Raw genomic sequence first — 56,101 nt, forward strand, 5'->3', positions numbered from 1 at the left:
GCAGCGAGAAGGCGTTCAGCGCGGCCACCGCGTCGCGGAACGCGGGGATGCCGTAGTCGTCGCCCGCCGGGGATGGGGCGAATTCGCGCTGCAGCGATTCGAGGTAGCGCAGCAGCATGTCGGTCTGGAACACCACCGAATGGGGGTTGTCGGCGTCGAACACGACGAGATCCAGCGTCGGCAGGATGTCTGGCGTGCGCAGATAACGCTGGCGATAGGCTTCGGCGCAGTCGGCCAGTTCCAGCAAGGCATCGACGCCAGCCGGCTGGCCGCCGCAGGCCTCGAGGAAATGCGCGACGATGCGGCTGCGGCATTGCAGGCGCTCGATGCGGCGACCGAGGATCAGGAAGCGCCAGCCGCTGTCGCGCATCATCTCGTCCATCGCAAAGCCCGACAGCGAGATGCACGCGAGCAGCACGCGGTCGAGCGTCGAGGGCAGCGTCACAATGTCGGACGGCGCGCTGCCGTCCGGGCGCTGGCGGCGCAGGATGTCGTGCAGGCGGTTGAGGGAGTGCCAGTGATCGAGCGACAGGCGGTCGCGCACCTGGGTCGCGGCCCACACGGCGCGGCGCAGGTTGTTGGCGAGACTGGCGGGGCCGTTTTCGTCGAGCGCGCCGTCGACGAGGCGGCGCGCGACGGATCTGTCTTCCGCGGGCGGGAGCAGGCCGAAGAGTTCGCAGTAGCCGACGGCAGTGGCGAGAACGCCTGGCTCGCCGAGGAGATCGTCCCCTGCCCCGCCGAGCACCGCGGCCCCCGTGGCGACCTCGCCCTCCTCGTTCAACCGGTCGCACGCGAAGCGCAGCAGGCGAGCACTGTTTTCGACGCGCTCGGCGTAGCGGCCGAGCCAGAACAGGTTCTCGGCGGTGCGGCTGGCGATCTCGGGGCCGGCGCGCACGATGTCACCGGCGCCGAGTTCGCCCTTGAGCAGGCTGAACTGACTCACCGGCACGTCGGACAGGACCCAGGTGTCCTTCGACGAGCCGCCGCGCTGCATGGACAGGATGTCGACGTCGCCGCTGCCCGAGACGCGCGTGAGGCCGCCGGGCATCACGCGCCAGCCTTCGGGCGTAACGACCGCATAGACGCGCACGCCGATCGCGCGCGCGACGAGGCGGCGGTCGAGGGTCGAGCTGCCGGAGTCGGGCATTACCGGCGCCTGCGACAGCTCCACCAGTTCCTGGCCGACGTAGGCATGCGGGCGATGGCGCAAGCGTTCGGCCCAGTGCGCGCGCCCGCGGGCGTCCAGATCGCGCCCGAACACCGGCTTCAGGCGTTGCGAGGGATAGGCGGGCTTGATGACGAGTTCGGCGAGATGCTCGATAACGTAGTCGAGCGCGGGGGCTTCGCCGCACCACCAACTGGCAACCGCGGGCATTGCGAGCGGCTCGCCGAGGAGGTGTTCGGCGAGCTTGGGCAGGAAGGCGAGCAGGCCCGCGGATTCCAGCACGCCGCTGCCCAACGCGTTGGCCATGAGCACGCGGCCGGCGCGCGCCGCCTCGACGAGGCCGGGCACGCCGAGCGAGGATTCGCCGCGCAGTTCGAGCGGGTCGGCGTAGTCGTCGTCGAGCCGGCGCAGGATCGCGTGGACACGCTTGAGTCCGGCGAGCGTCTTCAAATACACGCCGTCGCCGCGCACCGTGAGGTCCTGGCCTTCGACAAGGGGGAAGCCGAGGTAGCGCGCGAGGTAGGACTGCTCGAAATAGGTCTCGTTGTAAGGCCCGGGCGTGAGCAGGACGATGAAGGGCGTTTCGCCGCGATCGACGGGGGCCCAGCGTGCGAGGCTGTCCTGCAGGTGGCGGAAGAAGTCGGCTTGGTGATGCACGCGCTGATCGCGGAACAGCTCCGGAAACAGGCGCGAGACGATTAGGCGGTTTTCGAGCGCGTAACCGGCGCCCGAAGGCCCCTGCGCGCGGTCGGCGATCACCCACCAGCGGCCGTCCGGCGAGCGTGCGAGGTCGGCGGCATAGACGTGCAGGAAGTGACCCGAGGGCGGCCGCGTGCCCTGGCAGGGCCACAGGAAGCCGTTGTGGCCGTAGACCAGCGCGGCGGGCAGCGCGCCGCTGCGGATCAGGTTCTGCGGGCCATAGAGGTCGGCCAGCACCTGGTCCAGCAGGTCCGCGCGCTGCGCGACGGCGGCGTCGATCTGCGCCCACTCGTCGGCGGGCAGGATGAAGGGCAGCGGATCGAGGGTCCACGGCCGGTCGGTACCCTGCGCATCGGCATAGACGTTGTAGGTGGTGCCGTTCTCGCGGATGCGCTCAGTGACGAAGGCCTGGCGCGCGCGCATCTGGTCGGGCGTCGAGGCATCGAGCGCGTCCAACAGCGGCTGCCAGTGCGGCCGCAAACGCTCCGCGTCCGCCAGCATTTCATCGTAGCGGCCGGACTGGCGGGCGTAGAGCGAGAGCAGCTGGTGCGGCATCGTCGGTGTCAGGGCGTGGCCTTGGGGACTCCCCGCAAGTCTAGCGTGAAGGGGAACTCCGCGTTGCGTTGCACCGTTTCGATATCCACGGGACGGCCGCCCGGCGTGTGGCCCATGCGGAAGAAACGGGCGAGGCGCCGCGATTCGGCCTCGAAGGCATTGACCGGGAAGCTGTCGTAATTGCGCCCCCCGGGGTGGGCGACGTGGTATTGCGCGCCACCGAGGGATCGCTTCATCCAGGTGTCGATGAGGTCGAACACCAGCGGCGCATCGACACCGATCGTCGGATGCAGGCACGACGCCGGTTGCCACGCGCGATAGCGCACGCCGGCGACCGCCTCGCCGACGGTACCGATGGGCTGCAGCGGCAAGGGCACGCCGTTGACCGCGAGCACGTAACGGTCGGGCGCCATGCCGGAGACCTTAACCTGCAGGCGTTCCAGCGACGAGTCCACGTAGCGCACCGTGCTGCCTGCGCCGCCCTCCTCGCCCATTACGTGCCAGGGTTCGAGCGCGTGGCGCAGCTGGACTTCGATGCCGCGCACGGAAAAGTCGCCGACCTTGGGGAAGCGGAATTCGAAATGCGGCGCGAACCAATCGACCTCGATCGGCAGACCGAATTCGTTGAGCTCGGCGATCACATCGCCGAAGTCCTGCTCGACGAAATGCGGCAGCATGAAGCGGTCGTGCAGTTCGGTGCCCCAGCGCACCAGCCGCTCCGGTGCGTAGGGCTGCTGCCAGAAGCGCGCGACCAGGCCGCGCAGCAGGAGTTGCTGGGTGAGCGACATGCGCGCGTGCGGCGGCATCTCGAAGGCGCGCAGTTCGAGCAAACCGAGGCGGCCGGTGGGTCCGTCGGGCGAATACAACTTGTCGATGCAGAATTCGGCACGGTGCGTGTTGCCGCTGACGTCGATGAGGAGGTTGCGCAGCAGGCGGTCGACGAGCCACGGCGGGCACTGCTCAGGGCCATGGCTACCAATCTGACGCTCCATTTCGCGGAAGGCGAGCTCGATTTCATACACCGAATCGTTGCGGGCCTCGTCGATGCGCGGCGCCTGCGAGGTCGGGCCGACGAAGAGGCCGGAGAACAGGTAGGACAGCGACGGGTGGTTGTGCCAGTAGGCGATCAGGCTGCGCAGCAGGTCGGGCCGGCGCAGGAAGGGCGAATCGACCGGGGTCGCCCCGCCGAGCACGAAGTGGTTGCCGCCGCCGGTGCCGCTGTGACGGCCGTCGAGCATGAATTTCTCGGTCAGCAGGCGCGACTCGCGCGCGGCCTCGTACAGGTGAGTGGTGCGGTCGACGAGTTCGTCCCAGCTGTGGGCGGGATGAATGTTGACCTCGATGACGCCGGGATCGGGGGTGATGCGGAAGTGCGCGAGGCGCGGGTCGGACGGCGGCTCGTAGCCTTCGAGTATCACCGGCTGGCCGAGCGCCTCGGCGGTGGCCTCGACGGCGGCGACGATCGCGAGGTAGTCGTCGAGCGCAGCGGTCGGCGGCATGAAGATGTAGAGCGTGCCTTCGCGGGCCTGTGCGCACATCGCGGTGCGCGTGATCGCGGCGGCCGACTCGCCCGGCTGCGGCGCACGTGCCGACAGCGCGGCATCGCTCGCGAACCGGTCCGCAGCGGTCGCCCCCCCTTCGGGTTGCCCGCGCAGCGGCCGCCGCAGTTCGGTGTGCTGCGGCAGCGGCGCAAAAACCTGGTTGGGGTCGGGCTGGTGCATGTAGGGATAGTCGCCCTTGCTGACCCACGGCTGCGAGTCGAGCGGCAGGCGGTAGCCGAGCGGCGAATCGCCCGGGATCAGGTAGCAACGATCCCCGCGCAGGAACCACGGTCCGGACGTCCACCGCCCGGCGGTATCGCGGGCGACCGGCAGCACCGCGCCGACGGCGTTCGGCAGGCCGTGCGAGAACACGCGCAGCAGCCGTTCGCGCTCGAGCGGATCGTCGAGCCTCGCGTCGAAGGGATCGACATTGACCGGCAGGCGGCGCTCGCGCCACAGGTAGTAGAAGACATCCTCGAAGGCGTCGAAGACGTGCCTGGTGTCGAGCCCGAGCCGCTCGGCGACGCCGCACAGGAAGCGGTTGGCGACACGTTCGTCGGCACTGCCGGGACTGCCCTCGTCGGCATACAGCGCGGCGTCGCGCCACATCGGCTCGCCGTCGCGCCGCCAGAACGCGTTGAGCGACCAGCGCGGCAGCTGCTCGCCGGGATACCACTTGCCCTGGCCAAAGTGCATCAGGCCTTGCGCACCGTATTTCTCGCGCAGGCGGTGGTAGAGGTCGGCAGCGAGCAGGCGTTTGGTAGGCCCCATCGCGGTGGTGTTCCACTCGTCGCCGTCGGGGTCGTCCATCGACACGAAGGTCGGCTCGCCACCCATCGTCAGGCGTACATCGTGGGCGTCGAGTTGTTTGTCGATCGCGTGACCCAGCGCCTCGATCTCGGCCCACTGCGCTTCCGTATAGGGCTTGGTGACGCGCGGCGCCTCCCAGATGCGCTCGACCTTCATCGCATGCGAGAAGTCGCACGCGCAGTCCTCGACCATTCCGCTGATCGGTGCGGCCGAAGACGGTTCCGGGCTGCACGCGAGCGGGATGTGGCCTTCGCCGGCGAGGAGGCCCGAGGTCGGGTCGAGACCGATCCAGCCGGCACCCGGCAGGTAAACCTCGCACCATGCGTGCAGGTCGGTGAAGTCCGCCTCCGGACCGCTCGGGCCGTCGAGCGATTTGACGTCCGCAGTGAGCTGGATGAGGTAGCCGGAGACGAAGCGCGCCGCCAAACCGAGGTGCCGCAGGAGCTGCACCAGCAGCCAGGCCGAGTCACGGCACGAACCGCTGCCGTTTTCGAGGGTTTCCTCCGGGGTCTGCACGCCCGGCTCGAGCCGGATGAGGTAGCTGATGTCCTGCTGCAGTCTGGCGTTGAGATCGACGAGGAAGTCTATCGTGCGCCGCTTCTCGCGCGAGATCCCACCGAGATAGGCAGCGAAGCGCTCGCCCAGGCCCTGACCGACGCTCATCCTGTGCAGGTACGGGGCCAGTTCGATGCACTGCTCGGCGTTATAGGCGAGCGGGTAATTCTCCGCGTCGGGCTCGAGGAAGAAGTCGAAGGGATTGTGGACCGCCATCTCGGCGACCAGGTCGACCTCGACGCGGAATTCCTGCGTCTTGTCGGGAAAGGCGAGGCGCGCGAGGTAGTTGCTCTGCGGATCCTGCTGCCAGTTGATGAAGTGCTTGGCAGGCAGCACCTTCAACGAATACGACAAGATGCGCGTGCGGCTGTGCGGACAGGGTCGCAGGCGCACGACCTGCGGCCCGAGGCTGACCGGACGGTCGTACTTGTAGTGGGTGACGTGATTGAGCGCGACGTGGATCGACAAGATTCTTCTCCGCAATCATTGGGGGCGCCGGGGCCGCAGGCCCGTGGCGACGCTGGGGATGTTTTTCACTGCTTGTTCGGTGCGGTGCGGCGCGGCGCAACGACTTCAGATCCAGTCGGGACTCGGCAACTCGGCGAAGGCCTCGCGCAGCCGCTCGCCCCACTGGCTGCGAACCTGCGCGTAGTAGGCGTGGTCTTGATTGATCGAGATGTGCGACTTGATCGCCAGCGCATCGCGCTCGATGACGCACAGGTCGAGCGGCAGGCCGACCGAGAGGTTCGAGCGGATCGTCGAATCCATCGACACCAGCGCGCACTTGGCGGCATCGGACAGCGACGACCCGTAGCGCACGATGCGGTCGATGATCGGCTTGCCGTACTTCGACTCGCCGATCTGGATGTAGGGCGTGTCCTCGGTCGTCTCGATGAAATTGCCCGCCGAATAGATATTGAACAGGCGCGGCGCCTCGCCGAGGATCTGGCCGCCGACGATGAGCGAGGCGTTGAATTCCACGCCGAACTCGTTCATCGCCTCCGCGTCGCGGCGGTGCACCTCGCGCACGACTTCGCCGACATGGCGTGCAACCTCGAACATGTTGGGTGCATTGAAGAGGTTCGTCGCGTCGGGGATGGTCAGCCGTTCGTTCAGGATATTGACCACCGATTGGCTGACCGACAGATTGCCGGCGGTGAGCATCACGACGACGCGCTCGCCCGGCCGCTGCCAGATGCGCATCTTGCGGAAGGTGTTGATGTGATCGACGCCCGCGTTGGTCCGCGAGTCCGACAGGAATACGAGCCCCGTTTCGAGGCGCATGGCGACGCAGTAGGTCATGGCGATTGCTCGGAATGTCCCGCGGCCATCGGGCGACGGCCGCGGCGCTTCGCACGGGTCATGTGTTTTCCGCCTCACGCACCGACAAGAAAGTCCTCGCTGATTCGTGCACCCAGGTCGCCGATCGAATTGATGAAGTCCTCGAGCCAGGCGTGCAGACCGCGCGCGAAGATGTCGTCCATGCGCCCGTAACGCAGCGTCGCGAACAGTTGCCCGGCACGTCGCACGGTCTCGTCGGACCGGCTGTTGCGGACCTTGTCGAGAATCCCGACCACCCCCTCCATGCACGAATGCAGCGCGCGCGGCAGGTCTTCGCGCAGGATCAGCAATTCGGCGACGCGCTCGGGCGTGATCACGTCGCGATAGACCTTGCGATACACCTCGAAGGCCGACACCGAGCGCAGCAGCGCACCCCAATGATAGAAATCGGTGGCATCGACGAGGTCGTCGGCCTGGCTCTGTTGCGCCCCCGGCAGGCTGTGGTACTTCACGTCGAGAATGCGCGCGGTGTTATCGGCACGCTCCAGCAAGGCACCCAGGCGGATGAACTCGAAGGCCTCGTCACGCAGCATCGTGCCGAACATTGCCCCGCGCAGCAGCGAGGCGCGCTGCTTCACCCAATCGAAAAAGGCCGCGACTCCGCCCGCGTAGATCTCGTCGAAGCTCTGGTCGCGCAGCTGCAACCAGGTCTCGTTGATCGTCTCCCACATCTCCGCGGTCAGCGTGCCGCGCACCGCGTGGGCATTTTCGCGCGCCGCGCGCAGGCAGCTGTAGATCGATGACGGATGCGTCTCGTCGCGCACCATGAAATGCAGCACCTGCGATGCGGTGACCTCGTCGTGGCGCTTCGAGTACGCCAATTCGAGACTGTTCAGCGCGATGATCGCATTCCAGCTGCTGCGCTCGGTCTCCGGCTCGTGCGGGACCAGCGACATCTGGTAGGTCACATCCAGCAGGCGCGCAAGGTTCTCGGCGCGCTCGGAATAACGCGCCATCCAGTAGAGATGATCGGCGGTGCGGCTCAGCATGATTCGGGCTCCGATGCGGCGGCGGTTATCTGCATGCGAGGGCGGACGGGCTCAGCGGTGCGGCTCGGCATGGCCGTTCTCCAGCACCCAGGTGTCCTTCGTCCCCCCGCCTTGCGAGGAATTGACCACTAGCGAGCCCTCGCGCAGCGCGACCCGCGTCAGCCCCCCCGGCACCAGCGAAACCTCCTTGCCCGAGAGCACGAAGGGCCGCAGATCGATGTGCCGCGGCGCGATGCCGCAGTCCACGTAGGTCGGGCAGGTCGACAGCGCCAGCGTCGGCTGCGCGATGTACTTGTCCGGATGGGCGACCAACACCGCGCGGAACTGCTCGATCTCGGCCTTCGTCGCAGCCGGCCCGACCAGCATCCCGTAACCACCCGCGCCATGCACCTCCTTCACGACGAGTTCGGACAGATGGTCCAGCACGTAGCGCAGGTCGTCCTTCTCGCGGCAGCGCCACGTCGGCACGTTGTTGAGGATCGGCTCCTCGCCCAGATAGAAGCGCACCATCTCACCCACGTAAGGGTAGATCGACTTGTCGTCGGCCACCCCCGTGCCGATCGCATTGCACAGCGTCACGCGTCCCGCGCGGTAGGCCTTCAGCAAGCCCGGCACACCCAGCATCGAATCGGCTCGGAAGGCCTGCGGATCGAGGAAATCGTCGTCGATGCGGCGGTAGATCACGTCGACGCGCTTCGGGCCACGCGTCGTGCGCATGTAGACCGCGTCGTGATCGATGAAGAGGTCGCGCCCCTCGACCAGCTCGACGCCCATCTGCTGGGCCAGGAAGGAATGCTCGAAATAGGCCGAGTTGAATGCGCCCGGCGTCATCACGACCACGGTCGGGTCATCCACGCCGGCCGGTGCCACCGCGCGCAGCGTTTCCAGCAGCAGATCGGGGTAATGCTCCACCGGCGCGATCTTCTGGTGCGCGAACAGCTCTGGGAAAAGCCGCATCATCATCTTGCGGTTCTCCAGCATGTAGGACACGCCCGAGGGCACGCGCAGGTTGTCCTCCAGCACGTAGAACTCCCCCGCCCCCGCGCGCACGACGTCAACCCCCGCAATGTGGGCATAGATGCCGTTAGGCACCTTGAAACCCTTCATCTCCGGACGGAACTGCGCGTTATCGAGCACCTCCTCGGCCGGAATCCTCCCGGCACGCAGGATGTCCTGTCCGTTGTAGATGTCGTTGAGGAACATGTTCAGCGCCTTCACGCGCTGCTTCAATCCGGCGCGCAGCGTCTTCCACTCCGCATTGGGGATGATGCGCGGGATGGTGTCGAAGGGAATCAACCGCTCGGTACCCGCCTCCTCGCCATACACGGCGAAGGTGATACCCAGTCGGCGAAACGCGAGATCCGCCTCGGCGCGCTTGCGCACCATCACGTCCGGCGACAACCCGCGCGCCCAGGTTTCGAACGGACCATAGTGCGGGCGCGTCTTCGCGTCCGCGTCGTGCATTTCGTCGAAAAACAGCGTCGTCATGATGATTCGATCCGGTTGCGATTCATCGGACATCAGCGAAGACCATGCCAGGGTGAAATTCCCCACAAGAAACGCACCATTCCGTGCGGATCTAGCGACTTTCGCACGAAACCGCACCGCATCGGTGCGACAGCCGCCCAATCAATGTGCATCGCCATGCAATGCACCACGATGCAGCCCGCCCCCGCCCGGGTGCGCCGCAGCCCGAACCGGCTCCTCACGGGTGGGTAGACCTCATCGTAGGAAAAAATTGCCCGCACTGCTCACGACCCGTTCGCGCAGACCGGGCCCGAAGCGCTTCTCGACGCGACCTTCGAGCACATAGATCGCGGTCCCGTAACCGCGATGGCGACGCACCGTATCTCCACGCCCGCAGTGCTACACTCCGGCGACCCATCGAAGGAAACCTGCATGCTCAACGTTGTCGTCGCCGGCGCCTCGCGTGGCATCGGTCTGGGTCTGGTCCGCGCCTACCTGGCGCGCGGAGACCGGGTGTTCGCTCTCGTGCGCGATCCGGCCGCCTCCCCCGGACTATCCGATCTAGCCCGCCAATATGGCGAGCGCTTGCAGCTCACCGCGTGCGACCTCAACGCTCCGGCGACGCCGGAACGTATCGCCGCGGCGTTCAAGGATATGCAGCTCGACCGCGTGCTGCTCAACGCCGGCATTTCCGGTCCACGCGAACGGGACCTCGCCAGCATCGGCGAGACCGACATTGCCCTGCTGTTCCTCAGCAATGCCGTTGCACCACTGCGCCTCGCCCGCGCGCTGCGACCGCTTCTGCGGACCGGCGGCGTGCTGACCTTCACGAGCTCAATTATGGGCAGTCTGCAGCTGAGCGTCGGCGCGAACATGCCCCTGTACTCCGCCAGCAAGGCGGCACTGAACAGCATGCTGCTCCACTGGGCGGCAGACCTCGGCGAATCGCGCGATTTCAGCCTGCTGGCCCTGCATCCGGGCTGGGTGCGCACGGACATGGGCGGAGACGAGGCCCCGCTGAGCGTGGAGCAAAGCGTCACGGGCCTGGTCGAGGTCGTCGAAGCGGCCGCCGGCCGGAACGAATGTCGCTTCGTCGACCACGAGGGAAACACGCTGCCCTGGTAGGCGTTCTGCCGTCAGCGCCGGGCTACCGCAGCCGCGCCCCTGCGCTGCCACCCGCTCCGGCACCGCCTCACTCGCCGGCGAGTTCCGGATATTCCTGCCGTAGCGGGTCGCCGTCGCGCTTCCACGCGAGGCACTCGCCGACGAAGGCCACCGCGCGCGAATCCGGCCAGCGCCGCGGATCCGGGTCAATGGCGATCTGCCGCGCCACGCGCTCGGGCCACGAAGCCTGCGTATAGGTATTGCCGACCTGCGTGATCAGGTCGCTGAGATGCACGCATCCCTGTTCGCTGCCGATGCGCTCGCGAATCTGCCGCCCGAAGCCCGGCCCGATCTGCAGCCCGATCAGGCGGCGGTAGGCATCCACCGCCCCGCGACACAATGTCCACGGCGTCACCAGCATCGCGGCCCGTACGTCGAGGATCGTGAAATTGTCGTCGATCAGAAAATTGATGCCCATGTGATGCATGAACTCACCGGCACGCACCGGCTCGCGCGAACGGAACGGGACGTCCTCACCCTTCTCGTCCACCACTGTCGCCTCGATTTCCCACAGGCCATCCTTGCGCCGATAGGCGCGGCACGTGATCTGGCGCGTATGCGTGAGCTCGCGCTCGCAGTCTCCGAACATTCCCTTCCCTTTCCTTTCCGAATCGATGACCACCGTCACCACCGTGATGACTAACGGTCCAATGGTAACGTGTGTCAGGTCGGGGGAACCACCGACGACGCCACGGGATACCGGGAGCAAACCGCGTGCTGGGTCGCGCGCCACACCGGCATACGGCAGCCGGAAAGCAAAAGGCCAGCCCCGAGGGGCTGGCCTTTTGTTTGAATCAGTGGTGCCGTTGAAGTGAATCGAACACTCGACCTACTGATTACGAATCAGTTGCTCTACCAACTGAGCTACAACGGCGAAGAGCCGGGAATATACCGCAGGGTTTGGGATCGTACAAGTACCCCGCCACATTCGAACAACGTAGGGAAAATACGGGGTCGACGGCATGGATATAACAAAAGATATACTGCGCCCGTAACTTTCTGTTACTTACCCTCTGGATCGAATGCCATGGCGAAGACTCCGCAAATCGGCACCTGTCTGCTGTTTCCCGCAATCCTAGCGGTTTTGCTGAGCTCCGCGGCCGCGGCGAGCCTGCACTTCATCCCGGCGCTCGCACCGTACGCCGCAGCCGTCGTCCTGGTGCTCGGCTTCATGTACGGCGGAATTCTCGTTGCCGCCCGGGCACTCGCGCTGCGCCGGCTCGGGGGCGACCTGCCGGACGTCGTAGGCCTGCTGAGCGGGCTGGCGGGCGGCCGGCTCGCGCTGGCCACGAATAACGGCGCAACTGCCGACAGCGTCTCGGGACACGCGGTGGCCGCCCAACGCACGTTGCGGGGCGTGGTCGACGACGTTGCGCGTGACGCGCAGGAGCTGGCCGCCGACGTGCGGCGCATGTCCGGACAAACCACGGAAATGTCGCTCACGCTCCAAATGCAGGCCAGCACCAACCGCGAGGTCGCGACGGCGATCCACGAGATCGACCGCAACATCACCCTCGTATCCCGACTCGCGGCCGACACCGAAGCCGACTCGCGCGACGTCGCCGAGTTGTCGCTCAGCGGCGAACAGTTCGTCGGCCGTGCCTCCGCGAAGATGACCCGGATCGTCCAATCGGTGACGACCTCGGCCACGCAGATCGAATCCCTGGTCGCGAGCGTGCGCGAGATCGGAGGCATCGCCAACATCATCGCCGAGATCGCGGACCAGACTAATCTGCTCGCACTCAATGCCGCCATCGAGGCCGCACGCGCAGGCGAACAGGGCCGCGGCTTCGCCGTGGTCGCGGACGAGGTGCGCAAGCTTGCCGAGCGCACGGCGACCGCGACCGCCGAGATCACGCGCATGATCGGGACGATCCAGTCCGATACGAGCGCCGCGGTAACCCAGATGGCGGAGATCTCGCCCGAGCTGCAAAGCGGCGTCGCGGAGGCTCAGCACGCAGCCGACATGCTCCGCCGGATCAAGGATCAATCGCACGACGCACTGAAGAAGATTACCGAACTCGCCGCAGCAACCGCCAAGGAGAGCGCCGAGGCGAAAGAGATCGTTCAGGGCGTGGCGAACATGATTGCGGCGGCGGAGAAGACCGAAGCGATCATCCGCGAGACCGCCGGTACCGCCGCCAAGCTCGAGACGCACTCGACCAGCCTGCTGCAACGGCTGGGTTTCTTCACGCACCTCGGCGGCACGCTCGAACCCGCGAAGAGCGCCAATCGCGCCGCCATCGCGCCGGTCATGACCTGGAACGGCGCGCTGGCGACCGGCCACGTGGACATCGACGCGCAGCACCGCAAGCTGATCGAACTCGCCAACGCGGTAAACGCCGCGATGCAGCGCGGCGAGGAGCGCAGCGCGATCGGCGCGGTCCTCGACGAACTGGTCCGCTACACGGCGTTCCACTTCGGCTTCGAGGAAGACATGATGAAGAAGGCGAATTACCCCGACTTCTTCCGCCACCAGCAACAGCACAAAAAACTCGTCGCGGACGTGCTCGCGCACAAGGCCCAGTTCGACGCCGGGCAGGCGTTGTCGTCCGAACTGCTGAGTTTCCTGCGCGACTGGCTGGTGAACCACATCATGAAGACCGACAAGGCGCTTGCACGCGAACTCAGGCAGGCAGCCTGAGACCCGGTCAGGTCGCGCGCCCGGTGATCGAGGGCGCGGCGATCGACGGCGGCGAGGACACCCAGTAGTCCGGGCGGCCGTAATGGTTCTTCAGGTGGTCGATGAACAGGCGCACCCGTAGCGCAAGGCGCTTGCGCTGCGGAAACACCGCATAGATCCCCATCGTCGGCGCGGCGAACTCATCGAGCACCGTCACCAGGCGCCCCGCCCGCAGATCGGCGTCGACTTCCCAGCGCGAACGCCACGCCAGCCCGTCGCCGGCCAGCGCGCACTGGTGCAGCACCGCACCGTCGTTGCATTCGAGCCGCCCGCTCACCTTCACCGCGATCGTCTCGCCCTTCTCGTCGCAGAACAGCCAGCCGCGCTGCAGGCCGAGCGAGAGGCAATTGTGCCCGGCGAGATCCTGCGGCGCCGCCGGCGACCCGTGACGCGCCAGATAGGCCGGGCTGGCGACTACCACCCGCCGGTTCTCCGCGAGCCGGATCGACACGAGGCTGGAGTCCGGCAGTTCACCGATGCGGATCGCGCAATCGATGCTCTCATTCACCAGATCCACGACGCGGTCGGTGAGGTCCAGCGTGCAGGACACGTCCGCATTCATCTCCAGGAACTCGCGCAGCAGCGGCGCGACATGCAGCCGCCCGAAGCCGGCCGGCGCGGACACGCGGATATGGCCGCTCGCCTTCACGCCCCCCAGGCTCACCGAGGCCTCCGCATTGGCGAGATCATTGAGGATGCGCTGGCAATCCTCAACGAAGGCCGCGCCCTCGAAAGTCAGCGAGATGCTGCGCGTCGTGCGCGTCACGAGCTTGACGCCCAGGCGCTGCTCCAGCGCGTCGAGCCGGCGACCGATTACCGCGGGAGTGACGCCCTCCGCCCGTGCCGCGGCCGAGAGGCTACCCTTGGTCGCGACACTGACGAAGGTTTCGACCTGCTTGAACGCATCCATTTTGTACTTTTAGTAAAAGATCAATTGACCTGACAGAGTATTCAGTCCTATACAAGAGTTCAATACACTTCATCCTCAACAAAGGGCGGAGGAGACGCTGCCCGAACGACAGACGCCACCGTGGCCGGCAGCGATGCCGGCCACGCAAGGCGCGAACGACAACACCAGGAACCCCGCATGAAACCCTCCGAACGCATCCGCGCAGTCGCCTTCGACGCCTACGGCACGCTGTTCGACGTGTACTCGGTGGGCGCGCTCGCGGAACAGCTGTTCCCGGGCAAAGGCGAGGCGCTGACCGCGCTGTGGCGCCTGAAGCAGATCGAGTACTCCTTCCTGCGCACCCTGTCCGGACGCTACAAACCCTTCCTCGAAGTCACCGAGGACGGGCTCGTGTATTCGGCCAACAAGCTCGGCCTCGCGATGAACGACTCGCTCCGCCGCCAGCTGATGAACCAGTATGCCTGCCTGTCGCCTTTTCCGGAGAACCTCGGCGCGCTGAAGGCTTTGCGCGCGCTGGGCCTGCCGATGGCCGTGCTGTCGAACGGCACGCCGCAGATGCTCGACGTGGCGATCAAGAGCGCCGGCATGAGCGGGCTCTTCGACCACGTGCTGTCGGTAGACGCCGTGCACCAGTACAAGACCGCCGACGCCGCCTACCAGCTCGGCCCCGACGCCTTCGGCGTGCCGGCGAAGGAGATCCTCTTCGTGTCCTCGAACGGCTGGGACGCCGCCGGCGCGACCTGGTTCGGCTACACGAGCTTCTGGATCAACCGCGCGCAGCTGCCGATGGAAGAACTCGGCGTCACCCCCACCGCGGTCGGCCAGCGCCTGACCGACATCGTCGAATTCGTGCAGGCGCGCTGTGCGCCCGCTGCCCGCTGATGAGCCCCAGCGAGATCCTCATCATCGGACTGGCCGCCGCAATGGCGGGGGCGATGAATTCGGTCGCCGGCGGCGGCACCTTCTTCTCCTTCCCCGCCCTGCTCGCCGTCGGCGTGCCGCCCGTGGTCGCGAACGCCAGCAATGCGGTCGCGCTGTGGCCCGCCAGCCTGTCAAGCGCCTGGGCCTACCGCCGCGAACTCGCGCGCTTCCGCAAAGGTCTGGCCACACTGTCGCTCGTCGCGCTCGTGGGCGGCATCGCCGGCGGGCTGCTGCTGCTGTCCACCCGGGACGACACCTTTTCGAAGCTGATCCCGTGGCTGCTACTCGTCGCGACGGTGATGTTCGCCGGCAGCGGGCAGATCTCCGCGCTGCTTGCACGGCTCCGCCAGCGCACCGATGTGAGCCCCTCGCACGGTACTGCCGGCGGCCTGCTGTTCCAGCTCGGCGTGTCGATCTACGGCGGTTTCTTCGGCGCCGGCATGGGCATCGTGATGATCGCGGCGCTGGCGATCCAGGGCCACCGCGACATCCACGACATCAACGCACTGAAGAACTGGCTGTCGGCCATCATCTACAGCGTCGCGGTGGTCACCTTCGTCGCCGCCGGCGCCGTGAGCTGGCCGCACACGCTGGTCATGATCGTCACCGCCGCCATAGGCGGTTACTGGGGGGCAGTCGGTGCCCGCAAGGTGCCGGCCGTGTGGTTGAGGCGTTTCATCATCGGGGTGGGCAGCATCCTCACCGTCTACTATTTCTACAAAACCTATCTCATCTGAAGAGCGAGGAACCATGAGCACGAGAATCCAATGCCATCAGCTGCAGGTCGACGCCGAACTGCATCGCTTCATCGAAACCGAAGCCCTGCCCGGCACCGGCGTTGACGCCGGCGCATTCTGGAAGGGCTTCAGCGAGCTCGCCAACGAACTCGCACCGAAGAACCGCGCGCTGCTCGCCGAGCGTGATCGCCTGCAGGTCGAACTCGACAACTGGCACCGCGCCCATCCCGGCCCGATCCAGGACATGCCGGCCTACCGCGCGTTCCTCGAGAAGATCGGCTACCTGCAGCCGGTGCCCGCTCCGTTCAAGGTTACGACCGCCAACGTCGATATCGAGATCCGCGAGCAATGCGGCCCACAGCTCGTCGTGCCGATCATGAACGCCCGCTACGCATTGAACGCCGCGAACGCGCGCTGGGGCAGCCTGTACGACGCCCTCTATGGCACCGACGCAATCCCCTCGGACGCCGGAGCGGAAGCCGGCTCGTCCTACAACCCGGCGCGCGGCGCGCGCGTCATCGCCTTCGCGCGTGACGTGCTGAACCAGGCCGCCCCGCTCGCCCAGGGCGACCACACGAAGGCCGCTGGTTACGCGGTTGAAGGCGGCAAGCTGGTCGTCACGCTGCAGGACGGCACGAAGACCGGCCTCGCCGACGCGTCGAAGTTCGCCGGTTACCAAGGCGACGCTGCCGCACCGAAGGCCGTGCTGCTCAAGAACAACGGCCTGCACCTCGAGATCCAGTTCGACCGCAACCACCCGATCGGCAAAACCGACGTCGCCGGTATCAAGGACGTGCTGGTCGAAGCCGCGATCTCGACCATCATGGACTGCGAGGACTCGGTCGCCGCGGTCGACGCCGAGGACAAGGTCCTCGCCTACCGCAACTGGCTGGGCCTCATCACCGGCACCCTCGTCGAGGCTTTCGAGAAGGGCGGCAAGACGGTCGAGCGCACAATGAACGCGGACCGCGAATACACCACGCCGAACGGCGGCGCGCTGCGCCTGCATGGCCGCTCGCTGCTGTTCATCCGCAACGTCGGCCACCTGATGACCAACCCGGCGATCCTGCTGGCCGACGGCGCGGAAATCCCCGAAGGGATCATGGACGGCGTCCTCACGGCGCTGATCTCGCTGCGCGACCTGAAGCTGAAGAACAACTCGCGCACCGGCAGCATGTACATCGTGAAGCCGAAGATGCACGGCCCGGCCGAAGTCGCCTTCACCAACGAGCTGTTCGGCCGCGTCGAACAGATGCTGGGCCTGCCCGCCAGCACGATGAAGGTCGGCATCATGGACGAGGAGCGCCGCACCTCGGTGAACCTCGCCGCCTGCATCAAGTCCGCCGAGTCGCGCGTCGCCTTCATCAACACCGGCTTCCTCGACCGCACCGGCGACGAGATGCACACCGCGATGGAAGCGGGCCCGATGATCCGCAAGGGCGACATGAAGAGCTCCGCGTGGATCCAGGCCTACGAGCGCCAGAACGTGCTGGTGGGCCTCGACTGCGGCCTGCGCGGCAAGGCGCAGATCGGCAAGGGCATGTGGGCGATGCCGGACCTGATGGCCGAGATGCTGAAGCAGAAGATCGGCCACCCGAAGGCCGGCGCCACGACCGCGTGGGTGCCGTCGCCGACCGGCGCGACCCTGCACGCGCTGCACTACCACCAGGTCGACGTCCAGGCCGTGCAGCAGGAGATGGAGAAGATCAGCCTCGCCGCCGAACGCGAAACCCTCCTCAACAACCTGCTGACCGTGCCAGTCGCGGCCACCGCGAACTGGAGCGCCACCGAGATCCAGCAGGAGCTCGACAACAACGCCCAAGGCATCCTCGGCTACGTCGTACGCTGGGTCGACCAGGGCGTGGGCTGCTCGAAGGTGCCGGACATCAACAACATCGGCCTGATGGAAGACCGCGCGACGCTGCGCATCTCCAGCCAGCACATCGCCAACTGGCTGCGCCACGGCGTGACCAACGAGGCGCAGGTCATGGAAACGCTGAAACGCATGGCGGCCGTCGTCGACCAGCAGAACGCCGGCGACCCGCTGTACCAGCCGATGGCCGCGGACTTCGACAAGTCGGTCGCCTTCCAGGCTGCCAAGGACCTGATCTTCAAGGGCTGCGCGCAGCCCAGCGGCTACACCGAACCGCTGCTGCACAAGTGGCGTCAGGTGAAGAAGGCGCAAGGCTGAGTCGCCTCGCGGGCCGGACCTCGCGTCCGGCCGGCAAGCCCACGGACGGCACCGCGCATGCGGTGCCGTTTTTTTCTTGTGCCGCTCCGTCTCAGCTTTCGGCAGGCAGCATCAACCGTTCCGCGCGCAGCGCGACATCGGCGGGAAAAGGCCGCGAGCGGCGCGTTTCCGGGTTCAGGCACACGGCGGTGAATTCGCACACTGCCGACAGCTCGCCGTTTTCAGTGCTCAGCAGCTCGTGGCGAAAACGGACGACCTTTTCGCGCAGGTCGACAACGCCGGTTCGTACGACGACCGTGTCGCCCGGATACAGCTCCTTCATGTAACTGATGTTCTGCTGCACCGCGGCCAGCTTCAATTCCCCGCTGCGCAGCCGCGACGGACTCAGCCCGAGCATCCCATAGAACTGCCAGCAGGCCGCATCGAAGAACTCCAGGTAGGCACGCACGTTGACGTGCCCCATGTGGTCGCGCTGCCATTCGTACACCGTGCCACGCGCCGTCTCCACCATCGCCATGCCCGTCTCCTTGTCATTTCAAATTATTTGAACTCGAACGATAGGCCCCGACGCCGCGTAAGGGCAATACCCGCATCCGCGACGCATGCTCCGGTAGAATTCGCTGCACTGCACAATCCAGACCACCGACATGGACATCATCACCGACATCATCCTGCGCGCCGGGCGCTCCGCGGTCGAACTCGCCCTGTTCGTGCTCCTGCCGGTGATGGTCGTCATGCTGTCGCTGATGCGCCTGCTCGAAGCGAAGGGCGTCCTCGACCGAGTCGTACATGTGCTCGCCCCTGTACTGCGTCCCGCCGGACTGACGGGACTGGGCGTCTTTGCCGCGCTGCAGATCAATTTCGTCAGCTTCGCCGCACCAATCGCAACGCTGACGATGATGGAGAGCCGCGGCGCCTCCGACCGCCACCTCGCCGCGACGCTGGCGATGGTGATGGCGATGGCGCAGGCCAACGCAGCTTTTCCGATGATCGCGATGGGGCTGGATTTCGGGCTGACCCTTGTGCTGTCCGTCGTCGGCGGCCTCGTCGCCGCCGCCGCCACCTACCACGGCTTCGCCCGCGGATTGTCGGCCGTCGAAGGGCAACTCGACGAGACCCTGCACCATCGCGTCGCCGAAGACGCCAAGGGCGTGCTCGACGTCATCAACCGCGCCGGCGCGGAAGCCTTCAAGATCGCCGTGGGCGCAATCCCCATGCTCGTGCTCGCGCTCGTCGCGGTGCTGGCCCTGCGCACGAGCGGTGCCGTGGACCTGCTCACGCGCGTCCTCACCCCCGCGATGACCGCGGTGTCGATCGACCCCGCGCTGATCCTGCCGACCCTGACCAAGTACATTGGCGGCGGCACGGCCATGATGGGGGTGATGGACGAAATGCTGCGGGACGGGACCGCCAGCGTCGGGATGCTCAACCGCAGCGCGGGGTTCCTGATCCACCCGCTGGACGTTCCGGGCGTGGCGGTGCTCATCTCCGCAGGCAGGCGCGTCGCGGGGGTGTGGAAACCGGCCGCGCTCGGCGCCGGCGTCGGCATCCTCGCGCGCACTGCCGGTCACGCGCTGTTCGCCTGAAGCCCCGTCAGAATTCCAGCGTCACGCTGACCCAGGCGCGCGGGTCGAGAAACTGCGGTGGCGCGAAGTCGCGGTCGTGGCGGTCCGCGCCGCGCCGCCGGAACTCTGCGCGACGCCCTTCGATGCCTTGCACGGTGAGTGCAAGCTCGCCGCCCGTCGGCCCCGCACGGAAGGGATAGGCCAGCCGCACATCGGTACGCTCGAAAGCGTCGACCGAGGTGTGCGTCGTCCACTGGAAGCGTCCGTAGCGGAAATGGGCAATCGACATTTCCATGCCCGCCGGCAGCGCCTGCGTCCACCGCAGCATCGTGATGTGGTCGGGCACCGAATGCTCCATATGGCGCTCGGCATCCTGTGCGAGTCCGCGATTGACTGTCACCAAGCGGGAATTGGCATGCGCCGTGATCGTCGCGAAGGACTGGTTCACGGTAAACTCGCTGCCTTGGCGCGGACGCCAACGCAACTGGTACTCCGCGCCGCGGATGTCCAGATCCTGCCCGTTCAGGTAGTCCTTGTACGCGCCGCAAGAGCCCTCCAGCAGCCCCAGGACCTCGCATTGCGGTGGCACCAGCCTGAGCGAAACCGGCAGGATGCGGTCATGGACTTCTTCCTGGAACACGCGCACATCGACGAACAGCCCCTGCTCGCGGAAATCCCCTAGGTAACCGATCTCGGCGACATCGATGCGCTCCTTGTGGACGTCTCCGCTCGCATTGCGATCGATTTCCAACGGAATCACCCCAAAGGGCGACCCGACATCGAGGGCACCGTAGAACTCGCGCGATTTCGCCTCCGTCAGCGAGGGAATGCGATGCGCGCGCGAAAGCCCGGCGCGCAGCGTCTGTCGCGACGAAAGGTGGTAATTCACCGCCAGGCGCGGCGCGAGCGAGGTGTCCGAGAGTGAGTCGTTTTCCCACGTCAACCCGAGATTGGTCGTCCATGCTTCCGACGGACGCCACTCGAAATTGCCGAACAGGCGATGCACATTCTGTCGCACCGCATCGCCGCCGCGGCCGTAGAACTGCTCGCCGCGCACCGCGTCGTAGCGCCCGCCCGCCCCCCACACCAGTCGAGTCTCCGACGACGGCACCACGGTATGCTGGAACTCCACTTCGTCGCGCGTAGTGCTGGTGTGATAGTCGATGAACAGACTCAGCCCGGAATCCCGCGCGAGGAAAGCGTCGTCGTACACCTCGTTCGAGCGCGTGTAGCGCAGGGACAGGGCGCCACCATCGGCGAAGTTGCGCGTCCAGCCGAGCGAGAGAAATTCCTTGAGCGCCTTTTGTTCGCGCGGCGGGTTCGTGACTGCGTCCACCTGCCCCGTCCGCAATGCCATTTCCACATGGCCTGCCTGAACCTGCACTTCATCCGCGGCACCGACGGGAATGTCGGCGCGCAGATTCACCCGCCGGTTCTCGCGGCGATCGTCGAAATGCTTCACCCCGTTGTCGCGGGTGCTCTCCGCGCTCAGGCGCACCATGGCGTCGCCGAAGCGCATGCCGACCCGGGCATGGCGGTCTGCGATACCGTCATTGCCTTCCCCGACACGCACGCGGACGCCCAGGGTCTCGGCCGCGGAGCGCGTGACGACATTCACGACGCCGAGAAACGCATTCGAACCATAGGCTGCCGAATTCGAACCGCGAATCACCTCGATGCGCTCGATCTCGTCGAGCGACACATCGATCAGGTTCCACGCGACGCCGCCGAAGAACAGCGGGCTGTATTGCGAGCGCCCGTCGATCAGGATCTGCAGCCCGCGCGGATTCTCGTCGGTCATGCCGTGGTAGACGGCATTCGGCGCGCCGTTGAACGAGTGCGCGACAAGGAAGCCCGGCACCAGGCGCAGGAGATCCGCGAGATCGCGCGCACCCGAGGTGCGTATCGTGTCGGCATCGATCACGGTGACCGAGCCCGGCGCGTCGCGCAAGGGCTGCGCCAGACGCGACACCGACAGCACGACCGGCAGTTCGTCGAAGAAAGGGTCCTCGACCACGCGGGCAAGCGGTCCGATTTCATCTGCCCCCACGGCCGGTCCGGCGAGCACAGCCATCAGGACCACCGAAGCGTTCCTTACCCCCATCTCCACCCCGTTCGATTCCCGGACTGCAATCTTGCGTCGCCAATTCATGCCGCGATGCAGCAACGATGATGACCCCATGGGCGACCCGCCCGAGGTCCCCTCGACGCGGCGCTTTCCCGTCCGCGGCACAGCGCCAAACACCCTATTCGTCATTGAACCAGAAAATTCGCGCGCGGCAACGCAACATTTCGGCTAAGCGGCGTCGAGTATCCCCAAAATGGGACCAGTGGCCTGCGATCGCCCACGAAATCACGTCCACGGTCCGCCTCGTCGAACGAAACGCACACCCTTACGCCGGGATCGCCCCAGACACTAGAATGAGGGCCACTTCGCGCGACAGGAACCACGCAACCCGATGATCGGCGCACTTACCCTTCTGCTTGTCTTCCAGCTCATCGGCGAAGCACTCGCCCGCGGGCTCGACCTCCCTATTCCCGGCCCGGTCATCGGCATGGGACTCATGTTTGCCACCCTGGTCCTGCGCAAGGGACCGAGCGCCGAGCTGCGCGGCACCGCGACGGGCATCCTGCAGCATCTTTCGCTGCTGTTCATCCCGGCCGGCACCGGCGTCATGCTCCACTTCCAACGCCTCGCCGACGAATGGCTGCCGCTCACGGTGGCACTGATCGCGAGCACCCTGCTGTCGATCGCGATCTCGGCGCTGCTCCTCCATGCACTATCCCGACACACGCCGCACGGCGAGGAGCAGCAATGAACCCGGCACTCGGCGAAATCTGGGTCTACCTCTCCACCACACCGCTGCTCGGCCTGACCCTCACGCTGCTCGCCTATCAGGGCGCGTTGTGGCTCTACCGCGGGGCGAACCACCACCCGCTGCTCAATCCGGTGATGGTCGCGGTGACCGTCCTCGTGCTCGTCCTGACACTCACCGGCACGCCCTACCAGACCTACTTCGACGGTGCGCAGTTTGTGCACTTCCTGCTCGGCCCGGCGACGGTCGCGCTGGCGATCCCGCTCTATGCACAGTGGGAACGCCTGAAGGGGATGCTGTTGCCGCTCCTCGTCACGCTCGTCGCCGGTTCGCTGACCGCCGCCCTCTCGGCCGTCGGCATCGCCGCGCTGCTCGGCGCCAGCCGCGAGTCGGTGATGTCGATGGCGCCCAAGAGCGTGACGATGCCGATCGCGATGGGCGTCGCCGAGCGCCTCGGCGGCCTGCCCTCGCTGACCGCGGTGCTGGTGATGAGCACCGGCATCCTCGGTGCCGTCGGCGCCCGCTACGTCTATCGCCTGCTGCGAATCGAGGACCACGCCGTACGCGGTTTCGCGATCGGCATCGCGTCGCACGGCATCGGCACCGCACGCGCCTTCCAGGTCAGCGAACAGGCCGGCGCCTTCGCCGCGCTGGCGATGGGTCTCAACGGACTGCTCACCGCCGCGATGCTGCCGTGGATCCTGCCCTGGCTCGAGTCGCTCCAGCACTGATCGCCGGCGCCCCATCCTTCCTCATCCAAGCCCAAACGGAATCCGCCCCCGATGACCGCCCTGCTTCGCTGGCTCGACCGCACCATCCTCGAACTCGGCCGCGAGATGCGCCTGTCCTACCTGCCGCCGCTGATGGTCTATGTCGCGGCGGGAGTTTCCGGCCTCACCGGCATCGTCGGCACCTTCTTCGTCAAGGACTACCTCGGCCTGTCAGCCTCCTTCCTCGCCGCGCTGGGATTCTGGGCGGGTATCCCGTGGGCGCTCAAAATGCCCATCGGCCATCTCGTGGACCTGCTATGGCGGTACAAGGCCGGGCTGGTCTATCTCGGCGCCTCGCTCATCGCCGCCAGCCTGATCATCATGATCGGCTTGATCGGCAACCCCGCCGCAATGCGGCAGGTCATGTCGGCGGAGGCCTGGTTCGTACTTTCCACGCTGCTCGCACCGATCGGTTACGTGATGCAGGACGCCGTCGCCGACGCGATGACGGTCGAAGCCGTACCGCGCATCGGCGAAGACGGCCGCCCCTTCCCGGACGAGACCGTGCGCCTGATGCACACCACGATGCAGATGCTCGGCCGCGTCGCGATCATCGGCGGCACCGTGCTCGTGTCGCTGGCCAACGTCGCGATGTTCCAAGGCAGCGAAACGCTGCCGGAAGCGGACAAGATCGCGATCTACGTGCGCATCTACGAGCTCGCGCTGGTCATCCCGCTGATGTCGATCAGTGGCGTACTGCTCGCGGGCATCCTCAAGCGCCGCGAAGCCCGGCGCCTCGCCCGCCTCGGCCGTGGCGCGGCGGAAATCGATCGCCTCGTCCACGCACCCGAGCAGACTACCGCCCCGAACTGGTGGATCCTCGGCGGCAGCGCGGCCTTCGTCGCGCTGACCCTGGCGGTCGGCCTGTCCGGCCTCGGCTACGGCCAGGAACTGATCTTCGGCGCCTCGTTCACCATCATCGGCGTGATGATCTTCCGCCTCCTGCGCGAACTCTCCGACGACGCCCGCCGCACCCTGCTCGGCACCGTGATCGTGATCTTCGTCTTCCGCGCCATGCCCGGCCCCGGCGCCGGCGCGAGCTGGTGGATGATCGACGAACTGGGCTTCGACCAGAGCTTCCTGTCGCGGCTCGACCTCATCACCAGCACCCTCACGCTCGCTGGCCTCTTCCTGTTCCGCCGCTTCATGGCGGAAAAGTCGATCGCACACATCGTCATCTTCCTGACCCTCGCCAGCACGCTGCTGTCGCTGCCCATCATCGGCATGTTCCACGGCCTGCACGAATGGACCGCGGCCGCGACGGGCGGCCTCGTCGACGCGCGCTTCATCGCCATCGCCAACACCGCACTGGAGTCGCCGCTCGGACAGGTGTCGATGGTGCCGATGCTCGCATGGATCGCGAACTCAGCCCCGGCACACCTCAAGGCGACCTTCTTCGCGGTGATGGCCTCGTTCACCAACCTCGCCCTGTCGGCCTCCCAGCTCGGCACCAAGTACCTCAACGGCATCTACACGGTCACCCGCGAAGTGCGCGACGCTGCGAGCGCTGCGATCACGGTGCCGGCGGATTACTCCGAACTCGGTCAGCTCCTCCTGACGGTCCTGGTGCTGGGCCTCGCGCTGCCGCTGCTGGCAATCGCCGCCACCCGCCTGCTCGGGCTGCGCAGCGCATGAGCATAGGCGCGAAACCGTTGCACAGCCGCGACGACAGGGGGAAACTGCGAGACAAAGGCCACCTGAGGACAAGTCCATGACACCTGCTTCGGTTCACGACATCCGCAACCTTGCATTACTCGGCCATGCCGGCTGCGGCAAGACCACCCTGCTCGAGGCCCTGCTCGTCGCCTCGGGCACCATCGGCGCCACCGGCACGATCGAGCGCGGCGATACCGTCAGCGATTTCGACCCCCAGGAAAAGGCGATGGGGCACTCGCTGTCGACCTCGCTCGCACACCTCGAATGGGCGGGGCACTGGGTCAATCTCCTCGACACCCCGGGACTCCCCGACCTCGCCGGCCGCGCCCTGACCGCGCTGCCCGCGGTCGAGACCGCCGCAGTAGTGGTGAGCGCCCCGGCCGGCATCGAGAGCGGCACCCGCCGCATGATGGAGGCCGCGCGCGACAAGTGCCGCCTCGTTGTCGTGTCGAAGATCGACGCCGCCACGCCGGCATCGCTCGCCGCGCTGCTGGAGGAGCTGTGCGCAACCTTCGGACGCGAATGCCTGCCGATCAACCTGCCGTCCGCAAGCGGCGATTCGGTGATCGACTGCTTCTTCGACCCCGACGCCAACCGCGAACCCGCGTTCTCCTCGGTCTCCGCCGCACATGACAGCATCGTCGACCAGGTCGTCGAACTCGACGAGGCCCTGATGGCGAGCTATCTCGAACAAGGCGAATCGCTCGATCCCGAGCAGCTCCACGCCCCCTTCGAGCAAGCCCTGCGCGAAGGCCACCTGATCCCGGTGTGCTTCGTCTCCGCCCGCACCGGCGCCGGCGTAAAGGAACTGCTCGACATCCTCGGCCGCCTCATGCCCGACCCGACCGAAGGCAACCCGCCGCGCTTCTTCAAGGGCGAAGGCGCCGCAGCGCAGGCAGTCGAAGTCGCCGCCGATCCGGAACGGCACGTCATCGCACACGTGTTCCAAGTCGCCAACGACCCCTACCGTGGCAAGCTGGGCCTGTTCCGCATCCATCAGGGGCGCATCAGCCCCAACACCCAGCTCTACATCGGCGACAGCCGCAAACCTTTCAAGGTCTCTCACCTGTTACGGCTGCAGGGCAAGAACCAGGCGGAGACGCCACTGGGCGTGCCCGGCGACATCTGCGCCGTCGCGCGCGTCGACGACATCCACCCGGGAGCGGTGCTGCATGACTCGCACGACGAGGACAATTACCACCTCGCACCCGCGAGCTACCCGCAGCCTGTGTTCGGGCTCGCGCTGATCCCGCAGAAACACGGCGACGAACAGAAGCTCGCAGAAGCGCTTGCGCGCCTGCTCGACGAAGACCCGTGCCTCGAAGTCGGCTTCGACCATCAGGCCCGCCAGACCGTCGTGCGCGGACTCGGCGAGCTGCACCTGAAGATCATCCTCGAGCAGCTGCGCGCGCGCTGGAACCTGCAGTTCGACACCGCGACACCGTCCGTGCCCTATCGCGAGACCATCAACGGTACGGCGGAAGCGCGCTACCGGCACAAGAAGCAGAGCGGCGGCGCCGGCCAGTTCGGCGAAGTGGCCCTGCGCGTCGAATCGCTCCCGCGCGGCTCCGGTATCGAGCTCGGCAACGAGGTCAAGGGCGGCGCGATCCCGACCAACTTCCTGCCGGCGGTCGAAAAGGGCGTGCGCCAGGCGCTGGCCGAAGGCGCGCTCGCCGGCTTCCCGGTGCAGGACGTCAGGGTCGTGCTGGTCGACGGCAAGGCGCACGCCGTCGACTCGAACGAGGTGTCCTTCGTCACGGCCGGCCGGCATGCGACGCTCGAGGCGCTGCTCGCCGCACGTCCGGTGGTGCTGGAACCGCTCGTCAGCGTCACGGTGAAAGTCGCCGACGGCAACTTCGGCGAAGTCAGCGCCGAGTTTGCGGGCCGCCGGGGCCACCTCACGACGACCGAAAGCCCGGCGAGCGGCGTCATGCTGCTCACGGCCACCCTGCCGCTGGCCGAGATGGAAGGCTTCGAGGCGCGCCTTAAGGCCATCTGCGCCGGCGAGAGCGAGTTCTCGATGACCGCAGCCGGCTACGAGCCCGCCCCGCAGGACGTGCAGCAACGCCTCGCCAAGTCCTGGACCGGCCACGGCAGCGGCCAGTAAGACCTGCGAGGGAACACGATGAAACTCACCGAACAGCATCGGGCGTACTGGCGCAGCAACCTGCTGCTGACCTTCTCGCTGCTGTCGGTGTGGTTTCTCGTGAGCTTCGTCGCCGGCTACTACGCGGACGAACTCAACCGCTTCACGTTCATGAGCTTCCCGCTCGGCTTCTACATCTTCGCCCAGGGCTCGCAGATCACCTTCGTGATCCTGATCGGGATCTACGTGCTGGCGATGAACTACCTCGACCGCAAGTACCAGATCGGCGAAAAGCGCTGAAATCCCCGCAAGCGGCAACAAAAAACCCGCCGTTTCGTCGATTCGGCGGGTTTTTCGTCGGAGCGCCCCGCGCGGGGCGCCTGCAGTTGCATCTTACATGCGCGCGATCATCGCGTCCCCGAAGGCCGAGCACGACACTTCCTGCGCGCCCTCCATCAGGCGCGCGAAGTCGTAAGTCACGACCTTGTCGCCGATCGCCGCTTCCATGGCCTTGATGACGAGGTCCGCGGCTTCCTTCCAGTCCATGTGACGCAGCATCATCTCCGCCGACAGGATCAGCGAACCGGGGTTGACCTTGTCCAGCCCGGCATACTTCGGCGCCGTGCCGTGGGTCGCCTCGAAGCACGCGTACTGGTCGGAGATGTTCGCCCCCGGCGCGATGCCGATGCCGCCGACCTGCGCGGCCAGCGCGTCGGAGATGTAGTCGCCGTTCAGGTTGGTCGTCGCGATCACGTCGTATTCGGCCGGACGCAGCAGGATCTGCTGCAGGAAGGCGTCGGCGATTGCGTCCTTGACGACGATCTCGCGACCGGTCTTCGGGTTCTTGAACTTGCACCACGGGCCGCCGTCGATCGGCTGGGCGCCGAACTCATCCTGCGCGAGCTTGTAAGCGGTGTCACGGAACAGGCCTTCCGTGAACTTCATGATGTTGCCCTTGTGCACGAACGTCACCGACTTGCGATCGTTGTCGATCGCGTACCTGATCGCCGCACGCACCAGGCGGGTAGTGCCTTCCACCGACACCGGCTTGATGCCGATGCCCGAGGTCTCGGGGAAGCGGATCTTCTTCACGCCCATCTCGTTCTGCAGGAAGGCGATCACCTTCTTCACCTGCTCCGAACCCGATGCCCACTCGATGCCGGCGTAGATGTCCTCGGTGTTCTCGCGGTAGATGACCATGTCGGTCAGCTCCGGGTTTTTCAGCGGCGACGGCACGCCCTTGAAGTAGCGTACCGGCCGCACGCACTGATACAGGTCCAGCTCCTGGCGCAGCGCGACGTTCAGCGAACGGATGCCGCCGCCGACGGGGGTGGTCATCGGCCCCTTGATCGAAACCGAGTACTCCTTCAGCGCGTCGAAGGTCTCCTTCGGCAGCCACTCGTCCGGGCCGTACAGCTGGGTCGATTTCTCACCCGCGTAGACTTCCATCCAGTGGATCTTCTTCTTCCCACCGTATGCCTTCGCGACCGCCGCGTCGATGACCTTGATCATCACCGGCGTGATGTCGACACCGATGCCATCGCCCTCGATGAAGGGGATGATCGGTTGGTCGGGAATGGTCTGGCCGGGAACAATTTTTTGGCCACCTGCGGGAACCTTGATCTTGGATGCGCTCATGCCTACTCCCTCTTCGTGTGGATGTGTCTCGCTCGATTCAGCTCGTCGCTGAAAACCCTTGGCTTGCAGCTGGGGGACCATCGCGCATGCAGATCGTGACAGGACCATGCAAAACGGATGAATTCTCCCCAATCCAGTTTGCGATTATGGCGCAAAAATGCGAGACGCACGATCCGGCTCGCGTTGTCCCGCGGCAACGCGGTTCCCAAGGAAAATCCGGCAAAAAAAAGCCAGCGCATTGCGCTGGCTTTTTTGGAGTGTCGGCTCCGCCCGCTCAAGGGCGGGACCGGCGCAACTCGCCGTCAGGCATTCACTGCAGCAAGCACCGCGTTGAGCGTCGCGCTCGGGCGCATTACCTCCTCGGTCTTGACCGGATCGGCATAGTAGTAACCGCCGATATCGACCGGCTTGCCCTGCACGGCGCTGAGTTCGGCGACGATCTTCTGCTCGTTCTCAGCCAGCGTCTTGGCGAGCGGCGCGAAACGGGCCTTCAGATCCGCATCCTCACCCTGCGCAGCCAGCGCCTCGGCCCAATACAGCGCGAGGTAGAAGTGGCTGCCGCGGTTGTCGAGCTGGCCAGTACGGCGCGACGGCGACTTGTCGTTGTCGAGCAGCTTGCCGGTCGCCTGGTCGAGCGTCTTCGCGAGCAGCTTCGCCTTCGCGTTGCCGGTCTTGAAGCTCATCTCCTCGAGCGACACCGCCAGCGCGAGGAACTCGCCGAGCGAATCCCAGCGCAGGTGGTTTTCCTCGACCAGCTGCTGCACGTGCTTGGGCGCCGAACCGCCCGCGCCCGTCTCGTACATGCCGCCGCCGGCCATCAGCGGGACGATGGACAGCATCTTCGCGCTGGTGCCCAGCTCCATGATCGGGAACAGGTCGGTCAGGTAGTCGCGCAGGATGTTGCCGGTCACCGAGATGGTGTCCAGCCCGCGCGCCACGCGCTCCAGCGTAAAGCGCATCGCGCGTACCTGCGACATGATCTGGATGTCGAGGCCGCTCGTGTCGTGATCCTTCAGGTACGTCTGCACCTTCTTGATCAGCTCGTTCTCGTGCGGACGGTACGGGTCGAGCCAGAAGATGGCCGGCATGCCCGAGTTGCGTGCACGCGTCACGGCGAGCTTGACCCAGTCGCGGATCGGCGCGTCCTTGACCTGGCACATGCGCCAGATGTCGCCTTCTTCCACGTTCTGCGACATCAGCACTTCACCGGTGTCGAGGTCGGTGATGTTCGCGACGCCGTCTTCCGGCATCTCGAAAGTCTTGTCGTGCGAGCCGTATTCCTCGGCCTGCTGCGCCATCAGGCCGACGTTGGGCACCGTGCCCATCGTCGCCGGGTCGAAGTTGCCGTGCCACTTGCAGAAGCTGATCATCTCCTGGTAGATGCGGGCGAAGGTCGATTCCGGCATTACGCACTTGCTGTCGTACTGCTTGCCGTCGGCGCCCCACATTTTCCCGCCGGAACGGATCATGGCGGGCATGGAAGCGTCGACGATGATGTCGTTGGGCGAATGGAAGTTCGTGATGCCCTTGGCCGAGTCGACCATCGCCAGACGCGGACGGTGCTCCTGGCAGGCGTGCAGGTCGCGGATGATCTCGTCGCGCTGCGATTCGGGCAGCGTCGCGATCTTCTCGTACAGCGTGGCCATGCCGTTGTTGACGTTGATGCCCAGCTCGTCGAACAGCTTGCCGTGCTTCTCGAAGGCTTCCTTGTAGTAGATCTTCACGCAGTGGCCGAAGACGATGGGGTGCGACACCTTCATCATCGTCGCCTTCACGTGCAGCGAGAACAGGATGCCCGCCTTGCGGCAGTCTTCCATCTGCGCTTCGTAGAACTCGTACAGCGCCTTCTTGCTCATGAACATCGAGTCGACGATCTCGCCGTCGAGCAACGCGACCTTCGGCTTCAGCACGACGGCCTTGCCGCTCTTCGTGATGAGTTCCATCTTCACGTTGCGCGCGCGGTCGAGCGTCATCGACTTTTCACCGTGGTAGAAGTCGCCGTGCTCCATGTGCGAGACGTGGGTCTGCGACCACTGCTTCCATTCGCCCATCGAGTGCGGGTGCTTCTTCGCGTAGTTCTTGACTGCCGCAGGCGCGCGACGATCGGAGTTGCCTTCGCGCAGCACCGGGTTCACCGCGGAGCCGAGGCACTTGCCGTAACGCACCTTCAGCGCCTTTTCTTCCTCGGTCGTCGGGTTCTCCGGGTAGTCGGGGACCGCGTAGCCCTTCGACTGGAGCTCCTTGACGCAGGCGATCAGCTGCGCAACGGAAGCGCTGATGTTCGGCAGCTTGATGATGTTGGTGTTCGGATCCTGGGTCAGGCGGCCGAGTTCGGCGAGGTTATTCGGGACCTTCTGAGCGTCGGTCAGGCAATCCGAGAATTCAGCCAGCACGCGGGCCGCGACCGAGATGTCGGTCTTCTGGATCGTCACACCGGCCGGCGCCGTGAACGTCTCGATGATCGGCAGCAGCGAATAGGTCGCCAGCAGGGGCGCCTCGTCGGTGAGCGTGTAGATGATCGTCGAACTCTTGTCTGTCATGCATTTCTCCCGGATTATCTCTATATGGCGCGAAGCCAGGCCGACGCTTGAACCGACCGGAGTACACCCCAGATTGCGGGATTGCACCCGGACCTCTTTAGACGACCGCTTATTATAAACCTGCACCGACAGCAGTTTGGCGCAATTCCGATAAATCCGATCTTATATAAGACACAAGATGTCTCATAAGACATAAACACCGGACCCGATCGACGCGCCATGATCCGTCGGGCAACGCGTTCGCAGCGCGTTAGAATCGATCGCATTCGTCCTGTTGCCACGCCGCCATAACCGTGACGAGGAAGCCATGGAAGCACCGACGGGAGAACACGTCCTTGCCCAGTCGATCGCACAGACACTGATCGAGGGCTTCAACAAGCACTACCGCATCTTCCGCGAGACCTCCCGGCGCGCGAAGGAAAGCTTCGAGGCCGCCGACTGGCAGGCCCAGCTCACCGCGGTGCGCGACCGCGTGCAGTTCTACGACGATCGCGTCGAAGAGACGGTGCGCCGCCTGCACGAGGAGTTCGATGCCGATTCGGTCGACGACGACACCTGGCAGCAGGCCAAGCTCCACTACATCGGCATCCTGATCCGCCACAAGCAGCCGGAACTCGCAGAGACCTTCTTCAATTCGGTGTGCTGCAAGATCCTGCACCGCACCTACTTCAATAACGACTACCTGTTCGCGCGCCCGGCGATCTCCACCGAATACATGGAGTCCTACCCGCCGGTGTACAGCAGCTACTACCCGCGCGATGCGGGTCTGCGTGCCACCGTGTGCCGCATCATCGAGGACTTCGACTGGCAGCGCCCCTTCGAAGACCTCGACCGCGACATCGACCTGATCCTGCACACCGTGCACCGGCACCTCGGCGAGTGGCCCGACATGGAGGTCAATTGCCAGATCCAGGTGCTGTTTTCGGCCTTCTACCGCAACAAGACGGCCTACATCATCGGCAAGGGCATCAACGGCTACCAGGAATACCCGTTCGCGATTGCGGTGCGCCACAACGCCTCGGGGCGCCTGGAGATCGACACCATCCTGCTCGACCCGTGGCGCATCTCGGTGCTGTTCTCACTGTCACGCGCCTACTTCCTCGTCGACATGGAAGTGCCGTCCGGCTACGTCCAGTTCCTGCGCTCGATCATGCCCAACAAGCACCGCTCGGAGCTCTACACGATGCTAGGACTGGGCAAGCAGGGCAAGACGATGTTCTTCCGCGATCTCATCGCACACCTGCGCCACTCCAACGACCAGTTCGTGATCGCGCCGGGCATCCGCGGTCTCGTGATGCTGGTATTCACGCTCCCCTCCTACCCCTACGTGTTCAAGGTCATCAAGGACGTGTTCGGGGCCTCCAAGAACATGGATCGCGCCACTGTGAAGCGCAAGTACCTGATGGTCAAACGTGTCGATCGCGTGGGCCGCATGGCCGACACGCTGGAGTTCTCCAACGCCGCCCTGCCGCTGGCGCGCTTCAATCCGGAACTACTCGAGGAATTGCGCAGCCTCGCGCCGACCGCCTACGAGAGCGACGGCGACTCGGTCGTCATCAAGCACCTGTACATCGAGCGCCGCATGACGCCGCTCAACATCTACCTCGAGCGCGCCACCGACGAACAGGTCGAGCACGCCGTGCGCGAATACGGCAACGCGATCAGGGAGATGGCCACGACGAACATTTTCCCCGGCGACATGCTGTGGAAGAACTTCGGCGTCACGCGCTACGGCCGCGTGGTGTTCTACGACTACGACGAGATCGAGTACATGACGGACATGAACTTCCGTCACATCCCCGAGGCGCCCTACCCGGAGATGGAGATGTCGAGCGAGCCGTGGTATTCCACCGGGCCGATGGACGTCTTTCCAGAGGAATTCGCAACCTTCCTGCTAGGCGCCCCGCGCGTGCGCCAGGCCTTCCTGAAACACCACCGCGACCTGCTGACGCCGGCCTTCTGGCAGCGCACGCAGGCGTCTATCCGCAGCGGCTACGTCGAGGACTTCTTCCCCTATCCCGACGAACTGCGCTTCTGTCACCTGCATCCGTCCCGCGACCGCCGCAGCGGCGCCTGAGACGCTATGCCACCCGGATCGCGTCGCTGCGCGTATCGCCGAGGTTGTCGCGCCAGCTCACGACGATCTCGTCGCCCGCAGCACCGCCGGTGATGCTGAAGGCGAGATAGGGATTCGTTGCGATCGACGGGCCGAAATCCGCCGCCAGCACGATTTCCCCGTTGCGCCGCACGCTTACCTCGGTGATGAAGTGCGCCGGAATGCGCTTACCCTCGGCATCCTTGCGCAGACCGTTCTCCATCGGGTGCGAGAACAGCATGCGTAATTCCGTGCCTCCGTCCTTGAGCGTCGCGCGGATGCGAGTCGGCGTGCTCATGTCCCGCAGCCCCCGACGGTCACGGTGACCTCCCGCCGCGCCGCGAAGAGCTGCCCGTCGGCCTTCACCAACACCTGCACGCGCGTCGAACGCGCCATCTTCACCCGCGTCTGGATAGTCGGAGCCATCGCACCCGAGAGACGGAAACTCGCCGCGACCTTCCAGGGATTCTCCTCGATGAGGATTACGATCTGCTCCGTCCGCGGAATGTCGCTGGCCACCGAGATCGCGACCGCACGCCCGTCCTCGGCGACATCCGGGGCCACGATGCGGATCGCGCCGCTCTCCGCCGCGTCCTCGGCACCCAGCGCCCGCAAGGCGTCGTCGAGAGTGGTGGCCTCGAACGCGGCCGCGTTCCTCGCATCCTGAGCCTGCGCCGGCGCGACGATCCCGGCGGCCACCAGCACCGACCACATCCCCAGTCCGCCACCCGCCTTCAGCACATCCCTGCGCCGACTATCCATCCCGCTCCCGAATCTTCATTCAATTCTCACCTATCCGGCCGTCGCCCGGACGCGCCTACCACGCGCGCTATACTGCGCAGTCCCGCGCATGCGCCACCGCATGGAGAACGTCCGTGACCGGCAAGTCTACCCTCGCCGCCCTGTGCCTGCTTGCCGGCACGACTCATGCCGCCGACTCCGCCGCCCTCCATGCGCGCAATCTTGCCGCCAACTGCACCCCCTGTCATTCAGCCGACGCCCCCGCGCCGAACGCGATCCCGCGCATCGTCGGCCTGCCGGCGGACAGACTCCTGCACCGGCTACGGGCGTTTCGCAGCGGCGACACACCCGCGACCGTCATGCACCAGATCGTGCGCGGCTACAGTGACGAACAGCTCTCGCTGATCGCCGCCCATCTCGCCGGCAGCCCTGACCCGGCACTCGACCCACGATGAACCGACGCCGTTTCCTGCGCAGCCTGGGCCTTGCCGCGACCGCACCGGCCACCGCCATCCTGGCCGCGTGTTCGTCCGCCCCGCGGCCCGGCGCCCCGCACGTCGTCGTGGTCGGTGGCGGTTACGGCGGCGCGACGACGGCAAAGTACCTGCGCATGTGGAGCGCCGGCCGCATCGACGTCACGCTGGTCGAACGCGAAGCGCGCTTCGTATCCTGCCCGATGTCCAACCTCGTCCTCGCCGGACTGCGCAGCCTGGACGACCTCACCGCGAGCTACGACCGCCTGCGCACGCGCTGGGGCGTGCGCGTCGTCAACGACGAAGTTGTCCGCATCGACGTCGCCCGACGCGAGCTCCGCCTCGCCAGCAACGACGGGATCGGCTTCGACCGCGTCGTGCTGGCGCCCGGCGTGGATTTCCTCACCGAACAGGTCGCCGGGCTCGCGGGCAAGTTCGAACGCATTCCCCACGCCTGGAAGGCCGGCCCGCAGACCGAACTGCTGCGTCGCCAGATCGAGGCGATGCCGGAGGGCGGCGTTTTTGCGCTGCACGTCCCGAAGTCCCCCTACCGCTGCCCGCCCGGCCCCTACGAGCGGGCCTGCCTCGTCGCGCACTACTTGCGTGCCCGAAAGCCGCGCGCGAAGCTGCTCCTGCTCGACGCCAACAGCGAGATCCAGTCAAAGAAGGCGCTGTTCGCGGCAGCCTTTGCCGGATCGTACAAGAACATCATCGAATACCGCCCCGACAGCACCCTGCTGTCGGTCGATGCCCAAACCCTGAGCGCGGAGCTGGAGTTCGACCGGGTCCGCGCCGACGTCCTCAACGTCATCCCGCCGATGCGCGCCGGGCACCTCGTGGACCGCCTGAACATCCCCCTGATCAACCGCCGCTGGGTCGACGTCGACTGGCGCACGATGGAAGTGCGCGGCGCCCCCGGCATCCATGTCATCGGCGACGCAGTGCTCGCCGCACCGGGCATGCCGAAGTCCGGCCACATCGCGAACCAGCAGGCGAAGCTCGCCGCCGCCGCGATCGTCGAACTCCTTGACGGCCGTTCGCCCGACCCCGTCCCGACGCTTCTGAACACCTGCTACAGCTTTGTCGATGACCGCAACGCAATCCACGTCGCGACCGTCCACCGCTACGACGCCGCCGAAGGAACCGTCCTGCCCGTCGCCGGTGCAGGTGGCCTGTCGTCGGCAGCAAACGAAGAGGAAGGCCGCTACGCCGCGGCGTGGGCGCAGAACATCCGCGCCGACATGCTCGCCTGAAGCGCCGGGTGGCGCCTCACCAGCCCAGCTCCAACAGCCACGGTCCCTCGCCCGCGGCCAGCGCCTCGCGCACATAGGCCACCGTATTCGCCGGCAGCTCGTCGCGCGCGAACCAGCCCAGCGCGTCGCACTTGCCCGGCTCGCAGATGTGCGGCTCGCCCGACCACGCCTTCGCGCGCAGGAAGAAGTCCACCCGGTTGGTGTCCGAGCGGCGATGCACGACGCCCATGTTCGCCAGCTCCGCCGGATCGATGTCGATCCCGAGCTCCTCGCGCATCTCGCGGACCGCGGTCCCGCCCAGTGATTCGCCCGGCTCGACGTGGCCGCCGGGCAGGCTGAAGAGCCCGTCGAAGAAGCCCGTACCGGCACGGCGCATCAGCAGGATGCCGCCCTCGCGCTCGAGCAGGACATGCACCCCGACGGGAATCCCCGCATGCATCAATGCTTGCCGGTGCTGCCGAACCCGCCCTCGCCGCGATCGCTTTCGGGGAATTCATCGACGACGTTGAACCCGACCTGCAGCACCGGAACCACCACCAGTTGCGCGATACGCTCCATCGGCTGCAACGTGAAGCTCGCGCGGCCACGATTCCACACCGACACGAAAATCTGGCCCTGGTAGTCGGAATCGATCAGACCGACGAGGTTGCCCAGCACGATGCCGTGCTTGTGGCCCAGCCCCGAACGCGGCAGCACCATCGCGGCGAGCCCCGGATCGGCGAGGTGAATCGCGAGGCCACTCGGGATGAGCGCCGTCTCGCCCGGATGAAGGGTCACCGGTACGTTCAGGCAGGCGCGCAGGTCCAGCCCGGCCGAACCCGGCGTGGCATAGGAAGGATTGTGATCGCGCAGGCGATCGTCGAGGATCTTGACGTCGATTCGGTGCATGTTTGTCTCAGTTGGCAGCCGTCTTCAGCAGACCGGCCAGATGTTCGACGATCCTGCGCGCAACCTCGGTCTTGGGCGCACGCTCCAGCGGATGACGCCCTGCGTCGTCGTACAGGATCACCAGATTGTCGTCGCTTCCAAGGCCGTCCTGCACCAGGTTGCCCACCAGCATCGGCAAGCGCTTCGCCCGCCGCTTGCCTTCGGCGTAGGCATCCAGGTCGCGGCTCTCTGCAGCGAAGCCGACACAGAACGGCGCATTCTCGCGCGCCGCGACCTCGGCCAGAATGTCGGGGTTGGGCGTCAGCCGCAGCGTCATGTCGGCCGACGACTTTTTTACCTTGTGCTCCGCTGCCTCGGCCGGACGATAGTCCGCCACCGCCGCCACGCCGATGAAGACGTCCGCCCCCGGCAGCGCCGCCATCACGGCATCGCGCATCTGCAGGGCGCTACGCACGTCCGCGCGACGCGCGCCCGCCGGCACGGGCAGGCCCGTCGGGCCGCTCACCAGCACGACTTCCGCACCGGCGCGCGCGCATGCCTGCGCCAGCGCATAGCCCATCTTGCCCGAACTGGTGTTGGTGATCCCGCGCACCGGGTCGATCGCCTCGAAGGTCGGCCCGGCCGTCAGGACGACCTTGCGGCCCGCGAGCAGCTTCGGCTGAAAGAATGCGATCACGTGCTCGAGCAGCTCCTCCGGCTCCAGCATCCGCCCCATGCCCACCTCCCCGCAGGCCTGGTCGCCGGCAGCCGGCCCGAGAAGCGTCGCGCCGTCGGCGACGAGCTGCGCCATGTTGCGCCGCGTTGCGGGGTGTTCCCACATCTGGCGGTTCATCGCCGGCGCCACCAGCAGCGGGCACTCGCGCGCGAGACACAGCGTACTCAGTAGGTCGTCCGCCCTCCCCTGCACCAGCTTCGCGATCACGTCCGCCGTCGCCGGCGCGATCAACACCGCGTCTGCGCCGCGTGTGAGATCGATGTGCGCCATGTTGTTGTCCATGCGCGCATCCCACAGGTCCGTCCATACCGGATTGCCCGACAGCGCCTGGTAGGTCACCGGCGTCACGAAGCGCGCACCGCCCTCCGTCAGCACGACGTGCACGTCCGCTCCTGCCTTGCCCAGCAGCCGCACGAGTTCCGCCGCCTTGTATGCGGCCACCCCGCCAGTCACGCCGAGGACCAGCTTACGCCCCTTCAATTCGCACATGGCATATGCCTTACAATTATCCGATCACCCACAACCTGCTCCCGACATGGCTATCACCGACTGGCCGGAAGACGAACGCCCGCGCGAAAAACTCCTCGGACGCGGACCCGAAGCCCTCTCCGACGCCGAACTCCTCGCGTTGTTCCTGCGCGTCGGCATTCGCGGCAAGAGCGCTGTCGATCTCGCACGCGACCTGCTCGAACGCTTCGGCTCGCTCACCCGCCTGTGCGCCGCGCCGGCAGACGATTTCTCCGCAGTCCCCGGCATGGGGCTGGCGAAGTATGCCCAACTGCAGGCGGTCATGGAACTGGCGCGGCGCGCGCTGAGCGAGGAGATGGCCGCGCGCGACGTGTTCGACTCGCCCTCCGCGGTGCGCGACTGGCTGCGGCTGCGCATCGGCAGCCTGCCGCACGAGGTCTTCTGCGTGCTGCTCCTCGACGCCCGCAACCGCCTGATCGAGGCAGTCGAACTTTTTCGCGGAACGCTCACGCAGACCAGCGTTTACCCGCGCGAGGTAGTCAAGCTCGCCCTGTCGCGCAATGCTGCCGCGGTCATCCTTGCGCACAATCACCCCTCCGGCGCCAGCGAACCGAGCGGCGCCGACGAGTTGCTGACCCGCACTCTCAAGCAGGCGCTCGACCTCGTCGACGTGCGCGTCCTCGACCACTTCATCGTTACCGCCCACGCGCGGCCACTCTCCTTCGCCGAAAGGGGCCTGCTGTAGGGCGGGCCTCGCCCATGACGCCGACTTTGTCCGGCAATCGCACGCCGGACTTGCTCCCGTCACGGAACATCGGATATCATCTTGCGTTTTCCGCAATCCGAACTCCCTGGAGCAACCTATGGCTCGCGTTTGCCAAGTTACCGGTAAGGCACCGATGGTGGGAAACAACGTTTCCCACGCCAACAACAAGACCAAGCGTCGTTTTCTCCCGAACCTGCAGAATCGCCGGTTCTGGAGCGAGGCTGAAAACCGCTGGATCCGCCTGCGCGTGTCCAACGCAGCGCTGCGCACCATCGACAAGAAGGGCATCGACGTCGTCGTGTCCGAGCTGCGCGCCCGCGGCGAGAAGATCTGACACTGCGAGTTTGACACTCGTCTGACACTGCGGATCCAAGCGCTGCGCCACGCAGCGCTGTAACTGAACGGAGATTCAAATGGCTAAAGGCGGCCGCGAAAAGATCAAGCTGGAATCGACCGCAGGTACCGGTCATTTCTACACGACCTCGAAGAACAAGCGCACCACCCCGAACAAGCTCGAGTTCAACAAGTACGACCCCGTCGCACGCAAGCACGTCCTGTACAAGGAAGTGAAGCTCAAGTAAGCACCCTCGCAGGCTGCGGCCTGCTCCAGGGACGCAGCGCGCAAAACAAGAGGCCGCCGGATCACTCCGGCGGCCTCTTGTTTTTCCTGAAGGCCTTTCGCAGGGGCGTGCGGCCTTCGGGACTATCGGGACATCAGGCCTTCTGGATGTTAGAGGCCTGCTTACCCTTAGGACCCTGGGTGACTTCGAAGGAGACTTTTTCGCCTTCCTTCAGCGTCTTGAAACCGCCCATAGTAATCGCAGAGAAGTGAGCGAAAAGGTCTTCGCTACCATCGTCCGGAGTAATGAAGCCAAAACCCTTGGAGTCGTTGAACCACTTAACGGTACCAGTTGCCATGTTGCCTTAATCCTTCAAAATTTCTTAAAACGATGCGGGGTCTCCCCCTTCAGTGCATCAATGCTCAGTGAAGCCTTACCCGCACTAGCCCAGAGGCCCCGAAGACAGCCAGGACCGCAGAGCCAGTACATTGGACTTTGCATCTCGCACCCGTCCTGCTTTTACCCATTTGTCAGCACAGCGTCAACAATTTATTACCCCTCCGAATTGCTGCGTCGCAGCGATGAAAACCCCCTGAAAATGCCCACTTTGGCGCAGTCTCCAGTCAAGCCAAAGCGATTATCCATCGGCGGTCATTAGTTGCGCCGCAATATGCCGCTTGTCGTATCCGCGCGCTTCCGCGAACGCACAAACGCCTTGCCCGGGCCGTCCGGCAGCTGTTGCACTCCGCTTCCACTTGATTAGAATGGGCCGCATGGCCACGCAAAAACAGGGCGAGTTCATACTCGAGGCGGAGCGCTCTCGCACCAAGCCCCCGCCGCTATACAAGGTGCTGTTGCTCAATGACGATTTCACACCCATGGATTTCGTCATCGTTGTGCTGCAGAAATTTTTCGGCATGGACCGCGAACGGGCTACGCGGGTCATGCTCCAAGTCCACAGAGAGGGCATGGGGGTCTGCGGCGTCTTCGCGAAGGACGTCGCGGCGACCAAGGTGGAACAGGTCGTATCCTTCGCCCGTCAGCACCAGCATCCGCTGGCATGCGTGATGGAGGAAAACTGAGAATGATCGCGCAAGAGCTTGAAGTCAGTCTGCACATGGCATTTGTCGAAGCCCGGCAAAAGCGGCACGAGTTCATCACCGTAGAACACCTGCTGCTGGCGCTGCTCGACAACCCCTCTGCAGCCGAGGTCCTGCGCGCCTGCGCAGCGAACGTCGAGGAGTTGCGTCGGGAACTGGCGAATTTCATCAACGAGCACACTCCCAAGGTCGACGGCACAGAGGAGATCGACACGCAGCCGACGCTTGGCTTCCAGCGCGTGATCCAGCGTGCGATCCTGCATGTGCAGTCGTCGGGCAAGAAGGAAGTGACCGGCGCGAACGTGCTGGTGGCGATCTTCGGCGAGAAGGATTCGCACGCCGTCTATTTCCTGCAGCGGCAGAACATCTCGCGCCTGGACGTGGTGAACTTCATCTCCCACGGCATATCCAAGTCCCCGCAGCAGGGGCAGCCGCCGGCGGGAAAGAGCGAACCCCAGGAACAAGGCGAACAGGAAAGCGAAGGGGCGCAGAGCAACAGCGCGCTCGAGAACTACACGCAGAACCTCAACCAGCAGGCCCTCATCGGCAAGATCGACCCGCTGATCGGCCGCGAACGCGAGCTCGAGCGCGTGATCCAGACGTTGTGCCGTCGGCGCAAGAACAATCCCCTGCTGGTCGGCGAAGCGGGTGTCGGCAAGACCGCGATCGCGGAAGGTCTGGCGCGCTGCATCGTCGAAGGCCGCATCCCGGAAGTGCTCGAAGGGGCGCAAGTGTACGCACTCGACATGGGCGCACTGCTCGCCGGCACCAAATATCGCGGCGATTTCGAGCAGCGCCTGAAAGCCGTGCTGAAGCAGCTGCGCGAAACGCGCAACGCGATCCTCTTCATCGACGAGATCCACACGCTGATCGGCGCGGGCGCCGCGTCGGGCGGCACGCTGGATGCGTCCAACCTGCTCAAGCCGGCGCTCTCCTCCGGCCAGCTGAAGTGCATCGGCGCGACGACCTATTCCGAATTCCGCCAGATCTTCGAGAAGGACCATGCGCTGTCGCGGCGCTTCCAGAAGGTCGACGTGACCGAGCCCTCGGTCGCCGAGACGGTCGAGATCCTCAAGGGACTCAAGAGCCGGTTCGAAGAGCACCACGGCGTCAAGTACTCCACGGCCGCCCTGAGTTCGGCGGCCGAGCTGGCAGCCCGCTATATCAATGACCGCCAGCTGCCAGACAAGGCCATCGACGTGATCGACGAAGCGGGTGCCGCACAGCGTATCCTGCCCAAGTCGAAGCAGCGCAAAACGATCGGCAAGGGCGAGATCGAGGACATCGTCGCGAAGATGGCGCGCATTCCTCCGCGCACCGTATCAAGCGATGACAAGGCTGCGCTGAAGAATCTCGACCGCGATCTGAAGAACGTCGTGTTCGGCCAGGAGGCGGCGATCGAAGCGCTCGCCAAGGCGATCAAGATGTCGCGCTCGGGCTTGGGGAATCCCGCCAAGCCGATCGGCAGCTTCCTGTTCTCCGGCCCCACCGGGGTCGGGAAGACCGAGGTGGCGCGCCAGCTTGCCTTCACGATGGGCATTGAGCTCGTGCGCTTCGACATGTCGGAATACATGGAGCGCCATGCGGTGAGCCGCCTGATCGGTGCGCCGCCGGGATACGTCGGCTTCGATCAGGGCGGACTGCTGACCGAGGCGATCACGAAGAAGCCGCACTGCGTCCTGCTGCTCGACGAGATCGAGAAGGCGCACCCGGACATCTTCAACATCCTGCTGCAGGTCATGGACCACGGCACGCTGACCGACAACAACGGTCGGCAGGCGGATTTCCGCAACGTGATCATCATCATGACGACCAACGCGGGCGCCGAGATGATGCAGAAGTCGGTGATCGGCTTTTCGGCCAAGCGCGAGGTCGGCGACGAGATGGGCGAGATCAAGCGCATGTTCTCGCCGGAATTCCGCAACCGGCTGGATGCGACCATCTCGTTCAAACCGCTCGACAACGAGGTCATCCTGCGCGTCGTCGACAAGTTCCTGATGCAGCTCGAAGCCCAACTGCATGAGAAAAAGGTCGAGGCGCACTTCACCGACGAGCTCAAGGGCTGGCTGGCCTCCGAGGGCTTCGATCCGGTCATGGGAGCGCGACCAATGGCACGCCTGATCCAGGACACGATCCGCTCGGCGCTGGCCGACGAATTGCTGTTCGGACGCTTGGTGCACGGCGGCAGGGTGACGATCGATCTCGACGGTGAAGGCAAGGTCAAGCTGGTCTTCGACCAGACCGAAGCGGCCACGGTCTGAGCGCTCGAGCACCGCGAACCGGGCACAATCGGAAAGGGCGACCTGCGGGTCGCCCTTTTTTTGTGTGCCACGCTGGTTTATCGTGCCATTCCTGAGCGCGCGCAGGTTTGCGCGTGTCATCGAAAGGCCCCTATCAACCGCCAGCAAACAAGGAAACGCAAGCATGGAAATCCAGACCGCCGACCTCTGCGACGCCCACGAGGGCAAACTCCGTGTCGTCAGCCCGATGTTCCGCAGCTACGGCGGCCGCCCCGCTTTCGGCGGCGAGATCGCGACGCTCAAAGTCTTCGAGGACAACTCGCTGGTGCGCACCGCACTGGAGGGGCCGGGCAAGGGCCGCGTGCTCGTGATCGACGGTGGCGCCTCGCTGCGCTGTGCGTTGGTCGGCGACCAGCTGGCGCTCTTGGGTGTGAAGAACGGCTGGGCCGGCGTGATCGTCTATGGCTGCATCCGCGATTCCAAGGCGATCGGCGGCATGGACATCGGCGTGTTCGCGCTCGGCACGCACCCGCAGAAGAGCATCAAGAAGGGCGTCGGCGACAGGGATCTGCCGGTGACCTTCGGCGGCGTCACCTTCGTGCCCGGTCAGTTCGTCTATGCGGACGAGGACGGCGTCGTGGTTTCCGATTCGACCCTGCTATGACCGTCACGGGACCGCGCTGCACACGCCGGCCCCGGTCTTGACCCTGCCCCTGCGCGCGACCGATCTTGCGCGCCGCAGCAGTATTTCATTTCACAACGCCGACCTCGATCTCACAATGTGAAACCATGCTCGCAACTCGTTGATTTTTTTGCCTCAAATAATTTCTTATATCTTATATAAGACTTATTGCTGCAAAGCGAGATCGTCCCTATACTTTTCCCCACACGAGGACGCTTCTGCGGCCCCCGTACCGGCAAGCCCCACCCGGCCGGAACACCGACCGGGCAGGCAGCCGAGTTGAAACCTGCACCTAAACCATCCGTCGAGAAGGAATTGTCATGACCCTGACCCGCGAACAGCAAATCGCCGCCCTCGAGAAAGACTGGGCCGAAAACCCCCGCTGGAACGGCATCAAGCGCGGTTACAGCGCCGCCGATGTCGTCCGCCTGCGCGGCTCCCTGCCAATCGAGCACACGCTGGCCAAGCGTGGCGCCGAGACGCTGTGGGCGAAGGTCAATGGCGGCGCGAAGAAGGGCTATGTGAATGCGTTCGGCGCGATCACTGCCGGTCAGGCGATGCAGCAGGCCAAGGCCGGCCTGGAAGCCGTCTATCTGTCGGGCTGGCAAGTTGCCGCCGACGGCAACACCTCCGAAACCATGTACCCGGACCAGTCGCTGTACGCCTACGACTCGGTGCCGACCATGGTTCGCCGCATCAACAACACCTTCAAGCGTGCCGACGAGATCCAGTGGTCACGCGGCATCAACCCGGGCGACCAGGAATTCATCGACTACTTCCTGCCGATCGTCGCTGACGCGGAAGCCGGTTTCGGCGGCGTGCTGAACGCCTTCGAACTGATGAAGAACATGATCGCCGCCGGTGCCGCCGGTGTGCACTTCGAAGACCAGCTGGCTGCCGTGAAGAAGTGCGGCCACATGGGCGGCAAGGTGCTGGTGCCGACGCAGGAAGCGATCGAGAAGCTGATCTCGGCCCGCTTCGCCGCCGACGTGATGGGCGTGTCGACGCTGATCCTGGCCCGTACCGACGCGGAAGCCGCGAACCTGATCACGTCGGACCACGACGCCAACGACAAGCCCTTCCTCACTGGCGAGCGCACCCAGGAAGGCTTCTACCGCGTGAAGAACGGTCTCGAGCAGGCCATCAGCCGCGGTGTCGCCTACGCCCCGTACGCCGACCTGGTGTGGTGCGAGACCGGCACGCCGGACCTCGGCTTCGCCCGTGAATTCGCACAGGCCGTGCTCGCAGCCTGCCCGGGCAAGCTGCTGTCGTACAACTGCTCGCCGTCGTTCAACTGGAAGAAGAACCTCGACGACAAGACCATCGCCAAGTTCCAGGACGAGCTGTCGGCGTTGGGCTACAAGTACCAGTTCATCACGCTGGCCGGCATCCACGTCAATTGGTTCAACACCTTCCAGTTCGCGCACGCTTACGCTCGCGGCGAAGGCATGAAGCACTACGTCGAAATGGTCCAGGAGAAGGAATTCGCCGCTCGCGAGAAGGGTTACACCTTCGTTTCGCACCAGCAGGAAGTCGGCGCCGGCTACTTCGACGACGTCACCACGGTCATCCAGGGTGGTTCGTCCTCGGTCAAGGCCCTCACCGGCTCGACCGAAGAAGAGCAGTTCCACTGATCAAAGGGGCATAGGCGGGCCGCCATCAGGCCCGCCCAAGCTAAAGCCGCGCCCACAAGGCGCGGCTTTTTTATTTTTGCGGAACGCCGAGGCGCAAACCTTCCTTGCGCCGGATCGGGCTCAGTTCGTGCCGTCGGGGCCCGCCGGCGGCATCATGCCCGGTCCCATGCGGCCGCCGCCTTTCCCGCCGCGCCCCATCCCGCGCCCCATTTCGCGCGGCCCGAACATCCGGAACTGTTCATCGAAGGTCGTCTTCTGCGTCGCATCGAGTCCGCCATACAGCGCTTCGGTGGCCTTCCGCACGTCCTGCATCGACGCCAGGCGCTCCTTCGCGTGGGACTCCATGCGCTCCATGCGTTCAAGTGCAGTCTTCGGACGCTCCTGCGTGCGCATCGCCTGCATGTGATCGGACATCCTGCGCGCCTTGTCCTGCATCACACTCTTGAACTGCTCCCACGCCAGCGCCTGCTCGGACTTGAGGGCAAGCGCGGTCTGCAGCGTCGCGAGGCGCTGGGTCATGTGCTCGGACATCGCTGCCGGGTCCATGCGGTGCATCCGGTGCGCTCCACTACGCGAACCGTCGCAGTCGCCCCACGGTGCCGCAAGCGCCCCGCCGGCGCCGATGCCGATCGTCGCGACCAGCGCGGCGGCGAGTGAATTCTTCATCCAGGTTTTCATGATCCTTCTCCGGTTGGTGTTCGGGTTCGCCCGTCGCGGGCGGCAGAGTCATTTGATCACCGGCGTGTAAGCGTGGTTTGTCCGCAGGGGCCCCGATTGAATGGTCGTGTTTCGCGCGCGGTGGGCGATACTCTGGGATACAAACCGGCAGCCTCGCGGCCGTAAGATTCGCTCGACACGAACTCGCAGGACGGCCCCTGCCGCGCTGCTGCTACGATTCAATGATCATGACGAACGCGCCCGACCATATCCTCATCGTCGACGACGACCGCGAGATCCGCACGTTGCTGGCCGACTACCTCGAAAAGCAGGGAATGCGCTGCACGACTGCCGCGGACGGGCGCGAGATGAAGGCAGCGCTCGATCGTCACCGCGTGGATCTGATCGTGCTCGACCTGATGCTGCCCGGGGAGGACGGCCTGACCCTGTGCCGCAACCTGCGCGCCGCCGGCCCGCACGTGAGCACACCGGTCCTGATGCTGACCGCACGGGGGGAGGACATGGACCGCATCCTCGGGCTGGAGATGGGTGCGGATGACTATCTGCCGAAACCTTTCGTACCGCGCGAACTGCTCGCGCGCATCCGCGCCGTCCTGCGCCGCGCACGCGCGCTGCCGCCCAATCTCGATGCCGCGCCGGTGCAGCACGCGAGCGAACTGGGCTTTGCGCACTGGCGCCTGAATACCGTGGGCCGCCACCTCGTCGGCCCCGACGGCACGATCGCCCCCTTGTCCGGCGCCGAATACAGACTTTTGTCGGTGTTCCTGTCGCATCCGCAGCGGGTGCTGAATCGCGACCAGCTGATGGAACTGACCCAGGGCCGCGAGGCGGACGTCTTCGATCGTTCGATCGACCTGCTCGTGAGCAGGCTGCGCCAGCGCCTCGGCGACAATGCACGCGAACCGGAGATCATCAAGACGGTGCGCAACGAGGGCTACGTGCTCGCGTGCGCGGTGACACCGGTCGCGCCGGAAGACGCGTCCTCATGAAAACCCGCTGGACCCGCACGCTGTTCGCCCGGCTGATGCTGATCTGGCTGGGCGGGATGGTCGTCGTGCTCGCGGTAAGTCTGGCGCTGTTCGTCAGCGAACGCGACCGTTATGCGCGGGAGGTCCTGTTCGAAGGGGTGGCGCGCGAAATCGCGGCGGCCGTCGATGTGCTCGAACACCTGCCCGCGGGGCAACGCGAAGAATGGATCGATGCGGTCGGGCGCCGCCGCCTGCGCTTCGCGCTTGCGCCGCCGCCGCCCGATGCGACCGCCAGTACCGCATCGGCGCCGCTTGCCGCGGCAATCCGCGAGGCCCTGCCGGACCACCGTATCGAAGTTCTCACCCGTACGCGGTCGGACGACGAGCATCCGCACCGCTTCCAGTCCTTCGTCAGCCTGGGCCTGGGCGACGGCACCCCGCTGCTGATCCGCATGCCCGGCCCGATGTTCGGCATGCGCCCGCCACCACTTCCCCCCGGCAGCCTCGTGACCGCGCTGCTGGCGCTGCTCGTCGGCGTGACACTCCTCACCTGGTTCGCGGTGCGCATCGCGACACGCCCGATCACGCGGCTCGCGGCCGCCGCCGACGCGCTGGGCGAGGATCCGAACCGTCTGCCGCTTGCCACCGACGGACCCGCCGAGGCCGCGCAGGCGGCGCACGCCTTCAACCGCATGCAGCAACGCATCCTGCAGCACGTCGGCGAGCGCACACGCATCCTGGCGGCGATCTCGCATGACCTGCAGACCCCGATCACACGCCTGCGGCTGCGAGCCGAGCTCATCGACGACGAGGCCCTGCGCGCGAAGTTCCAGAGCGATCTAGACGCGATGCAGGCACTGGCGAAGGAAGGGCTGGACTACGCGCGCAGTCTGGACGCGGCCGCGCCGAAGCAGGCGATCGACCTGAACGCCTTGGTCGGGGCATTGCGCGACGACGCCCAGGACATGGGCTGGGACGTCGACATCGAGGGCGATCCAGTGCCGCCCTGCCGCGGGCAGGTTGGCGGACTGCGACGCGCGCTGTGGAACCTGATCGAGAACGGGCACAAGTTCGGCGGACGCGTGCGCATCGCCATGGACACTCTGCCCGCCGCCTGCGAACTCCGCATCCGCGACGATGGCCCCGGCCTGCCGCCGGACGAACTCGACAAGGTGTTCGAGCCCTTCTACCGCGTGGAGTCCTCGCGCAATCGGGAAACGGGCGGAACGGGTCTCGGACTGGCGATCGCACGCAACCTGCTGCGGGCGCAGGGTGGCGAGGTACGCCTCGCGAATCGGCCCGGGGGCGGGCTCGAGGCCGTTGTCACCCTGGCGCGAACGACGGTCGCCTGAACAAGGCGATCACATCAGGGCGGCGAAGCTCCCGCGCCCCGCCGGCAACGCCTCCAAGGGTGCCGCGAGGTCGGCCGCGACCTCGGCGCGCAGCCAGTCGAGGAAGGCCGAGAGCAGCGGCGTCTCCGGCGTCCGTTCCGGCAACACGATCCAGTAGCGCCACAGCGGGCGCTGCGCGAACGGCAGATCGGGCGGAAAATCGATCGCGCAGAGCCCTTCCGGTGCATGCCGCGCCTCGATGGCGATGTCGAAGGGACGCAACAGCTTTCCCGCGCGCAGCGCCGAGGCGGCGAGGCTGCGCCGGGCGAGCGCGACGCCGCGACCTTCCAGCGCAGCCTGTAACACCAGGGCCGAATCGGACAGCATCAGGCCGCTGGCCGGTTCGGGCCAGTCGAGTCCCGCGGCGCAAAACCAGGGTGCCCAGTCCTCCCCCTCAGAGCGCAGCAGCGGCAGCCCGGCGAGATCCGCCGGGATGCGCAGGGGATGCCCGGCATACAGGGCGGGACTCACGACCGGGAACAGGGCGTCGTCCATCAGCAGTTCGCTCCTGACTCCCGCATACCCACCCGGGCCCCAGCGGATGCTCAGGTCCATGCCGTCGCGGCTGAAATCCGTGAGGGCGCCGGTCGCAGTGATATTCACTTCCGCCGACGGGTGGGCATCGATGAAGGGGCCGATGCGCGGCGTCAGCCAGCGGCTGGCGAAGGACGGCATGACGCTGATCGACAGGCGGTTCGGATTGGAGCGCCGCCTGAGACTCGCCACGCTATCGGCGATCTGCCGCAGGGCGCCGTTTGCGGCCTGCAGGAGTTCTTCGCCGGCCGGCGTCAGCACGACCGCCCGGCCCTGACGATGGAAGAGCGGAAAGCCGAGATGCTCCTCGAGCGAGCGGATCTGGTGGCTGACCGCGCCGTGCGTGACGAACAGTTCGTCGGCCGCGCGCGAGACGCTCGACAGGCGTGCCGCCGCCTCGAAAACGCGCAGCGCCGGCAGCGGCGGAAGCTTACCGGGACGTTCCATATGTGAGCCCTATTCACAAACATGCCAGAAAAGATCGATTTTCACGATCACCGTTCGCGATGACAATTCCTCCCACGACGGTTGTTCGACCGGCGCATCAGGAGGCATCATGGAAGCGAAATATGCGCGCCCAGAATGGAATCTGCAAGCAGGCGGAATTCTCTCGATCAACGACGCGAGTGACTGGGAAGTGAGTCTGGAAAGCGGCCACGCATGGCTGACACTTGAGGGATACTCACAGGACAAGTGGCTCGGCGCGGGCGACCGCTTCCGTGTGCCGGGCGACGGCCGGATGGTCATCGAGGCCGACGTCGACTCCCGCATCCGGCTCGAACCGCCGCCGGCGAGCGCCCTTCAGCGTCTCCTCACGCGGATCGAGAGCGGGACGCGGCGATTGGCGCGGACGGTCGCCAACGCGACCGTGTATTCGGCTGAGCGCATCAGTTGCGGCCCGACGCGCTGAATTGCGCCGATCAGGCGCGGCGCTTGAGCAGCACGATGGCGACGCCGCCGAGAATCGCGATCGACGACACGACGAGGCGCAGGGTGAGCGCCTCGCCGAGGAACAACACCCCGCCCACCGCCGCGATCACCGGCACGCTGAGCTGGACGGTCGCGGCAGTCGTGGCGGTCAGGCCGCGCAACGCCGCGTACCACACCGCGTAGCCGGCCCCCGAGGCCAGCGCGCCGGAAAGCACCGCGTAGAACGCGCCGGCCGGATCGACGCGAACGTCGCCGGTGCCAAGGATGCCGAGCGCGAGCGCCATCGGCACCGTGCGCAGGAAGTTGCCGCCGGTTGCCGCCAATGCGTCGGAAACCTTGCGGCCACGCAGCGAATACACGCCCCACGCGATGCCCGCCCCTATCATCAGCAGCGCCCCGCCGAGCGGCGGCGCACTCAGTCCGGGCAGCAGCAGATACACCAGCCCGCCAAACGCGAGCAGCAAGCCCACCGTCTGCTGCGTCCGCAGGCGCTCCCCGCGCGCGATTCCGGTCAGGATCATGGTCGCTTGCACCGCCGCGAACAGCAGCAGGGCCCCAACGCCGGTCGGCAAGGACACGTAGGCGAAGGAGAATCCCGCAGCGTAGGCGAACAGGGCCAGGGCCGATCCCCAGTTGCCCGCCTTGCCCGGACGCTGGCGCCGCCACTGCAGCAGGATGGCGAGCATCACGGCACCGGACACGAGGCGGATCACGGTAAAGCTCGCCGGATCGATGTCGGTGTGCTGAAGTGCGAGGCGGCACAGCACCGAATTGGCCGCGAAGGCGATCATCGTGACCAGGGTCAGCGATGCGATACGCATGGACGTCACACGGGTCTCCTCGACGGGAAAGCTGCACGGGCGTCCTGCGCACCACGCGACCTTCCCTTCTTATTCTTCTTCGGGCCGGCCGTATTGCCGGGCGAGTGCGCCGAAGCGCCCCACCTCGGCCTCGCACCAGGCCGCATCCTTTCCCAGTTCCTCTGCAAGCAGGCGCGCGACCTGCGGCGCAGCGGCCACCGCTCCGGCGGCGTCGAGGAACAGCGCGCGGTACCGACGCGCCAGCACGTCCTCCACGCCGCGGGCGAGCTCGCAGCGCGCAGCGTAGCGCACTTCGGCTTCGGTCAGGCGCAAACCCGCATGCACGGGGCGTCCGGCACCGGGCAACGCGTCCACGGAGGCGCGCGCCGAACCATAGGGATCGGACGAGGCCCCCGCCTCCGCGCCGTGCAGACGCAGCTCGGCGGTGACGCACGGACGGCGCGACAGGCCGGCAACCGACTGCGCGGTATCGACGGTCTCCTCGGCCATGCGGCGATAGGTCGTCCATTTCCCGCCGGTGATCGTCACCAGTCCGCCCGGCGACACCTCGATGCAGTGCTCGCGCGACAGGCTGCGGGTGGCGGAACGGTCGCCCGCGCCGATGAGCGGACGCAGGCCGACGAAGACGCTGCGGATGTCCGCGCGCGAGGGCGGCCGCACGAGATAGGGCGCAACGGCGTCGAGGATGAAATCGATCTCGCCCGCGAGCGGCTGCGGCTCCAGCGGGAGGTCCTGCCTTGGCGAATCCGTGGTGCCGATCAGCACCCGCCCCTGCCACGGAATTACGAACAGGACGCGTCCGTCGGCGGTTTGCGGCACCAGCAGCGCATCGCGTCCGGGGAGGAATTCCGCATCCACGACGACATGCACGCCCTGGCTGGGTTTAAGCAAGGGACGCACCTGCGGGAGCTCCGCACGGCGGATGGCGTCGGCCCACACGCCGGTCGCGTTGACGACGACCCCCGCCGCGATGCGGAACGTCTCGCCGGTCTCGGCGTCGTGCGCGAGGACGCCGCTCACCTGTCCGTCCTCGACGACCAGGCCGTCGACGGGAAGATAGTTCAACGCGAGCCCACCCTGGTCGAAATGCGTGCGCATCAAGGCCAGCGCAAGGCGCGCGTCGTCGAACTGGGCGTCCCAGTAGGCGATGCCTCCGCGCAGGCCGCCGGGCTTGAGCGTCGGCAGGGCGACGATGGTACTCGCGGCGTCAAGCACGCGGCTGTGGCCGATGCCGTGCATACCCGACAGCAGGTCGTAGAACGCGAGGCCGGCGCCGAACTTGGGGATATCCAGCCAGTGATAGGCCGGAACGACGAAGCGCAACTTGTGTACCAGATGCGGAGCGTTCGCGAGCAGGCGCGAACGCTCGGCGAGGGCCTCGTGCACGAGCGGAAGATTGCCCTGCGCGAGGTAGCGCACGCCGCCGTGGATCAGCTTGGTCGCGCGCGAGCTGGTCCCTTTCGCGAAGTCATGAGCCTCGAGCAGCAGCGTGCGGTGCCCGCGCGAACTCGCATCGACGGCGCAGCCCAGCCCCGTCGCCCCGCCGCCGATCACGACGACGTCCCACGCATCGGTCGCGCGCAAGCGCGCGAGCAGCGACGCCCGATCGAGCCGGCCCTCCGCGTCCCTGCCGTTTGTCACACTCACGCCTCGGCCCAGCCGCGCGAGCGCTCGACGGCCCGATGCCAGCGGGCGATCAGCGCCTCGCGTCGATCCGCATCCATCGCCGGCTCGAAACGCCGCTCCGCGCGCCAATGCGCCGCGACTTCGTCCACGCCCGACCACACGCCGATGCCCAGACCTGCAAGGTAGGCGGCTCCCAGCGCCGTCGTCTCCAGCATCTGCGGCCGCACGACGGACACGCCGAGCAAGTCGGCCTGCATCTGCATCAGCAGGTCGTTCGCCGCTGCGCCGCCGTCCACACGCAACTCCGTCAGCGGCCCGGCCCCGTCACGATCCATCGCCGCGACCAGATCCACCGTCTGTAATGCAATCGCCTCCAGCGCGGCGTGCGCGATGTGGGCAGCGCCGGAGCCGCGCGTCAGTCCGAACAGGGAGCCGCGTGCATAAGCGTCCCAATACGGCGCGCCCAGCCCGGTGAAAGCCGGCACCAGCACGACGCCGCCGCTGTCCGGAACGCTCGCGGCGAGCGCCTCGATCTCGCCGGACTGCCGGATCAGGCCGAGGCCGTCGCGCAGCCATTGCACGATCGCCCCGCCCATGAAGATGCTGCCTTCCAGCGCATAGCTGGTCCGCCCGCCGGCACGCCAGCCGACCGTCGTCAGCAGGCGGTTGGCCGAGGCGACGATGGCGTCGCCGGTGTTCATCAGCAGGAAGCAGCCGGTGCCGTAGGTGTTCTTGGCCATGCCGGGCGTGAAGCACGCCTGGCCGAAGGTCGCGGCCTGCTGGTCGCCTGCGATGCCTGCGATCGGTACGGCGGCACCCAGCACTTCGGCACGCGTCTCGCCGCACACACCGCTGCTGTCAACGATGCGCGGCAAGAGCGCGCGCGGGATGTCGAACAGGGCGAGAAGCTCGTCGTCCCAGTCACCGCCGTGGATGTTGAACAGCATCGTGCGTGCGGCGTTGCCCGGATCGGTCACGTGCAATGCGCCGCCGCTCAGGTGCCACACCAGCCAGCTGTCGACGGTGCCGAAGGCCAGTTCGCCGGCCTCCGCCCGCCTCCGCGCATCCGGCACATTCTCCAGCAGCCAGGCGAGCTTGGTCGCCGAGAAGTAGGCATCGAGCTCCAGGCCGGTGCGCGCTCGGATCCGCTCCGCATGTCCCGCGGCGCGCAGGCGGTCGCACTCGGCGGCGGTGCGGCGGTCCTGCCATACGATCGCCGGCGCGAGCGCCCGACCGCTGGCGCGCTCCCACAGGATCGTCGTCTCGCGCTGGTTGGTGATACCGACGGCCGCCAGGTCCGTCGCCGCGATCCCGGCGTCGGCGAGCGCGGCACGCGCACAGTCCAGTTGCGACGCGAGGATCTCGTCCGGATCGTGCTCGACCCAGCCCGGCTGCGGAAAGGACTGAGCGAAGGCCTTCTGCGCGACCCCGCGCACGCGCCCGTCGGCATCGAACACCATTGCCCGCGAACTCGTCGTCCCCTGATCCAGCGCCAGCAGCCAGCTCATGCCACCCCCGCAAAGACCCGCGATGACGCAAGCCTACCGCGGCCCCGTGCACGTGACCATCCCCCACCCTCGCGCACCTGACCTGCGTGTGGTTCAATGTCGCCTTTCGCCGCACCGCAACAAGCCACCATGCAATCCCTCTGGATGATCGTCGCCAGCCTCCTCTTCGCCTGCATGGGGGTATGCGTCAAGCTCGGCGCCGGCACTTTCTCCACCGGGGAGCTCGTGTTCTATCGCGGCTTCGTCGGTCTGCTCGTCGTCGCGCTCATCGCGCGCGTTCAGGGCGTACCGCTACGCACGCCGCACTGGCGGCTGCAGATCACCCGCGCCCTCGCTGGCTGTGCGGCGCTGATGTGCTACTTCTACGCGATCAGCGCCCTGCCGCTCGCGACCGCCGTTACGCTCAATTACACCTCGCCGATCTTCGTCGCCCTGCTGCTCGCCCTGTGGTTCCGCGAGCGCCTGCGCGGCCCGGTGATCGCCTCGGTCGCGCTGGGCTTCGTCGGCGTCGTCCTGCTGCTCAAACCCACGCTGCAGGCCGAACAATGGCTGGGCGCCTGCGCCGGACTCGGCTCCGGCCTCGTCGCGAGCCTGGCCTACATCAACGTGCGCGAACTCGGCCGCGCCGGGGAGCCGGAGGCGCGGACGGTGCTGTGGTTCTCGGCGATCACGACCCTGCTCGGCATCCCCTGGGCGCTGGCCGGCGAACTGAGCGCCATCGACCTGTACGGCGGCGCGGCGCTCGCGGGCATCGGTCTGTTCGGCGCACTGGCCCAGCTCGCGATGACCCGGGCCTATCGCTTCGGCAAGACCATCGTCGCGGCCAATCTGGCCTACACTACGGTGATCTTCTCGAGCCTTTTCGGCGCCCTGCTGTGGGACGAAATCCTCCCGCTCGAGGCATGGATCGCCGTCGTACTGATCATCGCCAGCGGCGCGGCCGTGTCGGTCGCCTCGCGCCCCGCGCCCAGGCGCTTCCCGCCGGCGCGGCACCCGGCGGCCGCAGTCCCGATTGAAGCGGCTACCGCCCGGGGATATAGTAGCCTGCATAATCCAGTCGCCATGCGGAGGCAGTCATGATCACAACGGACCATCGCCCCAACCTGGTCGCCGTTGCGGTGTTCGGCGAATTCACCCTCGCGGACTACAAGGAGTTCGAAGAACTGGTCAATTACAAGATCCAGTTCGAGGGCCCGGTGAGCCTGCTGTTCGATCTGCGCGAAATGGCCGGGTTCACGCTCGACGTCGCGTGGGAGGAAATCAAGTTCTCGCGCAGGCATGCGCACGACTTCCGCCGCGTCGCCGTGCTCACGCAGGACCAGTGGCTAACGTGGAGCGCATGGATCTCGCAGATCTTCGTCGACGCGGAAGTGCTCGTCTTCGACGACGAAACCGAAGCACGCACCTGGCTCGAGGCGGCCGAGGAGCCCGCACAGTGAGCAGTTCTACGTCCAGCTGTTCCGCGTCCTACAGCACGCTGATCAGCGCTCACGAGCTCGCCCAGCATCTCGACGATCCCGACTGGGTGATCTTCGACTGCCGCCACGACCTCGCGAACCGCGACTTCGGCCGCGACGTCTACGCCCGCGCCCACATCCCGGGCGCGCGCTTCCTGCACCTCGACGAAGACCTTTCGAGCCCGCTGACCGGAACGAACGGCCGCCATCCGCTGCCCGATCCCGCAGCGTTCGCACAGCGCCTCGCGCGCGCGGGCGTCGGCAACTCTACCCAGGTCATCGCCTACGACGACGCCGGCGGCATGTTCGCCGCTCGCCTGTGGTGGATGATGCGCTGGATCGGGCACCACTGCGCGGCGGTCCTCGACGGCGGACTGGTCGCGTGGCTGGAAGCCGGCCAGGCGCTCACTGCGAAAGCCCCCGAACCGGTCGCCGCGACCTTCCGCGTCTCGCTGCACCCCGAAGTCGTGGATGCGGCATACGTCCTCGATCACCTGCAAAACCCGGAGATGCTGCTGATCGACGCTCGCAGCCCCGACCGCTACCGCGGCGAGAACGAGACCCTGGATCCCGTCGGCGGGCACATCCCCGGTGCAACCAACCGCTTCTTCCGCGACAACCTCGACGGCCGCGGACACTTCAAACAGGCTTCGATCCTGCGCGAGGAATTCGGCGCGCTGCTGAAAGGCGGCGACGCCCACCGCGTCGTGCACCAGTGCGGCTCGGGCGTCACCGCCTGCCACAACCTGCTGGCGATGGAATCCGCGGGACTGACCGGCTCGCGTCTCTACGCCGGCTCGTGGAGCGAATGGTGCGCTGATCCGGCGCGCCCGATAGCAACCGGCCCCGGGCGCTGACCGTCGGCGACGGCCGCTCTACCACTCGACCTTTTCGACGGTGCCGAGCGAGCGCCCGAGGAAACGCTCGCCGATGGTCTGGAAGCGCAAGGGCACATCGGTGACGACGAAGCGATAGGCCGTCGGCCCTGCGTGAGTGCTGGCGATGCCGAGTTCCAGCAGCTTGGCGGCCGCCAGCTCGGCCGTCGTGATCGCGGAGTCGACCAGGCGCACGCCCGGGCCGACGACATCGCGCAGCAGCGGCTTGAGCAACGGATAATGCGTGCAGCCGAGAACGAGGCTGCCGACCTCCTCGGCGAGCACCGGCTTCAGGTATTCCTGCGCCGTCAGCCGCGTTACCGGATGATCCAGCCAGCCCTCCTCGACCAGCGGCACGAACAGCGGACAGGCCTGCGAATACACCCGCACGCCGGGATCCAACGCGTGGATGCGCCGCGCGTAGGCATTGCTGTTGATCGTCGTCGGCGTGCCGATCACGCCGATCCCGCGCCCGTCCGATTCCGCGACGGCCGCATGCGCGCCCGCCTCGATCACGTCGAGCACCGGAATGTCGCGCGCCAGGCGCCGCACCACGTCGGCCGCCACCGCCGCCATCGTGTTGCATGCAACGATCAGCATCTTGACGTCCTGCTGCAGCAGGAACTCGGTGATCTGCGCAGTGAAGTGTTCGATCGTCGCGACGGACTTGACGCCGTAGGGCACCCGCGCGGTGTCGCCGAAATACACGATGCGTTCGAGCGGCAGGCGCTCCATCAGGGCACGCACGACGGTGAGTCCGCCGATGCCGGAATCGAATACGCCTATGGGTCGGGAGGAGTCCAATGCAGAAACCAGGTCGGGACAAAAACGGATTTTAACGCAAGCTCACCCCTGCCGTAGCCCGTGCCGCTCCATGGCCCAGGCGACATGCTCGCGTA

General features: G+C 66.3%; 52 protein-coding genes and 1 tRNA gene (2 of these 53 running past the window's edge). 27 read left to right on the forward strand and 26 right to left on the reverse strand.

Annotation, left to right across the window (positions count from 1 at the left end; genetic code table 11):
* The 6 genes from AzCIB_RS16230 to AzCIB_RS24915 all read right to left on the reverse strand — a co-directional run.
* Positions 1-2,419, reverse strand: partial view of a circularly permuted type 2 ATP-grasp protein gene (locus AzCIB_RS16230; RefSeq protein ID WP_050416836.1) — the 5' portion only. 188 nt of this gene lie to the left of the window's left edge; 2,419 of the gene's 2,607 nt are visible here — the first part of the coding sequence; the start codon lies at positions 2,417-2,419; its stop codon lies beyond the left edge, outside the window.
* A gap of 8 nt (positions 2,420-2,427) precedes the next feature.
* Positions 2,428-5,793 (reverse strand): transglutaminase family protein, encoded by a 3,366-nt coding sequence (locus AzCIB_RS16235; RefSeq protein ID WP_050416837.1) that lies wholly within the window; start codon positions 5,791-5,793, stop codon positions 2,428-2,430.
* A gap of 105 nt (positions 5,794-5,898) precedes the next feature.
* The gene (locus AzCIB_RS16240; protein ID WP_050416838.1) at positions 5,899-6,627 is read right to left on the reverse strand and encodes a proteasome-type protease; all 729 of its coding nucleotides are present in this window, start codon (positions 6,625-6,627) and stop codon (positions 5,899-5,901) included.
* Positions 6,628-6,701: 74 nt separating this feature from the next.
* On the reverse strand, positions 6,702-7,655 hold the full coding sequence (locus tag AzCIB_RS16245; RefSeq protein WP_050416839.1) for an alpha-E domain-containing protein: 954 nt from the start codon (positions 7,653-7,655) through the stop codon (positions 6,702-6,704).
* Positions 7,656-7,706: 51 nt separating this feature from the next.
* Positions 7,707-9,143, reverse strand: coding sequence for a circularly permuted type 2 ATP-grasp protein (locus AzCIB_RS16250; protein ID WP_157058513.1), 1,437 nt, complete (start codon positions 9,141-9,143; stop codon positions 7,707-7,709).
* A gap of 234 nt (positions 9,144-9,377) precedes the next feature.
* Positions 9,378-9,500 (reverse strand): cupin domain-containing protein, encoded by a 123-nt coding sequence (locus AzCIB_RS24915; protein WP_286130866.1) that lies wholly within the window; start codon positions 9,498-9,500, stop codon positions 9,378-9,380.
* 54 nt (positions 9,501-9,554) lie between these two features.
* Here AzCIB_RS24915 and AzCIB_RS16255 point away from each other — a divergent pair, with 54 nt between their 5' ends.
* The gene (locus tag AzCIB_RS16255) at positions 9,555-10,247 is read left to right on the forward strand and encodes an SDR family oxidoreductase (protein WP_050416840.1); all 693 of its coding nucleotides are present in this window, start codon (positions 9,555-9,557) and stop codon (positions 10,245-10,247) included.
* Positions 10,248-10,314: 67 nt separating this feature from the next.
* On the opposite strand, the gene AzCIB_RS16260 is transcribed toward AzCIB_RS16255, so the two are convergent.
* Both AzCIB_RS16260 and AzCIB_RS16265 read right to left on the reverse strand, forming a co-directional pair.
* Positions 10,315-10,875 carry a DUF2889 domain-containing protein gene (locus AzCIB_RS16260; RefSeq protein WP_050416841.1) on the reverse strand — a complete coding sequence of 187 codons (561 nt, stop codon included), beginning with the start codon at positions 10,873-10,875 and terminating at the stop codon, positions 10,315-10,317.
* A 209-nt stretch (positions 10,876-11,084) separates the two neighbouring features.
* A tRNA-Thr gene (locus AzCIB_RS16265) sits at positions 11,085-11,160 on the reverse strand.
* 153 nt (positions 11,161-11,313) lie between these two features.
* Between AzCIB_RS16265 and AzCIB_RS16270 the strand changes: the two genes are divergently transcribed.
* Positions 11,314-12,930, forward strand: coding sequence for a bacteriohemerythrin (locus tag AzCIB_RS16270; RefSeq protein ID WP_050416842.1), 1,617 nt, complete (start codon positions 11,314-11,316; stop codon positions 12,928-12,930).
* Positions 12,931-12,937: 7 nt separating this feature from the next.
* On the opposite strand, the gene AzCIB_RS16275 is transcribed toward AzCIB_RS16270, so the two are convergent.
* Entirely contained in the window at positions 12,938-13,879 is a 942-nt protein-coding gene (locus tag AzCIB_RS16275; protein WP_050416843.1) for a LysR family transcriptional regulator, read from the reverse strand.
* Positions 13,880-14,056: 177 nt separating this feature from the next.
* Here AzCIB_RS16275 and AzCIB_RS16280 point away from each other — a divergent pair, with 177 nt between their 5' ends.
* Genes AzCIB_RS16280 through AzCIB_RS16290 form a run of 3 tightly spaced genes read left to right on the forward strand, consistent with a single transcriptional unit; the run spans position 14,057 to position 17,728 of the window.
* Positions 14,057-14,761 (forward strand): haloacid dehalogenase type II, encoded by a 705-nt coding sequence (locus tag AzCIB_RS16280; RefSeq protein ID WP_050416844.1) that lies wholly within the window; start codon positions 14,057-14,059, stop codon positions 14,759-14,761.
* Positions 14,761-15,537 carry a sulfite exporter TauE/SafE family protein gene (locus tag AzCIB_RS16285; protein WP_050416845.1) on the forward strand — a complete coding sequence of 259 codons (777 nt, stop codon included), beginning with the start codon at positions 14,761-14,763 and terminating at the stop codon, positions 15,535-15,537. The genes AzCIB_RS16280 and AzCIB_RS16285 overlap by 1 nt, the downstream gene beginning before the upstream one ends.
* Positions 15,538-15,550: 13 nt before the next feature.
* Positions 15,551-17,728 (forward strand): malate synthase G, encoded by a 2,178-nt coding sequence (locus tag AzCIB_RS16290; RefSeq protein ID WP_050416846.1) that lies wholly within the window; start codon positions 15,551-15,553, stop codon positions 17,726-17,728.
* A 91-nt stretch (positions 17,729-17,819) separates the two neighbouring features.
* Here the strand turns inward: AzCIB_RS16290 and AzCIB_RS16295 are convergent, their stop codons facing one another.
* Positions 17,820-18,245: an acyl-CoA thioesterase gene (locus AzCIB_RS16295; RefSeq protein WP_050416847.1), complete on the reverse strand. Its 426-nt coding sequence runs from the start codon at positions 18,243-18,245 to the stop codon at positions 17,820-17,822.
* Between the two features lie 130 nt (positions 18,246-18,375).
* Between AzCIB_RS16295 and AzCIB_RS16300 the strand changes: the two genes are divergently transcribed.
* Positions 18,376-19,314, forward strand: coding sequence for a nucleoside recognition domain-containing protein (locus AzCIB_RS16300; protein ID WP_050416848.1), 939 nt, complete (start codon positions 18,376-18,378; stop codon positions 19,312-19,314).
* Positions 19,315-19,321: 7 nt separating this feature from the next.
* Here the strand turns inward: AzCIB_RS16300 and AzCIB_RS16305 are convergent, their stop codons facing one another.
* Positions 19,322-21,367 (reverse strand): TonB-dependent receptor plug domain-containing protein, encoded by a 2,046-nt coding sequence (locus AzCIB_RS16305; protein ID WP_232299448.1) that lies wholly within the window; start codon positions 21,365-21,367, stop codon positions 19,322-19,324.
* 385 nt (positions 21,368-21,752) lie between these two features.
* On the opposite strand from AzCIB_RS16305, the gene AzCIB_RS16310 reads away from it, so the two are divergent.
* The 5 genes from AzCIB_RS16310 to AzCIB_RS16330 all read left to right on the forward strand — a co-directional run bounded on the left by AzCIB_RS16310 (position 21,753) and on the right by AzCIB_RS16330 (position 26,921).
* Positions 21,753-22,112, forward strand: coding sequence for a CidA/LrgA family protein (locus AzCIB_RS16310; protein ID WP_050416849.1), 360 nt, complete (start codon positions 21,753-21,755; stop codon positions 22,110-22,112).
* The gene (locus AzCIB_RS16315; protein ID WP_050416850.1) at positions 22,109-22,840 is read left to right on the forward strand and encodes an LrgB family protein; all 732 of its coding nucleotides are present in this window, start codon (positions 22,109-22,111) and stop codon (positions 22,838-22,840) included. The genes AzCIB_RS16310 and AzCIB_RS16315 overlap by 4 nt, the downstream gene beginning before the upstream one ends.
* 51 nt (positions 22,841-22,891) lie before the next feature.
* On the forward strand, positions 22,892-24,514 hold the full coding sequence (locus tag AzCIB_RS16320) for an MFS transporter (protein ID WP_050416851.1): 1,623 nt from the start codon (positions 22,892-22,894) through the stop codon (positions 24,512-24,514).
* Between the two features lie 76 nt (positions 24,515-24,590).
* On the forward strand, positions 24,591-26,642 hold the full coding sequence (fusA, locus tag AzCIB_RS16325) for an elongation factor G (protein ID WP_050416852.1): 2,052 nt from the start codon (positions 24,591-24,593) through the stop codon (positions 26,640-26,642).
* An 18-nt stretch (positions 26,643-26,660) separates the two neighbouring features.
* Positions 26,661-26,921: a DUF4212 domain-containing protein gene (locus AzCIB_RS16330; protein ID WP_050416853.1), complete on the forward strand. Its 261-nt coding sequence runs from the start codon at positions 26,661-26,663 to the stop codon at positions 26,919-26,921.
* Positions 26,922-27,014: 93 nt separating this feature from the next.
* On the opposite strand, the gene icd is transcribed toward AzCIB_RS16330, so the two are convergent.
* Together icd and AzCIB_RS16340 are read right to left on the reverse strand one after the other, a co-directional pair.
* Complete coding sequence (icd, locus tag AzCIB_RS16335; RefSeq protein ID WP_050416854.1) at positions 27,015-28,259, reverse strand: NADP-dependent isocitrate dehydrogenase; 1,245 nt, start codon at positions 28,257-28,259, stop codon at positions 27,015-27,017.
* 302 nt (positions 28,260-28,561) lie between these two features.
* The gene (locus tag AzCIB_RS16340) at positions 28,562-30,799 is read right to left on the reverse strand and encodes an NADP-dependent isocitrate dehydrogenase (RefSeq protein WP_050416855.1); all 2,238 of its coding nucleotides are present in this window, start codon (positions 30,797-30,799) and stop codon (positions 28,562-28,564) included.
* Between the two features lie 307 nt (positions 30,800-31,106).
* On the opposite strand from AzCIB_RS16340, the gene aceK reads away from it, so the two are divergent.
* On the forward strand, positions 31,107-32,876 hold the full coding sequence (gene aceK / locus AzCIB_RS16345; protein ID WP_050416856.1) for a bifunctional isocitrate dehydrogenase kinase/phosphatase: 1,770 nt from the start codon (positions 31,107-31,109) through the stop codon (positions 32,874-32,876).
* Positions 32,877-32,880: 4 nt separating this feature from the next.
* On the opposite strand, the gene soxZ is transcribed toward aceK, so the two are convergent.
* Both soxZ and soxY read right to left on the reverse strand, forming a co-directional pair.
* On the reverse strand, positions 32,881-33,192 hold the full coding sequence (gene soxZ / locus AzCIB_RS16350; RefSeq protein ID WP_050416857.1) for a thiosulfate oxidation carrier complex protein SoxZ: 312 nt from the start codon (positions 33,190-33,192) through the stop codon (positions 32,881-32,883).
* On the reverse strand, positions 33,189-33,656 hold the full coding sequence (soxY, locus tag AzCIB_RS16355) for a thiosulfate oxidation carrier protein SoxY (protein WP_050416858.1): 468 nt from the start codon (positions 33,654-33,656) through the stop codon (positions 33,189-33,191). The genes soxZ and soxY overlap by 4 nt, the downstream gene beginning before the upstream one ends.
* A 113-nt stretch (positions 33,657-33,769) precedes the next feature.
* On the opposite strand from soxY, the gene AzCIB_RS16360 reads away from it, so the two are divergent.
* Together AzCIB_RS16360 and AzCIB_RS16365 are read left to right on the forward strand one after the other, a co-directional pair.
* Positions 33,770-34,090: a c-type cytochrome gene (locus AzCIB_RS16360; RefSeq protein WP_198149544.1), complete on the forward strand. Its 321-nt coding sequence runs from the start codon at positions 33,770-33,772 to the stop codon at positions 34,088-34,090.
* Positions 34,087-35,361 carry an NAD(P)/FAD-dependent oxidoreductase gene (locus tag AzCIB_RS16365; RefSeq protein WP_050416859.1) on the forward strand — a complete coding sequence of 425 codons (1,275 nt, stop codon included), beginning with the start codon at positions 34,087-34,089 and terminating at the stop codon, positions 35,359-35,361. The genes AzCIB_RS16360 and AzCIB_RS16365 overlap by 4 nt, the downstream gene beginning before the upstream one ends.
* A 16-nt stretch (positions 35,362-35,377) precedes the next feature.
* Here AzCIB_RS16365 and AzCIB_RS16370 read toward each other — a convergent pair whose 3' ends face one another.
* The 3 genes from AzCIB_RS16370 to coaBC are packed head-to-tail and all read right to left on the reverse strand — an operon-like array spanning position 35,378 to position 37,453.
* Positions 35,378-35,800 carry an NUDIX hydrolase gene (locus AzCIB_RS16370; RefSeq protein WP_198149545.1) on the reverse strand — a complete coding sequence of 141 codons (423 nt, stop codon included), beginning with the start codon at positions 35,798-35,800 and terminating at the stop codon, positions 35,378-35,380.
* On the reverse strand, positions 35,800-36,249 hold the full coding sequence (gene dut, locus AzCIB_RS16375) for a dUTP diphosphatase (RefSeq protein WP_050416861.1): 450 nt from the start codon (positions 36,247-36,249) through the stop codon (positions 35,800-35,802). Before dut ends, AzCIB_RS16370 begins: the two co-directional genes overlap by 1 nt.
* Before the next feature lie 7 nt (positions 36,250-36,256).
* Positions 36,257-37,453 (reverse strand): bifunctional phosphopantothenoylcysteine decarboxylase/phosphopantothenate--cysteine ligase CoaBC, encoded by a 1,197-nt coding sequence (gene coaBC / locus AzCIB_RS16380; protein WP_050416862.1) that lies wholly within the window; start codon positions 37,451-37,453, stop codon positions 36,257-36,259.
* A 46-nt stretch (positions 37,454-37,499) separates the two neighbouring features.
* Between coaBC and radC the strand changes: the two genes are divergently transcribed.
* The 3 genes from radC (at position 37,500) to rpmG (ending at position 38,779) form a co-directional block, all read left to right on the forward strand.
* On the forward strand, positions 37,500-38,177 hold the full coding sequence (gene radC, locus AzCIB_RS16385) for a RadC family protein (RefSeq protein WP_050416863.1): 678 nt from the start codon (positions 37,500-37,502) through the stop codon (positions 38,175-38,177).
* Between the two features lie 118 nt (positions 38,178-38,295).
* Entirely contained in the window at positions 38,296-38,532 is a 237-nt protein-coding gene (rpmB, locus tag AzCIB_RS16390) for a 50S ribosomal protein L28 (RefSeq protein WP_050416864.1), read from the forward strand.
* 79 nt (positions 38,533-38,611) lie between these two features.
* Positions 38,612-38,779, forward strand: coding sequence for a 50S ribosomal protein L33 (gene rpmG / locus AzCIB_RS16395; RefSeq protein WP_018990830.1), 168 nt, complete (start codon positions 38,612-38,614; stop codon positions 38,777-38,779).
* A gap of 133 nt (positions 38,780-38,912) precedes the next feature.
* On the opposite strand, the gene AzCIB_RS16400 is transcribed toward rpmG, so the two are convergent.
* Complete coding sequence (locus AzCIB_RS16400) at positions 38,913-39,116, reverse strand: cold-shock protein (RefSeq protein ID WP_050416865.1); 204 nt, start codon at positions 39,114-39,116, stop codon at positions 38,913-38,915.
* A gap of 415 nt (positions 39,117-39,531) precedes the next feature.
* Here AzCIB_RS16400 and clpS point away from each other — a divergent pair, with 415 nt between their 5' ends.
* From clpS to aceA, 4 genes are all read left to right on the forward strand, one after another.
* Positions 39,532-39,840, forward strand: coding sequence for an ATP-dependent Clp protease adapter ClpS (clpS, locus tag AzCIB_RS16405; RefSeq protein WP_026296055.1), 309 nt, complete (start codon positions 39,532-39,534; stop codon positions 39,838-39,840).
* A 2-nt stretch (positions 39,841-39,842) separates the two neighbouring features.
* Positions 39,843-42,119 (forward strand): ATP-dependent Clp protease ATP-binding subunit ClpA, encoded by a 2,277-nt coding sequence (clpA, locus tag AzCIB_RS16410; RefSeq protein WP_050416866.1) that lies wholly within the window; start codon positions 39,843-39,845, stop codon positions 42,117-42,119.
* A gap of 163 nt (positions 42,120-42,282) precedes the next feature.
* On the forward strand, positions 42,283-42,762 hold the full coding sequence (rraA, locus tag AzCIB_RS16415) for a ribonuclease E activity regulator RraA (protein WP_050416867.1): 480 nt from the start codon (positions 42,283-42,285) through the stop codon (positions 42,760-42,762).
* A gap of 338 nt (positions 42,763-43,100) precedes the next feature.
* Positions 43,101-44,414: an isocitrate lyase gene (aceA, locus tag AzCIB_RS16420; protein ID WP_050416868.1), complete on the forward strand. Its 1,314-nt coding sequence runs from the start codon at positions 43,101-43,103 to the stop codon at positions 44,412-44,414.
* 120 nt (positions 44,415-44,534) lie between these two features.
* On the opposite strand, the gene AzCIB_RS16425 is transcribed toward aceA, so the two are convergent.
* The gene (locus tag AzCIB_RS16425) at positions 44,535-45,092 is read right to left on the reverse strand and encodes a Spy/CpxP family protein refolding chaperone (protein ID WP_050416869.1); all 558 of its coding nucleotides are present in this window, start codon (positions 45,090-45,092) and stop codon (positions 44,535-44,537) included.
* A gap of 227 nt (positions 45,093-45,319) precedes the next feature.
* Here AzCIB_RS16425 and AzCIB_RS16430 point away from each other — a divergent pair, with 227 nt between their 5' ends.
* Positions 45,320-46,081, forward strand: coding sequence for a response regulator (locus tag AzCIB_RS16430; RefSeq protein ID WP_050418413.1), 762 nt, complete (start codon positions 45,320-45,322; stop codon positions 46,079-46,081).
* Positions 46,078-47,412, forward strand: coding sequence for a sensor histidine kinase (locus AzCIB_RS16435; protein WP_050416870.1), 1,335 nt, complete (start codon positions 46,078-46,080; stop codon positions 47,410-47,412). Before AzCIB_RS16430 ends, AzCIB_RS16435 begins: the two co-directional genes overlap by 4 nt.
* A gap of 9 nt (positions 47,413-47,421) precedes the next feature.
* Here AzCIB_RS16435 and gcvA read toward each other — a convergent pair whose 3' ends face one another.
* Positions 47,422-48,432 (reverse strand): transcriptional regulator GcvA, encoded by a 1,011-nt coding sequence (gene gcvA / locus AzCIB_RS16440; protein WP_050416871.1) that lies wholly within the window; start codon positions 48,430-48,432, stop codon positions 47,422-47,424.
* A gap of 109 nt (positions 48,433-48,541) precedes the next feature.
* Between gcvA and AzCIB_RS16445 the strand changes: the two genes are divergently transcribed.
* Positions 48,542-48,895 (forward strand): DUF2917 domain-containing protein, encoded by a 354-nt coding sequence (locus AzCIB_RS16445; RefSeq protein ID WP_050416872.1) that lies wholly within the window; start codon positions 48,542-48,544, stop codon positions 48,893-48,895.
* 10 nt (positions 48,896-48,905) lie between these two features.
* On the opposite strand, the gene AzCIB_RS16450 is transcribed toward AzCIB_RS16445, so the two are convergent.
* From AzCIB_RS16450 to glpK, 3 genes are all read right to left on the reverse strand, one after another.
* The gene (locus AzCIB_RS16450; protein WP_050416873.1) at positions 48,906-49,736 is read right to left on the reverse strand and encodes a DMT family transporter; all 831 of its coding nucleotides are present in this window, start codon (positions 49,734-49,736) and stop codon (positions 48,906-48,908) included.
* A gap of 69 nt (positions 49,737-49,805) precedes the next feature.
* Entirely contained in the window at positions 49,806-51,377 is a 1,572-nt protein-coding gene (locus AzCIB_RS16455) for a glycerol-3-phosphate dehydrogenase/oxidase (RefSeq protein ID WP_232299243.1), read from the reverse strand.
* Positions 51,378-51,379: 2 nt separating this feature from the next.
* Positions 51,380-52,870 (reverse strand): glycerol kinase GlpK, encoded by a 1,491-nt coding sequence (gene glpK / locus AzCIB_RS16460; RefSeq protein WP_050416875.1) that lies wholly within the window; start codon positions 52,868-52,870, stop codon positions 51,380-51,382.
* Between the two features lie 129 nt (positions 52,871-52,999).
* Here glpK and AzCIB_RS16465 point away from each other — a divergent pair, with 129 nt between their 5' ends.
* Genes AzCIB_RS16465 through AzCIB_RS16475 form a run of 3 tightly spaced genes read left to right on the forward strand, consistent with a single transcriptional unit; the run spans position 53,000 to position 55,184 of the window.
* Positions 53,000-53,950, forward strand: coding sequence for a DMT family transporter (locus AzCIB_RS16465; RefSeq protein WP_083447043.1), 951 nt, complete (start codon positions 53,000-53,002; stop codon positions 53,948-53,950).
* Entirely contained in the window at positions 53,947-54,309 is a 363-nt protein-coding gene (locus AzCIB_RS16470; protein ID WP_050416876.1) for a SpoIIAA family protein, read from the forward strand. The genes AzCIB_RS16465 and AzCIB_RS16470 overlap by 4 nt, the downstream gene beginning before the upstream one ends.
* Positions 54,306-55,184: a sulfurtransferase gene (locus AzCIB_RS16475; protein ID WP_050416877.1), complete on the forward strand. Its 879-nt coding sequence runs from the start codon at positions 54,306-54,308 to the stop codon at positions 55,182-55,184. Before AzCIB_RS16470 ends, AzCIB_RS16475 begins: the two co-directional genes overlap by 4 nt.
* An 18-nt stretch (positions 55,185-55,202) precedes the next feature.
* On the opposite strand, the gene murI is transcribed toward AzCIB_RS16475, so the two are convergent.
* Together murI and queG are read right to left on the reverse strand one after the other, a co-directional pair.
* Complete coding sequence (murI, locus tag AzCIB_RS16480) at positions 55,203-56,006, reverse strand: glutamate racemase (RefSeq protein ID WP_198149547.1); 804 nt, start codon at positions 56,004-56,006, stop codon at positions 55,203-55,205.
* A 42-nt stretch (positions 56,007-56,048) separates the two neighbouring features.
* Positions 56,049-56,101, reverse strand: the 3' portion of a protein-coding gene (queG, locus tag AzCIB_RS16485; protein WP_050416879.1) for a tRNA epoxyqueuosine(34) reductase QueG. The gene runs 1,042 nt beyond the window's last position; the window shows 53 of its 1,095 coding nt (coding positions 1,043-1,095); its start codon lies beyond the right edge, outside the window; the stop codon is at positions 56,049-56,051.

Source organism: Azoarcus sp. CIB (assembly GCF_001190925.1).
In the GTDB taxonomy this organism is placed as follows: Bacteria; Pseudomonadota; Gammaproteobacteria; order Burkholderiales; family Rhodocyclaceae; genus Aromatoleum.

Coding starts and splice junctions, on each gene's coding strand:
- soxZ (WP_050416857.1), bottom strand. CDS start 33,192: ATGAGCACGCCGACTCGCATCCGCGCGACGCTCAAGGACGGAGGCACG.
- AzCIB_RS16240 (WP_050416838.1), bottom strand. CDS start 6,627: ATGACCTACTGCGTCGCCATGCGCCTCGAAACGGGGCTCGTATTCCTG.
- rraA (WP_050416867.1), top strand. CDS start 42,283: ATGGAAATCCAGACCGCCGACCTCTGCGACGCCCACGAGGGCAAACTC.
- AzCIB_RS16255 (WP_050416840.1), top strand. CDS start 9,555: ATGCTCAACGTTGTCGTCGCCGGCGCCTCGCGTGGCATCGGTCTGGGT.
- aceK (WP_050416856.1), top strand. CDS start 31,107: ATGGAAGCACCGACGGGAGAACACGTCCTTGCCCAGTCGATCGCACAG.
- AzCIB_RS16435 (WP_050416870.1), top strand. CDS start 46,078: ATGAAAACCCGCTGGACCCGCACGCTGTTCGCCCGGCTGATGCTGATC.
- aceA (WP_050416868.1), top strand. CDS start 43,101: ATGACCCTGACCCGCGAACAGCAAATCGCCGCCCTCGAGAAAGACTGG.
- rpmG (WP_018990830.1), top strand. CDS start 38,612: ATGGCTAAAGGCGGCCGCGAAAAGATCAAGCTGGAATCGACCGCAGGT.
- soxY (WP_050416858.1), bottom strand. CDS start 33,656: ATGGATAGTCGGCGCAGGGATGTGCTGAAGGCGGGTGGCGGACTGGGG.
- AzCIB_RS16400 (WP_050416865.1), bottom strand. CDS start 39,116: ATGGCAACTGGTACCGTTAAGTGGTTCAACGACTCCAAGGGTTTTGGC.
- AzCIB_RS16470 (WP_050416876.1), top strand. CDS start 53,947: ATGATCACAACGGACCATCGCCCCAACCTGGTCGCCGTTGCGGTGTTC.
- gcvA (WP_050416871.1), bottom strand. CDS start 48,432: ATGGAACGTCCCGGTAAGCTTCCGCCGCTGCCGGCGCTGCGCGTTTTC.
- AzCIB_RS16270 (WP_050416842.1), top strand. CDS start 11,314: ATGGCGAAGACTCCGCAAATCGGCACCTGTCTGCTGTTTCCCGCAATC.
- AzCIB_RS16370 (WP_198149545.1), bottom strand. CDS start 35,800: ATGCATGCGGGGATTCCCGTCGGGGTGCATGTCCTGCTCGAGCGCGAG.
- AzCIB_RS16330 (WP_050416853.1), top strand. CDS start 26,661: ATGAAACTCACCGAACAGCATCGGGCGTACTGGCGCAGCAACCTGCTG.
- AzCIB_RS16275 (WP_050416843.1), bottom strand. CDS start 13,879: ATGGATGCGTTCAAGCAGGTCGAAACCTTCGTCAGTGTCGCGACCAAG.
- radC (WP_050416863.1), top strand. CDS start 37,500: ATGGCTATCACCGACTGGCCGGAAGACGAACGCCCGCGCGAAAAACTC.
- AzCIB_RS16310 (WP_050416849.1), top strand. CDS start 21,753: ATGATCGGCGCACTTACCCTTCTGCTTGTCTTCCAGCTCATCGGCGAA.
- glpK (WP_050416875.1), bottom strand. CDS start 52,870: ATGAGCTGGCTGCTGGCGCTGGATCAGGGGACGACGAGTTCGCGGGCA.
- AzCIB_RS16285 (WP_050416845.1), top strand. CDS start 14,761: ATGAGCCCCAGCGAGATCCTCATCATCGGACTGGCCGCCGCAATGGCG.
- AzCIB_RS16320 (WP_050416851.1), top strand. CDS start 22,892: ATGACCGCCCTGCTTCGCTGGCTCGACCGCACCATCCTCGAACTCGGC.
- AzCIB_RS16305 (WP_232299448.1), bottom strand. CDS start 21,367: ATGGCTGTGCTCGCCGGACCGGCCGTGGGGGCAGATGAAATCGGACCG.
- icd (WP_050416854.1), bottom strand. CDS start 28,259: ATGAGCGCATCCAAGATCAAGGTTCCCGCAGGTGGCCAAAAAATTGTT.
- AzCIB_RS16315 (WP_050416850.1), top strand. CDS start 22,109: ATGAACCCGGCACTCGGCGAAATCTGGGTCTACCTCTCCACCACACCG.
- AzCIB_RS16340 (WP_050416855.1), bottom strand. CDS start 30,799: ATGACAGACAAGAGTTCGACGATCATCTACACGCTCACCGACGAGGCG.
- AzCIB_RS16465 (WP_083447043.1), top strand. CDS start 53,000: ATGCAATCCCTCTGGATGATCGTCGCCAGCCTCCTCTTCGCCTGCATG.
- AzCIB_RS16250 (WP_157058513.1), bottom strand. CDS start 9,143: ATGACGACGCTGTTTTTCGACGAAATGCACGACGCGGACGCGAAGACG.
- AzCIB_RS16280 (WP_050416844.1), top strand. CDS start 14,057: ATGAAACCCTCCGAACGCATCCGCGCAGTCGCCTTCGACGCCTACGGC.
- AzCIB_RS16430 (WP_050418413.1), top strand. CDS start 45,320: ATGACGAACGCGCCCGACCATATCCTCATCGTCGACGACGACCGCGAG.
- dut (WP_050416861.1), bottom strand. CDS start 36,249: ATGCACCGAATCGACGTCAAGATCCTCGACGATCGCCTGCGCGATCAC.
- AzCIB_RS16300 (WP_050416848.1), top strand. CDS start 18,376: ATGGACATCATCACCGACATCATCCTGCGCGCCGGGCGCTCCGCGGTC.
- fusA (WP_050416852.1), top strand. CDS start 24,591: ATGACACCTGCTTCGGTTCACGACATCCGCAACCTTGCATTACTCGGC.
- AzCIB_RS16290 (WP_050416846.1), top strand. CDS start 15,551: ATGAGCACGAGAATCCAATGCCATCAGCTGCAGGTCGACGCCGAACTG.
- AzCIB_RS16295 (WP_050416847.1), bottom strand. CDS start 18,245: ATGGCGATGGTGGAGACGGCGCGTGGCACGGTGTACGAATGGCAGCGC.
- AzCIB_RS16450 (WP_050416873.1), bottom strand. CDS start 49,736: ATGCGTATCGCATCGCTGACCCTGGTCACGATGATCGCCTTCGCGGCC.
- AzCIB_RS16425 (WP_050416869.1), bottom strand. CDS start 45,092: ATGAAAACCTGGATGAAGAATTCACTCGCCGCCGCGCTGGTCGCGACG.
- AzCIB_RS16260 (WP_050416841.1), bottom strand. CDS start 10,875: ATGTTCGGAGACTGCGAGCGCGAGCTCACGCATACGCGCCAGATCACG.
- clpS (WP_026296055.1), top strand. CDS start 39,532: ATGGCCACGCAAAAACAGGGCGAGTTCATACTCGAGGCGGAGCGCTCT.
- AzCIB_RS16365 (WP_050416859.1), top strand. CDS start 34,087: ATGAACCGACGCCGTTTCCTGCGCAGCCTGGGCCTTGCCGCGACCGCA.
- AzCIB_RS16445 (WP_050416872.1), top strand. CDS start 48,542: ATGGAAGCGAAATATGCGCGCCCAGAATGGAATCTGCAAGCAGGCGGA.
- coaBC (WP_050416862.1), bottom strand. CDS start 37,453: ATGTGCGAATTGAAGGGGCGTAAGCTGGTCCTCGGCGTGACTGGCGGG.
- rpmB (WP_050416864.1), top strand. CDS start 38,296: ATGGCTCGCGTTTGCCAAGTTACCGGTAAGGCACCGATGGTGGGAAAC.
- AzCIB_RS16245 (WP_050416839.1), bottom strand. CDS start 7,655: ATGCTGAGCCGCACCGCCGATCATCTCTACTGGATGGCGCGTTATTCC.
- clpA (WP_050416866.1), top strand. CDS start 39,843: ATGATCGCGCAAGAGCTTGAAGTCAGTCTGCACATGGCATTTGTCGAA.